This is a genomic window from Pseudonocardia kongjuensis, assembly GCF_039526905.1.
GTDB lineage: Bacteria > Actinomycetota > Actinomycetes > Mycobacteriales > Pseudonocardiaceae > Pseudonocardia > Pseudonocardia kongjuensis.
This window is the reverse complement of the sequence record NZ_BAAAJK010000005.1, coordinates 64,185-121,855: the sequence shown is the minus strand read 5'-3', so window position 1 is coordinate 121,855 and position 57,671 is coordinate 64,185. Positions and strand designations below refer to the sequence as shown.

At 71.6% G+C, this 57,671-nt stretch carries 44 protein-coding genes and 1 tRNA gene (1 of these 45 only partly in view); 20 read left to right on the top strand and 25 right to left on the bottom strand.

The features are described from left to right. On the top strand, positions 1-760 hold the 3' portion of the coding sequence (locus tag ABD160_RS06935) for a PASTA domain-containing protein (RefSeq protein WP_344019575.1). Its footprint begins 101 nt before the window's first position; only the last 760 of its 861 coding nucleotides appear in the window; its start codon lies beyond the left edge, outside the window; it ends in the stop codon at positions 758-760. Positions 761-1,098: 338 nt separating this feature from the next. On the opposite strand, the gene ABD160_RS06930 is transcribed toward ABD160_RS06935, so the two are convergent. From ABD160_RS06930 to ABD160_RS06895, 8 genes are all read right to left on the bottom strand, one after another. Next, complete coding sequence (locus ABD160_RS06930; RefSeq protein WP_344019573.1) at positions 1,099-1,641, bottom strand: hypothetical protein; 543 nt, start codon at positions 1,639-1,641, stop codon at positions 1,099-1,101. Next, entirely contained in the window at positions 1,638-3,551 is a 1,914-nt protein-coding gene (locus tag ABD160_RS06925; protein ID WP_344019571.1) for an AAA family ATPase, read from the bottom strand. Before ABD160_RS06925 ends, ABD160_RS06930 begins: the two co-directional genes overlap by 4 nt. Before the next feature lie 68 nt (positions 3,552-3,619). Continuing rightward, positions 3,620-4,318: a TY-Chap2 family putative peptide chaperone gene (locus ABD160_RS06920; RefSeq protein ID WP_344019569.1), complete on the bottom strand. Its 699-nt coding sequence runs from the start codon at positions 4,316-4,318 to the stop codon at positions 3,620-3,622. After that, positions 4,315-4,986, bottom strand: a complete 672-nt coding sequence (locus ABD160_RS06915; protein WP_344019567.1) for a TY-Chap2 family putative peptide chaperone — start codon at positions 4,984-4,986, stop codon at positions 4,315-4,317. The genes ABD160_RS06920 and ABD160_RS06915 overlap by 4 nt, the downstream gene beginning before the upstream one ends. Before the next feature lie 39 nt (positions 4,987-5,025). Further along, complete coding sequence (locus tag ABD160_RS06910; RefSeq protein ID WP_344019565.1) at positions 5,026-6,852, bottom strand: DUF262 domain-containing protein; 1,827 nt, start codon at positions 6,850-6,852, stop codon at positions 5,026-5,028. Beyond that, positions 6,849-11,519 carry an Eco57I restriction-modification methylase domain-containing protein gene (locus tag ABD160_RS06905; RefSeq protein ID WP_344019563.1) on the bottom strand — a complete coding sequence of 1,557 codons (4,671 nt, stop codon included), beginning with the start codon at positions 11,517-11,519 and terminating at the stop codon, positions 6,849-6,851. Before ABD160_RS06905 ends, ABD160_RS06910 begins: the two co-directional genes overlap by 4 nt. Then, positions 11,516-14,380 (bottom strand): SNF2-related protein, encoded by a 2,865-nt coding sequence (locus ABD160_RS06900; protein ID WP_344019561.1) that lies wholly within the window; start codon positions 14,378-14,380, stop codon positions 11,516-11,518. Before ABD160_RS06900 ends, ABD160_RS06905 begins: the two co-directional genes overlap by 4 nt. A gap of 55 nt (positions 14,381-14,435) precedes the next feature. After that, positions 14,436-15,389: a hypothetical protein gene (locus ABD160_RS06895; RefSeq protein WP_344019559.1), complete on the bottom strand. Its 954-nt coding sequence runs from the start codon at positions 15,387-15,389 to the stop codon at positions 14,436-14,438. A gap of 947 nt (positions 15,390-16,336) precedes the next feature. On the opposite strand from ABD160_RS06895, the gene ABD160_RS06890 reads away from it, so the two are divergent. Then, positions 16,337-16,438: transfer RNA gene (locus tag ABD160_RS06890), tRNA-OTHER, on the top strand. A 250-nt stretch (positions 16,439-16,688) separates the two neighbouring features. On the opposite strand, the gene ABD160_RS06885 is transcribed toward ABD160_RS06890, so the two are convergent. Both ABD160_RS06885 and ABD160_RS06880 read right to left on the bottom strand, forming a co-directional pair. Continuing rightward, complete coding sequence (locus tag ABD160_RS06885; protein WP_344019557.1) at positions 16,689-17,561, bottom strand: SAM-dependent methyltransferase; 873 nt, start codon at positions 17,559-17,561, stop codon at positions 16,689-16,691. A 330-nt stretch (positions 17,562-17,891) separates the two neighbouring features. Beyond that, positions 17,892-18,797, bottom strand: a complete 906-nt coding sequence (locus ABD160_RS06880; RefSeq protein ID WP_344019555.1) for a LysR family transcriptional regulator — start codon at positions 18,795-18,797, stop codon at positions 17,892-17,894. A 176-nt stretch (positions 18,798-18,973) separates the two neighbouring features. Here ABD160_RS06880 and ABD160_RS06875 point away from each other — a divergent pair, with 176 nt between their 5' ends. The 4 genes from ABD160_RS06875 (at position 18,974) to ABD160_RS06860 (ending at position 22,273) form a co-directional block, all read left to right on the top strand. Next, entirely contained in the window at positions 18,974-19,759 is a 786-nt protein-coding gene (locus ABD160_RS06875) for an HpcH/HpaI aldolase family protein (protein WP_344019553.1), read from the top strand. Positions 19,760-19,791: 32 nt separating this feature from the next. Next, on the top strand, positions 19,792-20,715 hold the full coding sequence (locus ABD160_RS06870) for a cyclase family protein (RefSeq protein ID WP_344019551.1): 924 nt from the start codon (positions 19,792-19,794) through the stop codon (positions 20,713-20,715). Positions 20,716-20,765: 50 nt separating this feature from the next. Then, positions 20,766-21,377 carry a cysteine hydrolase family protein gene (locus ABD160_RS06865; RefSeq protein ID WP_344019549.1) on the top strand — a complete coding sequence of 204 codons (612 nt, stop codon included), beginning with the start codon at positions 20,766-20,768 and terminating at the stop codon, positions 21,375-21,377. Positions 21,378-21,541: 164 nt separating this feature from the next. Beyond that, a complete protein-coding gene (locus ABD160_RS06860; protein WP_344019547.1) occupies positions 21,542-22,273 on the top strand; it encodes an SDR family oxidoreductase in 732 nt (243 codons plus the stop codon). A 645-nt stretch (positions 22,274-22,918) separates the two neighbouring features. On the opposite strand, the gene ABD160_RS06855 is transcribed toward ABD160_RS06860, so the two are convergent. The 10 genes from ABD160_RS06855 to ABD160_RS06810 form a co-directional block, all read right to left on the bottom strand. Further along, positions 22,919-23,104: a DUF4177 domain-containing protein gene (locus tag ABD160_RS06855; protein ID WP_344019545.1), complete on the bottom strand. Its 186-nt coding sequence runs from the start codon at positions 23,102-23,104 to the stop codon at positions 22,919-22,921. Positions 23,105-23,187: 83 nt separating this feature from the next. Then, positions 23,188-24,423: a DUF418 domain-containing protein gene (locus ABD160_RS06850; RefSeq protein WP_344019543.1), complete on the bottom strand. Its 1,236-nt coding sequence runs from the start codon at positions 24,421-24,423 to the stop codon at positions 23,188-23,190. Between the two features lie 37 nt (positions 24,424-24,460). Then, on the bottom strand, positions 24,461-24,592 hold the full coding sequence (locus tag ABD160_RS06845) for a hypothetical protein (RefSeq protein WP_344019541.1): 132 nt from the start codon (positions 24,590-24,592) through the stop codon (positions 24,461-24,463). A 590-nt stretch (positions 24,593-25,182) separates the two neighbouring features. Next, positions 25,183-26,028, bottom strand: coding sequence for an 8-oxoguanine DNA glycosylase OGG fold protein (locus ABD160_RS06840; RefSeq protein WP_344019539.1), 846 nt, complete (start codon positions 26,026-26,028; stop codon positions 25,183-25,185). 129 nt (positions 26,029-26,157) lie between these two features. After that, positions 26,158-26,598: a MarR family winged helix-turn-helix transcriptional regulator gene (locus tag ABD160_RS06835; protein ID WP_344019537.1), complete on the bottom strand. Its 441-nt coding sequence runs from the start codon at positions 26,596-26,598 to the stop codon at positions 26,158-26,160. Continuing rightward, positions 26,595-26,975, bottom strand: a complete 381-nt coding sequence (locus ABD160_RS06830) for a nuclear transport factor 2 family protein (RefSeq protein WP_344019535.1) — start codon at positions 26,973-26,975, stop codon at positions 26,595-26,597. The genes ABD160_RS06835 and ABD160_RS06830 overlap by 4 nt, the downstream gene beginning before the upstream one ends. Before the next feature lie 38 nt (positions 26,976-27,013). Beyond that, the gene (locus ABD160_RS06825; RefSeq protein WP_344019533.1) at positions 27,014-27,898 is read right to left on the bottom strand and encodes a DMT family transporter; all 885 of its coding nucleotides are present in this window, start codon (positions 27,896-27,898) and stop codon (positions 27,014-27,016) included. Between the two features lie 237 nt (positions 27,899-28,135). Further along, the gene (locus tag ABD160_RS06820; RefSeq protein WP_344019531.1) at positions 28,136-30,169 is read right to left on the bottom strand and encodes a thioredoxin domain-containing protein; all 2,034 of its coding nucleotides are present in this window, start codon (positions 30,167-30,169) and stop codon (positions 28,136-28,138) included. Next, complete coding sequence (locus ABD160_RS06815; RefSeq protein WP_344019529.1) at positions 30,166-31,338, bottom strand: AAA family ATPase; 1,173 nt, start codon at positions 31,336-31,338, stop codon at positions 30,166-30,168. The genes ABD160_RS06820 and ABD160_RS06815 overlap by 4 nt, the downstream gene beginning before the upstream one ends. Positions 31,339-31,361: 23 nt before the next feature. Continuing rightward, positions 31,362-32,399: an aliphatic amidase gene (locus ABD160_RS06810; RefSeq protein WP_344019527.1), complete on the bottom strand. Its 1,038-nt coding sequence runs from the start codon at positions 32,397-32,399 to the stop codon at positions 31,362-31,364. A 321-nt stretch (positions 32,400-32,720) separates the two neighbouring features. Here ABD160_RS06810 and ABD160_RS06805 point away from each other — a divergent pair, with 321 nt between their 5' ends. Then, the gene (locus tag ABD160_RS06805) at positions 32,721-33,785 is read left to right on the top strand and encodes a substrate-binding domain-containing protein (RefSeq protein WP_344019525.1); all 1,065 of its coding nucleotides are present in this window, start codon (positions 32,721-32,723) and stop codon (positions 33,783-33,785) included. 61 nt (positions 33,786-33,846) lie between these two features. Here ABD160_RS06805 and ABD160_RS06800 read toward each other — a convergent pair whose 3' ends face one another. Continuing rightward, a complete protein-coding gene (locus tag ABD160_RS06800) occupies positions 33,847-34,353 on the bottom strand; it encodes a MarR family winged helix-turn-helix transcriptional regulator (protein ID WP_344019523.1) in 507 nt (168 codons plus the stop codon). A 279-nt stretch (positions 34,354-34,632) separates the two neighbouring features. On the opposite strand from ABD160_RS06800, the gene ABD160_RS06795 reads away from it, so the two are divergent. From ABD160_RS06795 to ABD160_RS06760, 8 genes are all read left to right on the top strand, one after another. Further along, positions 34,633-35,517, top strand: coding sequence for a nitrilase-related carbon-nitrogen hydrolase (locus ABD160_RS06795; protein ID WP_344019521.1), 885 nt, complete (start codon positions 34,633-34,635; stop codon positions 35,515-35,517). Then, positions 35,507-36,994: an FtsZ/tubulin family protein gene (locus ABD160_RS06790; RefSeq protein ID WP_344019519.1), complete on the top strand. Its 1,488-nt coding sequence runs from the start codon at positions 35,507-35,509 to the stop codon at positions 36,992-36,994. The genes ABD160_RS06795 and ABD160_RS06790 overlap by 11 nt, the downstream gene beginning before the upstream one ends. 10 nt (positions 36,995-37,004) lie before the next feature. Further along, a complete protein-coding gene (locus ABD160_RS06785) occupies positions 37,005-37,304 on the top strand; it encodes a hypothetical protein (RefSeq protein ID WP_344019517.1) in 300 nt (99 codons plus the stop codon). Positions 37,305-37,423: 119 nt separating this feature from the next. Next, complete coding sequence (locus ABD160_RS06780; protein WP_344019515.1) at positions 37,424-39,079, top strand: FtsZ/tubulin family protein; 1,656 nt, start codon at positions 37,424-37,426, stop codon at positions 39,077-39,079. A gap of 207 nt (positions 39,080-39,286) precedes the next feature. Continuing rightward, positions 39,287-39,793 (top strand): hypothetical protein, encoded by a 507-nt coding sequence (locus ABD160_RS06775; RefSeq protein WP_344019513.1) that lies wholly within the window; start codon positions 39,287-39,289, stop codon positions 39,791-39,793. A 4-nt stretch (positions 39,794-39,797) separates the two neighbouring features. Continuing rightward, positions 39,798-40,097 carry a hypothetical protein gene (locus ABD160_RS06770; protein WP_344019511.1) on the top strand — a complete coding sequence of 100 codons (300 nt, stop codon included), beginning with the start codon at positions 39,798-39,800 and terminating at the stop codon, positions 40,095-40,097. A 5-nt stretch (positions 40,098-40,102) separates the two neighbouring features. Then, positions 40,103-40,885, top strand: coding sequence for an IucA/IucC family C-terminal-domain containing protein (locus ABD160_RS06765; RefSeq protein ID WP_344019509.1), 783 nt, complete (start codon positions 40,103-40,105; stop codon positions 40,883-40,885). A gap of 49 nt (positions 40,886-40,934) precedes the next feature. Further along, positions 40,935-41,276, top strand: a complete 342-nt coding sequence (locus tag ABD160_RS06760) for a hypothetical protein (protein WP_344019507.1) — start codon at positions 40,935-40,937, stop codon at positions 41,274-41,276. 26 nt (positions 41,277-41,302) lie between these two features. On the opposite strand, the gene ABD160_RS06755 is transcribed toward ABD160_RS06760, so the two are convergent. Further along, positions 41,303-44,065 carry an AAA family ATPase gene (locus ABD160_RS06755; protein WP_344019505.1) on the bottom strand — a complete coding sequence of 921 codons (2,763 nt, stop codon included), beginning with the start codon at positions 44,063-44,065 and terminating at the stop codon, positions 41,303-41,305. Between the two features lie 137 nt (positions 44,066-44,202). Between ABD160_RS06755 and ABD160_RS06750 the strand changes: the two genes are divergently transcribed. The 4 genes from ABD160_RS06750 to ABD160_RS06735 all read left to right on the top strand — a co-directional run bounded on the left by ABD160_RS06750 (position 44,203) and on the right by ABD160_RS06735 (position 47,833). Then, entirely contained in the window at positions 44,203-44,928 is a 726-nt protein-coding gene (locus tag ABD160_RS06750) for a flavodoxin family protein (RefSeq protein WP_344019503.1), read from the top strand. A gap of 44 nt (positions 44,929-44,972) precedes the next feature. Continuing rightward, positions 44,973-45,272: a GNAT family N-acetyltransferase gene (locus tag ABD160_RS06745; protein ID WP_344019501.1), complete on the top strand. Its 300-nt coding sequence runs from the start codon at positions 44,973-44,975 to the stop codon at positions 45,270-45,272. 77 nt (positions 45,273-45,349) lie between these two features. Continuing rightward, the gene (locus tag ABD160_RS06740; RefSeq protein WP_344019499.1) at positions 45,350-46,852 is read left to right on the top strand and encodes an MFS transporter; all 1,503 of its coding nucleotides are present in this window, start codon (positions 45,350-45,352) and stop codon (positions 46,850-46,852) included. Between the two features lie 42 nt (positions 46,853-46,894). Next, positions 46,895-47,833 carry a DUF5996 family protein gene (locus ABD160_RS06735; protein WP_344019497.1) on the top strand — a complete coding sequence of 313 codons (939 nt, stop codon included), beginning with the start codon at positions 46,895-46,897 and terminating at the stop codon, positions 47,831-47,833. Positions 47,834-47,864: 31 nt separating this feature from the next. Here the strand turns inward: ABD160_RS06735 and ABD160_RS06730 are convergent, their stop codons facing one another. Together ABD160_RS06730 and ABD160_RS06725 are read right to left on the bottom strand one after the other, a co-directional pair. Then, a complete protein-coding gene (locus ABD160_RS06730; protein WP_344019495.1) occupies positions 47,865-48,236 on the bottom strand; it encodes a hypothetical protein in 372 nt (123 codons plus the stop codon). After that, entirely contained in the window at positions 48,218-50,641 is a 2,424-nt protein-coding gene (locus ABD160_RS06725; protein ID WP_344019493.1) for an AAA family ATPase, read from the bottom strand. The genes ABD160_RS06730 and ABD160_RS06725 overlap by 19 nt, the downstream gene beginning before the upstream one ends. Positions 50,642-50,834: 193 nt before the next feature. On the opposite strand from ABD160_RS06725, the gene ABD160_RS06720 reads away from it, so the two are divergent. Continuing rightward, positions 50,835-56,894 (top strand): anti-phage protein ProA, encoded by a 6,060-nt coding sequence (locus tag ABD160_RS06720; protein ID WP_344019491.1) that lies wholly within the window; start codon positions 50,835-50,837, stop codon positions 56,892-56,894. Between the two features lie 75 nt (positions 56,895-56,969). Here the strand turns inward: ABD160_RS06720 and ABD160_RS06715 are convergent, their stop codons facing one another. Continuing rightward, the gene (locus tag ABD160_RS06715) at positions 56,970-57,665 is read right to left on the bottom strand and encodes a class II aldolase/adducin family protein (RefSeq protein ID WP_344019489.1); all 696 of its coding nucleotides are present in this window, start codon (positions 57,663-57,665) and stop codon (positions 56,970-56,972) included. Between the last annotated feature and the right edge of the window lie 6 nt (positions 57,666-57,671).

The following is a 57,671-nucleotide window of genomic DNA, read 5'->3' as shown; positions in this document are numbered from 1 at the left end:
CCCCACCGTTCCGAACGGACTCACGGGCCTGCCCATGAATGACGCCCGCGATCTCCTGGAGGATCGAGGCTTCAAGCTGGTCGGACTCGAGCTGGCGCCTCCTGCCCCATCCGGCACGCTCGTCCCCGAGCAGAACCGCCCCGAGTACTGGGTCGTCTCCGGGACTGTGCCCGCCGCCGGGAGCCCGGTGAAGTCGCTCTCGTTCCTGGTCAAGATCCAGGTGCGGCGGGTGGCAGGTGCGCCGGCCGTTGCCACGACTACCGCTCCTGCAGCGGATCCCCAGCAAGCCGCTGTCAACGATGCCGTGAAGGCGGCCGGGCTGACCTTGCCCTCGAACTACTACGGCAGCGGCTACAACCTGGCGAAGGACGCCTGCGGCACGCTGCGCTCAGGGACTATCGCTCCCGAGCTGTGGCTGTCCCGTCACTTCGGTGCGCAGGGCGGCGACGAGCTTCGTGCCTACGAGATCGTTCTTCCCATGATGTGCCCGGAGTTCATGCCAGCGCTCGACCTCGCAGAGTCGGGGCAGACCGGGTTCGGTGACGGGACCCATGAGATCGGGCGGCAGCTGGGCTTCGTCGCTCCTGGGACCTTCCGCCTAACCGGGACCGCGGACGATTGCTACTGGGAGCGCACCTCCGCGGGCGGCGACATCATCGCGAACAAGTTCATCACGCACGGCACCGCGGTGACGGTGACGATCCGTGCGAGCGACGGGAGCTTCACCTCGCAGAACTGCGGGAGCTGGGAGCGAGCGTGATGCCAGGGCGAGTTCGGTCCTGCACGGCGTCCGCAGCCTCGGCGGCGGTCTGCTCCCACTCTTGGACCAAGTGCTCCGGCACGTCGCCGAAGGCGCGGTTGCTGTGGAGGACCGCAGAGGTCAGCTCGTAGACCCTGGAGGCGCGTCGCGCGAGACCGAGGAGGTCTGACCAGCGGTCGTCTCGGGCATGAGCAGGGAGAAGCATCAATCTGCGGGCGACGACGCTGTGGGATCCTGGCCGTGTGCCGGTCGCCGACTCGACCAGCGAGGCTGCCGTCTCCTCAAGGCGCCTGCGGACGACCATGACTCGGATCCGTCGACGTACCGAGTCGCGCATGTCAGGTTCTCGTCCAGTCATGGTCCGCCAACTCTTGGCACGCGGCTTCGGCGGCCGCGATGGTCGACTCCAGGTCAGCGTCGGGCGGGAGTTGGCCGTGGGCACCCTTGTTCCAGAACTTCAGGTGACCCCGGCGCGAGCGGTCGAGGACCGGCAGGCGTTCCACACCGCCGGCCAACGCGGTGATGTGGGCGATCCTGTCCTTCGTGGTGTGACTCAGTCCGAGGGCGGACAACGACGCGCTGACGTCCTCGCCGCGAGTGACCGCACACGAGATGGCCGCCTGCCGTAGGGCGCCGTCGACCGCTGCGCGGCACAACCCAGCGACTACGGAGTGCAGATCCTCCGAGTACGTCCATTCGGTGCTCGCCGACAGTCTCCGGATCTCGCGTGCGTCGGTGAGCAATGACTGCCACGGCAGGCTGTGCGTCGTCCACGAGACGGTTCGTGTCGCCGCATCGCGCTGTAGCTCGATGACGCTCATGTCCGGCTGTCGGGCGCGCAGGTGCTCCTCCAGTCGCGGATCGTGGGTCAGTGCGATCACCTGACGGGTCTCCGCGAGACGGGCGAGCTCGCGGGCAAGAAGATCGACGCGCGTGTCGTCGAGAGCATGGACAGGGTCGTCGACAACGAGGAAGCCGAAAGATCCTGGTACGTCGTGCCCAGCAGCGGCGTGAGCAGCAACGCGTTCCGTTGTCCGCTGCTCAGCATCCCGAGGGTGGCCACCCGGCCGCCCATCGTCAGGTCGACCTTCACCCCGCGCTGCTGCTTGACCCCGCCCTGATGCTGGATGCCAGGCAGCTCGACACCGGCATCGGGCAGGAGCCGGGCCAGCGCCTCGCCGAGGCGTGCGGTCACCGCGTCCTGCCGCTCTTGTCTCAGCGTGACTTGTAACTCATTCAGGGTCTCCTGAGCCTTCTTCCAGATGACGGAGTCTGCCGCGTCTTCGGTCGTCCCGCGGACGGTTGCGGCGAACCCGTGGACGACCTCGGTGAGGTCGGAACGCCACCTTGATGCGGTGTTCGTCGCCTCACGTAGGCGATCGAGCCACTGCCGGTAGTCATCCGAGCTCAGCCGTTGGAGAAGGGCCCTGCCGGCAACGTGTGCGTCGGAATGAGCCTGGCATCCGCGTGCGGTCGCGGCCCTGAACGCGGCGGTCTCGTGGTCGGGCCCATCGCGCGTCCCGGCGTCCAGAAGCGGTGCCAGCTCTGCCTCGGTCCAGTCCCGCAGCTCCGTCACAGAGTCGAGGACCTCCTGCGCGGCCTCGGCGCGCTCCAGGAGATCACTCATGAACCGCTGGAGATGTCCGCGCCAGTCCGTGGAAGACCCGCACAGTGGACAGACCGTGGAGTCGAGCTCCTCGACGTTGAGGAGTTGGTTCAAGTGATGGAGCGCCGCGGCCATGCCCGGGCCCTCGATCGTGGACTCGGCGGACTCGAGTCGTTCATCCGCTGCGTGGAAACGATCTTGGATCGACGCGAGCCGACGTTCGTGATCAGCTCCGACGGTCGTCACCGGCTGGGGATCCGTCACCGAAAGGCCGGTCGCCAGCAGCCACGAGTCGATGTCGGCTGCGTCTTGGAGCCGGGGCCAGTTCACGGTGGCTGGTCGAGCGACGCTGCTGTCAGGAGCATTGTGCCTCGCAGCGATCTGGGCTTCGCTTGCTCGCGCATCCTTGACAGCCTTGGCGAAGGCCTTCTGCGCTGCTGTCGCGCGCTCAGCGCGGCTGTCGACGGCATCCCGCACCCGCTGCCACACTGGGCCGAGGACGAGAAGCTCTTCGAGGAAGCCCTGAAGCGCCTTGCTCTCGACGAGCCGGCCTTGTACGGCGTCGTAGCTGTAGTGCGCGCGAGCGTTTCCCAGAGCCTGTCGCCAGGAGCCGCCGAGGTCGACCTGCTGCGACTCGCCGTTGCCGTTCAGCAATCCGGTGACGGTGGGCGTGTTGGTCCCGGTGGCGAAGTCCACCTCGATGACGAGGCGAGACGCACCGCTGGCGAGCGTGAGCCCGACCCTCCCCGAGGTAGCGCCCTCCGTGAGCAACTCGGCGGCCCAGAGCGTGTTCGCCGCACCCGGCGTCAGGTCGGCGCTACCCCGCAGTGCGCAGTCGATGCCGCGTGCGAGGCTCGTCTTGCCCTGACCGTTCAGGCCTCGGACGACGGTGATTCCGGGTACCGGTGAGAAAGTCAGAGCAGGCGGATCGAGCGAGGCGATTCCACCGATGCCGCTGACTCGGACCTCCGCGATCCGCCATGATCGGCCGTCGAGAAGCGCGCCTGCCGAGTCGCCGTCCGCCGCGGCACAGTCCTCGATTGCCCTGAGGAGCCGCCTGCGCCCCTCCTGCTTGTCTGACTCGTTCCCGGCCGCGATCTCGCTGCTGACAAGGTGGTGGAGTTCCGACAGCGTGACCTCGCTCAGTACCTCCATAGAGGTGTCCCCCAGTGCCTGCACGATCACTCAACGTAGTGCAGATGGAGTCCGGCGCTCTACTGGATGACGATCGGGCGTGTCGGAGAAACCCCGATTCAGGGAAGGACGTGGCCGAGCGTCTCGCCGACGACAGCCGTGAGTGAGCGCGACCGCTTGTACGCCGGAAGTAGTTCGCTCGGTGGTCGATCCGGCAGGTGGAGGCGACCGTCGGTGTCGAAGACCGCGACGGGTTTCGCGTCGCGCAGCAGCGTCCAGAAGCGGTAGCTGGGGCGCCCGAAGAGATCGTCAGGTCGCCAGTCGCGGAGCGCGTCGACGACTGTGGGGAACCGTAGGAGCTCGGGTCGGTGGGAGCCCGTTGCGTCCATTCCGGACGAGTCGAGCTGCCCGTTGCGGGCATCCCACTCGTGGCGATCGTCGACGAGTGAGGCGAGCACTCGGGCGATGACCCGGTAGGCCATGACGCGCGGGCCAGTCGGCGGAGCCTTCGCCAGCGGGGTGAGGCCCGCAGCTCGCTCCAGCGAGTGCACGACGTTGTGACCTCCCTGCGCCGCGAATGCCTCCGCCCACGTGATCGGCTCGAAGCCCTCGGTAGCGTGCACGTGTGCTCGACCGACCCGGTTCAGGTCGATGAGGGTCTTCGTCTCCGACGCCGTCCGGCGGATGAGGCTGAGGCAGTCGTACTGGCCGCCGCCCGGATGCGTCTCGATGAGCAGGAGAGCTGGGTTCCGTCGGACGATCTCGCTCGCGATCCACCACGACTGCGCGATGACGAATCTGCGCGCCGGCTCGCTCATCCGAGGAACTGCCCGAGTGCGTCGCCGAGCGTCCTCGTCACCGAGCCTGTGCGTCGATAGCGCTTGTAGACGTCGGTCGAGCTCCCGTCGGCGAGGTAGAGGCACGCATCGGTGTCGAGCACTGCGACGAGAAGGCGATCGTGCTCCAACATCCAGAAGCGGTAGCCGGCCTGGCCATCGACGTCGTCGAGGCGGACGTCCCGCAGCTTCTCGGCGACACCCGGGAAGTCCCCCAGCTGCGGCCAGCAGCCCGACCCCATCTGGAAGGTCTGGAGGTAGCCGCTCCTCACCTGGAGAGGGCGCCGGTCATTCAGCGTCGTGGAGAGCAGGCGGGAGATGAGCCGGTAGGAGACTGCCTTCCGTCCGGACCGCGGAGTCTCAGTCGGGGGCGTGAGACCTGCGGTCACCTCGAGTCGCGTGAGCAGCTCGAAAGGATCACCTGCCTCGAAGACCTCGCGCCAGGTCATCGACGGGGACTCCGGCTCGGATGATCGACCGAGCGATCCGTTGCGGTCGATCTCCAGCACGGCGTCGCGTGAGCATGGCGCCGCGATGGAGTCGACGAGTGCCAGGTTGTCATGCGCCGTGAATTCGGGCTTCGTCTCGATGATCGTCAGCTCGGGGTGGCGTCGCACCAGCTGGCTCGCGATCCACCAAGACTGCGCCACGATGAATCGATTTGCGGGCCACCCCGCGGGCATCTCGACTCAGCCCTTCGCTGACATCGCGGATGCCGACGGCCAGATTCGGCTCGCACGCGTTGCGAGGTCGATGCCGCGGGCCCGGATGCCTGCCTCATCCCAGTCCTGGCTGCCGTACTCGGTCAGGAGCTGCTTGTTGAGGTGGAGGACCGAGTGCTGGTCGAGCGTGACCCGCTTCTTCTCCCACGGTCCGTTGGACTGGCTGGTATTAAGCTTCCCGGTGATCAAGGTGAGGTTGCCGATGCTGTGCAGCAACCGGCTGCGCTGGGACGTCGCCTCCTGCACGTCATCCCCCGCCGGCGGTGCCCAGTGCGTCGTCCACGCTCGGGGAAGGATGTGCTCGATCGTCAGCTTCTTCGGGACCTCGACGGACTCCGTGTACGACGTCCGCAGCGACTCCTCGATAGCCTCCAGAACCATCCGGAGTCGGCCGAGGGTGAGCAGCCGGTATAGCGGCAGCTCGGTGAAGGCCGTCTGTAACTGGCGGTCATCGGGCCACTGCCGAGCGTCAGCCTCCTGGCTCGCCAAGTAGGTGACGATCGCGTCGTTCTCCAGCGTCGGGTCGTCCTTCAGACGCCCGACCAGGTCGATGAAGACGCGGTTGTAGTCCTTCGTGGTGAGTCGGCAGACCATGCGGCGTACGAGGAAGCTCTCGATCGCCGTCCACGCGCGCACACGTGCCTCTGTGGTGATCCCCGGCTGGGAGTGCAGCCAAAGCAACACCGGCGTGGCGACACCGGCATCGATCACCTTCCAGCGGTAGAGGAAGCGCTCCAGGTCCTTGTCGGTGGCCGGGCTCTCCAACATCCGATAGCTCGTGCCGACATGTACGACATCGGCGACTACTCCGGCGACAGCCTTGTCGTCGTCCTTCACGTACTTGCGAAAACGATCGAACAGGTTTTGCGCTTGGACTTCGGAAGCGGTCCGCATGACGAGCCAGTGGCCGAGGAAGGTGTCCAGTCGAGGGCGGTAGAGACGACCTTGGCGGACGTCCTTCCGCCACCAGTCATCCTCCAACCGAGCCCAATGCTCGTCATGCAGCGCGTCCGCGCTCTGACCCGCAGCCGTCGCTTCCTGAAGGACGTAGTTCTTGATCAGATCCGACTCGCGCAGTGGTGTGCCACGAGCGTTCAGGGTCTCGAAGATGACAGTCGCATCGTCCGTCGTCGACAGATCGATCACGACGAGCTGCAGCAGCGAAAACAGCGTCGTCTCAAGACCATGGACGAGACGGGTGCGCTCGTCCGGGCTATCGGCGGCAGCGATCCACTCCCGAACCTGGAGGCGGAAGAAGGCGTGTGCCTGAGCCACTGCAGAGCCCTCGAACGCCAGATCCTCGTCACCGTTGCGCATGGCCGCGCGGAACGCGTCGCGGTCGAGTTGGGTGGGCCAGAGCTTGAACTCGTCGTCGCCCTCCACATCGCGATTGATCACAATGCGGCGTAGGCGCTTGGCCTCTTGGACGAACCCGTCCTCTTCGGTGACCTGCTGGGCGGCGTCGGCGAGAAGTTGCATGGTGGTCAGACGCTGCTGACCGTCGATGACATCACGAGTCTCCAGCTCGGCGACCGCGTTGGGGCGCTGTTGCAGGACGACGGCGCCCATGAAGTGTCGTTCGACCTGCTCCGCAGCTTTCGCGCCGTGGTCGGCGACGTCGCCGCCCAACTCGGTAAGGAGCTCGAGGTAGCGCTCGGCGGTGTTCCGTACGTCGTCCCAGAGGGGCTCCCACTGATCCTCCTGGTTCCAGACGTACGAGCGCTGAAACCTGGGGATGACGTAGCGGACGTCCTTGCTGAACAACTGCCTCAGGCTTAGGGTGTCCGCCTTCATCCTGGAATACTCCTTGACTCGTCAGCGGTGGCCGCAGCGCGGCGCTCGGTGACGCGACGACTGAACTCTTCGTGCGCCGTGGTCATCTCGGCCTCGCGGTTCACGCCTGTCAACGGTGGTTCAAAGCAGTCGAGATCAGTCTTGACACCGTGACGCTCGTACTTCTTGACCAAGTCCTTGGGGACCTGGCGGCCAGTGGCGTCGAAGGTCAAGTTCCGTTCGTACTTACGGAGCACTCCGAATTGCGCACGGTAAATCGCGCACAGCTCGGCTGCGGTGATTCCTAGTGTTATCGCAGCGAGTGCGTCGATCTCGAGTAGTGCCTGCCGTCGTTCCGAGTCAGTGCGGAGGGGTGTTCGGGTTGTCCAGTTGTGTGTGACGGCGCCCAACTGTTGGAAGGAGTCATCGCGGGTCCAACTGTCTCGGCACCAGCTTTGGTCAAAGAGTTCTTCCCATAGTGGTGCATAGTCGGCGGTGAGGCAATTGAGGCGAAGCTGGCGAAGCAGTAGCTCATTCGTCAGATGTCCCGTCATCGGCGCCGGCATCCGACGGACAAGATTGATGCGCACGTCTCGGAACCCGCCGAAGCGCACGAAGAAGTCAAACGGCAAGGATGACCACAATGCAGACGTGTGAGTCAACGTAGTAAGGTTTTGAACGGTCAGACTGCACACTCCATCAATATGCGTGGGGCCGGGTGGGTATATCGCCGCTTGCAGAGTTCGCTCGGTGTTGAACGGATCCACTCGACGGCGCCAGAAGAGTCGCCAAGAATTGTTGGAAGGAGATCCATTCCAGTGTGGATACGATGCCCTGAATGCGGCCGAACCGATTCCCCGCTGATAGCTCGTCCGCGGTCGCGTGTCGACGCCAACATCTTGTGGGTGAATTGATGAGTAGTCGCGATAGCTCCGCATAGTCGGATTTATTTGCTGCAGGAGCGGGTTGGACGTACCAATATTCGGTCCTTGGATGACAACATCCTGGATGTCTCTTGGTATGGCAGCTTCGTGAACGAGGATTCCCTCGGACTCGGCGTCACGTTGCACCCACCCGTGCGTGTACGCGTGCGATATCTCGCCGAATCGGGGAGCGCTAGCAAGCTTCGCGAGAACCGCGTTGATCGACGGGCTAAGTGTGAATACGAAGCGGGCCGAAGCGAACTCACCGCGGTCTTCCGTCGAAGCCAATTGTGCCCATCCTCGGAGCACATCGCTGTCGACCCGCTGAATGCGCATCGCATGTGGGCGAAGATCCCACTTCCCATCGTCAGTCGTGGTGGCGGGTTCCGGGCCATCCCCATTGTGTCGAAATGAGCGCTCAATGGTATCTGGGTGATAGAGATGTACGGCATTGAGGAAGCTTGGCTCTCGAGAGTTAGAGTAGATTGCGACCGCGTAGTCTCGAGTGTTCAGAATATCGAATAGCTTGAGTTGGTTGACGAAATGCCAGTGTCGCCGGAGGCGTCGATAGCATTGGCTACGAAAGTTTGCCCCGCCAGCCTCGATTAGATGCTTTACCTGGTGAATTAGGCCGGTGACTCCGCCGTTCCGCGTTGTCCTCCACGCCTCGTCCATGAAGCTGCGATACAGATCTGTCTGAGCATCGGAGGCAAGTGGGCGAATGATCGGACTGCCGATATTCGATGCCATCCCGGCAAGTGAGGCGCGTTCGGTCAGGTATGCGAAGGCGGAACTCGTGAGGATGCCGTCTCGCCGTTCGCGGAATTCGTGCGGAGTTGCGCTCCCTGCTACGCCGAACCACGCGTCGTGCTCTGCCAGGACTGTTGGGTCGTCCCAATCGGGTCGTACCCACGGGGGGTTTCCTACCTGCAGGTCGAAGCCGTCTGCCCGGGCAAAAATTGGGGCGAAATCAATCTCCCAGTGGAAGAATCCTTCCCGCACCGCGATCTCTGCGCTGATCGTAAGCCATGGGTTCGCCTTCACGACCTCTGCAACGGGGCGCATCCCCGAGAAGCGACGTTCATTGAACTCGGTGTCATTCAGCTCCAGCCAGCCGGCGTCATCGGCGAACAGTCCTCGACCCCGCCGAAGCTCGGCTTTGCTGGTGTAGCCAAGGAGGCCTTCGAGGGCGCCGATCCACTGCTCGCGGGTCGGTGGGGTCTCGCCGTTCGTGACGGGCCAGAACCAGAGGGCGGCCCAGGCGTCCATGACACGGCGGAGTCGGCCGTACGCGCTGTCGGGGTCGGCGAGCGACTGCTCGATCTGCTCGCGCTGGACTGCGCCGGTGCCGACCGGCAGGACGTCGGCTCCCCACACGTCGATGTCGCGGCGGATCTCCTGCTCGGCGATCTCCAGGCGGCGGCGGGCCAGAGCCCACAGCGCCTCCACCCGGCGGCCGAGGTCCTGGAGCTTCTGAACCTCGGCCTTCGAGAGCGTGCTCGTAATCTGCTTGCGCCACTCCTTGAGAGCCTTGGTCTCCTCGGGGCGGAGTTCCTTGGCTTCCTTGGTTTCTGCGACCGCACCCCAGCCCGCCGCGGGGAGGAGGAAGTGGTGGATCTCGGTGGCGGCGATCGGCTCGGAGAGCGGGCGCGGAGTGGGGGGAGTCTTGAGCCAGCCCTTCTTCGCGACCTGGGTCGGGGTGTAGATCTCGCGGCGGGCGCCAATCAGGGAGTTGCCGCGGCGGAGGTGGAGACCGAACCAAGGGGCGCGGAGGCCGGGGTGCATGGCGTCGAGCCAAAGGGTGATCTCGGCGAGCTCGACGGCGGTGGCGTTGAGGTCGACGCCGTAGCAGTTGTGCAGCGCCAGGTAGGCCTTGACCTTCTGCCTCTCCGCGGCGTACTGCTCGGGCGGGATGTCCTCGCCGAGCTCGTGCTGCCGCCGGGTCAAGTACTGGTCGGCGAGCTGGTTGACGGCCTCGACGAGGAAGGCGCCGGAGCCGAGAGCGGGCTCGCAGACCGTCAGCTTGAGGATGTCCGCGGCGGGTGTCGTCGTGTCGTTCTGGTCGAGGAGCTCGGCTAGCGAGTGCGTGACGACGCAGCGAGTGAGGACCTCTGGGGTGTAGTAGGAGGCGCTGCGCTGGCGGTCACGTCCGGAGAGCCGGAAGACGAAGTCTCCGGGCTCGTACTCCACGCGGTTGCGGTCGCCGGTGTCCGGGTCGTCTCGCATGACAAGCCAGTTGTCGTCGAAACCTTCGGTGCTGGAGATCGGGACGACCCAGCTGCCCTTGGCCGGGTCACCGTCCTTGGCGACCTCGACCATGTAGTCCCGCGCGATGGAGCCGGTGTAGGACATGAGGCCCTCGTACACCGCACCGAGCTGGTTGATGCCCAACTGGGCGTAGGAGACGAAGCCGCGGTCGCGGCCACGCTGCTTCTTCGACAGCAGCAGCCTGCCGAGGACCTTCTGCAGGCAGGCGTTGCCGAGCCCGACCTCGTCGATCAGCGCCGTCGCCGTCGGGCTGAAGAGGTCGGCGCGGAGCGCCTCGAACTTCAGGCCGCCCTTGTCGTCGGAGTCCTGGACGGGGGTGCCGTCCGGGCCGAGGGTCTCGGGCGGGTAACCGTCGTTGACGAGCCGGAACAGCACGCCGAGCGAGCTGTAGAAATGCGTCCCGGTCTGGGCGGCCGAGCTGGTGAGGTCGGCGAGCACCAGCTCGCGGAGCCGGTCGAGTCCGTAGCCCTCGGAGTACTCCGGCGCCTTGGTCGGGAGCACTCCGAGCTCGGGACGTGCCTCGGCGTAGAGCAGGAACAGGATCCGGTAGAGGAAGCGGAGGCTCTGCCGGGTGAGGTCGGCGGCGAGACCCTCGACGTCGTCGGGGATGCCGTTGTCGCGCCGCCGGCGGAGCACGTCGGAGGCGATGAACTCGATCGACTCGCGGACGCCGTCGCGGAGGCCCTTCGACACACCCTCCGCGTGCTTAACCGAGTCCTCCAGGAGGGTGAGGAGCCGAGCCTTGTCGTCGCCGGTGTCCGGGAGCAGGCTCTCCGCGCCGACGAGGGCGGCGATCGTCTCGAGCTCACCGCTGGCCTTGGTGTCACGGCGTTCGAGGGCGGTGGCGAGGTCGATCGCGAGGTAGCGGCCCTCTGGCCAGGTCCCGCGTTCGGCGAGCAGGAGCCAGCCCCCCGCGGTGACCAGGATGAGGGCAGGCTTCTCTTCGGTGTGGAACAGGCTGGACAGGACCTCAGAGGTTGCGCTGACCTCGACGCCGTCGACGGTGGCCGGGGTGAGGAGATGACCGGCGCCGTTCGCGTTGAGCAGGTCCTCGATGTCAGTAGCGTCTCGGGATTGGAGGACGAGCAGGGGAATCCCAGCGGGTGCCTGCGGAACGGCGGCCCGCACGGTCAGCTCCGTGTCGGTGCGGGAGCCGATCCAGGTGGTCTCCTCGGCCGGGAGCAGCAGCGCCGCGCGGATGGCCTGGTGGAGCGCGTTGAGTTGAGCGTCGAGCTGCGTGCGCTCCGCCTGGATCTGCTTCTGGCTCTTCTGCGCGAGCTGCTCGTGGTGCTGCGACTCCGCCTCGCGGTAGCGGACCAGGTCCCGGCCGAAGTCGCCTGCGAGGGAGACCAGGCCGCTGCGCGGGGTGACCTTGGCGTGGTCCTCCCGCTCCTTCCATTCGGCGCGGCGGGCCCGGACTGTGGCCGGGAACTGCTCGGCGAGCCAGTGCTCGGAGACGAAGTCGTTCTCGACGACGATCGTGTCGAAGGCGCTCATCGCGAGTCTCCGTTCGGGACGAGCAGGAGCAGGACGCGCACCATCGGCTCCTTGCGGGCGCTGAGCGACTCGACGAGCTTCTGCGCCTGCGTGCCGTGGTCGGCGATGCGCTGACGGGCTCGCGCCGCCCGACGGGGGTTGTCGAGCGTCTCGGCGAGAGCCTCGGAGTCCTTGCGCCACTGCGCGATCCCACGCGCGGCGGTGCGAAGAGGCTCGGTGACGAGGGCGGCGCGCTGCTGCTTGAGCCATGCCATGTGGGAGCGCATGCGCTCGACGGCGGCTGGGACGTAATCCGCATACGTTCTGAGATCCAGCGGAGTTTGCGGGTTCACCGCGTCGCTGCGGAAGCCCGCTAACCGCAGGACTTCCTCGGCATCGTCGAGCACGATGGGATCACCGCTGGACGGGAACTGCATCCCGACGACGGAGCGCAGCACCACCTGCCCGCGCTGGTTGGTCAGCGTGCCCAGCACGATCGCGGTGGGCCTGTCGACAGCGGCGGTGGCCACCGGTATCTGGTTGCGGCCCAGGCGGGTCAGCGCTCGGTCCACCGCCCAGTCCAGGACGGGATGCAGCGGGGAGAGGAAGTGCGCCAGGGGCCACTGGGTCTCTTTGTCGCCCTTCTCTCCGACCCGGCCCTCGGTCGCACGACGCAGATGGTCCTCGCCCGCCTCGGGGGTGACGGCCAGGAGCAGCTTCTCCTTGATCTTCCGCTGAGCGAGGTAGCTCTGCGGGAGTGCGCCGAGGCGGGCCAGGAGGTCCTTCGGCGGGACGAGCGAGACGAGTCCTTCGTCGGGATGCTCGGCCCACCCCACACCGCCGTGGCCGCCGGGGTTGCCGTCGAAGGCCTCGTGGAGCGCCTCGCGGAGGAAGTCGACCTCGTGATCGAACAGGCCGTCGTGCTTGGCCCTCGTGGGCGGCGCTTCGGCGGTGGTCTCGCCATGGCTGAGGAAGGACGTGTCGAAGTCCTCGAACTCTTCGTCGCCAGCGAACTCGTCCGCCGCAAGGGGTTCGGGGATGACCTCGTCGAGCGGAGTGCCGTTCTGCAGGGCACGGCGAATCGCGCCCTCTTCCAGCTCGACGTCGTGTAGGTGGAGGAGGGAGGCGGCGTCGCCGAGTGCCTGGTGCGCGGCGTGCTCCTTCTTGAGAAGTCGAGTGATGACGCGGACGTCGCCGCTGAACTTCTCGTCGGATGTGGTGAGCGCCAGTGCGACGATCGTCGGCACTTCCTTCTGGCCGAAGCGGTCGATGCGGCCGTTGCGTTGCTCGATGCGGATGAGGCTCCACGGGATGTCGACGTGGACCAGGTTGTGGCAGCGTTTGTGCAGGTTGACGCCCTCGCTCGCGACGTCCCCGGTGATGAGGACCCGCACCGGCGTCGTCGCGAGTTGGAAGGCCTCGACGACCTCCATTTGCTTCTTGTCCGGGAGCTTGCCGTGCAGCACGGCGAAGGCCTCGTCCGGCAGTCCGAGGAGCCTCGGCAACCGGGCGCGCAGCCAGTCGAGCGTGGCCAGGCGCTCGCTGAACAGGACGATACGAGTCTCGCTGCCTGGGCCGACCCCGATCGACGTGAGGTGGTCGACGAGCTTGTCGAGCTTCGCGGATCCGGTCGCCTTGCCGGCCAGCTCAGCGAGACGGGCAAGCGCAGCGGATTCGGCGTGCGCGTTCGGGTCGGAAGCGATGGACTTCTGCCGCGCCTCGACCGTCTCGAGCAGCGCGGCGGAAGAGGAGAGGAACGCCTTCGCCAGGTTCCACGAGAACAACTGGCGGCCGCCGCCGGTCATGGGGGAGCCACCTGGTCCGGGGTGTAGCCAGACGGTGGACAGCTCGGTGGCCACGGCGTCCTCGGCCGGATTCGCGGCCACGGCGAGGACCTGCGGTTCGGGGCGCTCGGCCCACAGGTGGCCGACCTCGCGCGCGACGTCGGGCGAATGCCGATGCCGCCGGACGAACAGGTGCTCGATGTCCTTCACGTCGTAGTGCTCGCGGTCCACGATCGCCGTGGGGTCCAGAAGGTTGATGAGCTCTGCGAACGAGTCCGACTTGCCGTTGTGCGGGGTCGCGGAGGCGAGGATCAGCGCATCCGTCTGCCCAGCGACTAGGCGGGCGAGCTCGCTGCGTTGCGCCGCGGCGTTGGTGACGTTGTGGGACTCGTCGATCACGACGGCGTCCCACCGGTGGTTCTCCAAGTGGGCCCGGTAGCGGGCGGACTTCAGGGTGTCGACAGACACGATCACCTTGGGGAAGTAGGTGAACGGGTTCCGGCTCGACGGGAGCTGCTGGCGGACGCGCTGGATGCCGTCGGAGTCCAGGCGGACGAGCGGCAGGCTGAAGCGGGTCCACAGCTCGTACTGCATCTGCTCGAGGACCTGCCGTGGGGTGACGACGAGGACTCGTTCGGCGCGGCCGCGGCGGGCGAGCTCGGCGAGGATCATGCCGATCTCGAGGGTCTTGCCCAACCCAACGGCGTCAGCGATCAGTAGACGGGGGCGCAGGCGATTGGCGTCGAGCGCGGTGGCGACGGCCTTGCGCTGGTACTCCAGCGGGGTGAGCAGCATGTCTGCGCTGACGGTCAGGCCCGGTTCGTGTAGCGGGACCGGAGTCTTGCGAAGCACGGACTCGATCCAGAGGCGGCTGCGTCGGAAACGCGGGGAGTCGTCGAGCACGAGGGTGGCCTCGGCGGGATCGAGGGCGACGACGTCGTCGAGCGAGTCGAAGAAGGTCGCGGTGACGCCGCGGACCAGTTCGGAGCTGCCCGTACAGCGGAGCTTCCAGCCCTCTCCTGCGCGTTCGCACGAGGAAACCACCCACTCCTCGTCCCGTACCAGGACCGTGCTGCCTGCCGCGAAGGCTGCCGCCACCAGTGAACCCCCTTGCCGGTCAGGATTTCTGACCGTAGTGCTCGGCCACACTGGGTCAGCTGGCGGCCCCGTTCGTGTCGGGTGCGACCTCGATGCCCAAGGCGTGGAGTGCGTAGTACGTCGTGACGTCCTCGGCGTCCGGAAGGAACTCGCTCAAGTCGATGTCCGTGTTGCCTGGGAGTACCTCGGTGCCCGAGCCGAAGCTCTTCGGGAGGTCTCCGTGGCCCTTGCTGATCACCTTGCTGTGCCGGCGGAGGATCTCGCGCTCGGCCGCGGTCGTCTCGGCGAAGGTCGCCCGGCGGACCGAGACGATCGCTGCGCCGCCGCGGGTGTGGGTGATGATCCGGTTGCGGTCGCCGTGGCCGACCTTCAGCCTGCCGTCGTTGCGGACGAGGTAGAGCAGGTGCGGATCGTCCTTGCGGGCGCGGTGGGTTCTCGAGCCCGGCTCCGGGTCGCAGTTCTGGCATTCGCGAACGCTGAGGTTCTGAACAGTGCCGCACTTGTCGTGCACACCCCAGAAGCCGTGAGATTCGGTGCCCCAGCGCTGGTAGGGCAGTCCTTTGACGTCACCGGCGATGACCGTCCAGCCGGGGTGGGTGCGAAACTCGAGCTCTTCTTCGTAAGCCGCAGCGGAGAGGTACTCGTGTACGTCGGCGTCGTCGAGCACGTCGGCATCGACCCACCGTTTCGCGTCGGGCACGTACTCGGGGAAATCAGCCTCGAATGCTGTGGCGAGCCCATCGAGGTCCAGGGCGGCGAGATTCGTACGGTCGTCGAGGCAGGCATGGCAGCGTGTGGACCAGCCTCTTCTGCAGGTCCGTGTGAGTCCACACTCGACGCACTGCCAGATCTGGATGGTGGGGAGCTTCTCGACAATCACCATCTGCGTGGCGATATTGTCAGCACACTCGTCGCAATGGTTCATCCAGGCGACTGCTCGGACTCCGCCCTTCTTCTTGACGGAGACCCCGAGTGAGATGCCGCAGTTCGCGCAGATCTTCTCATTCATATCGACTCAGCGGCGCGCGATGAGCGGTAGATTCGTACTTGACCGGACTGTCATTCTTCACACAATAGCACTCAGGTCCGCGTATTCGCTCGCTCGATGGTATGAAACCTTGTGTCTTCGCGAACGTGCGTCGATGTCGGGCTCCAAACGAGTAGGCCACGCATGCACTTGCCGGGTGATCGAGCTATCGCAGCGAGGCTCGGGTGATGTCTGGCAGCTCGACCCAGGGGGTGTTGGCGCGGGGTGCCAATTACGGCAGAGGAGGTCCTTGGCTCGGAGTGAGAAGCCTCGATCCAGCGTCGTGTGATCCACTCCGATATTTGTGTGCGGCGCTCGCCGCTTCGTATCCTGCTCTACGACCGCACCCCTGATGGTTGTCGAGTGCTCTGGGCTGCCTAAACGAACAGGGTGGCTACTGGCAGATGTCCCGCGCGAACACGACCCAGGATCCGCCGGGTCCAGTTCCGCTCATGGCCGCGCGGCCGAGAACCCCTTATGGAACGCCTGCGGCGTGGCCTGTCGGCCCGGTGGCTTAGCACGGCCGGTCTCCCGGTCGAGGGCGCTGCGCTGGCGCTCTACGTCGCTGCGCGACCGGCCAGCGGCCGGCCCGTAACCGCGAGCCTCCCCGGCCGCGCTGGGTCGCCCCAAGGGGTGGCGGGGGAATGGCTCCCCGCCACCCCACCTGAGTGACCGTGGGCGCAGGTCGAGAAGATGGCACTCCGGCTCCGGTAGGGGAGTCGGAGCGTTTCCGGAGCGAATCGCCCGTGTGTCGCCGAGTCAAGGTGGCACTATGCGGCACAGATTCCCAGTTCAGACGACAGAAGATGACACCGGCAAGGCGGCGAGGTCCCGACGTGTCCGCGTTCATACTGAAGGCTGTGACCGGGCCTGTGCGGCTCAGTGCGTGCAATTGGCGTGCAACTACCAGCGGTCAACCGCGGTCACTTGCAGGGCGTGCTGTCCGCTGTTCTTGCAGGTGGAGGCCGGAGAGCGCCAGTCTGACGAGGCCTTCCAAACTGGCTACGCGGGTTCGATTCCCGTCGCCCGCTCAGAGCATCTACCAGCGGAAACGGCGCCCACTCCCGATCCCCGAGAGGCAATTCGGTGGGGCCCGCCCCGCCTACATCTGGCACGGATCTGGCACGAACGCCGAACGGCGCCCTTCCCCAGAGTCGGCAGGCTGCTCCGGTACGAGGACGGTGAGACGGTCGACAGGCCGGCCGGCCCAGGGTGAACCGCGCAGGTCCTCAGCGATTACGAGAATTGTGCCGGTTCAGGCACTCCCCAGCGTGCCCGAGCTCAGGAATCGGGGCGCAGGACACCGACGGCCGCGAGGCTGTTGGACCGGGCCGTCTCCTCGTCACTGACCGGCGACTCGGGGCGCCACGCGGCGCTCGGTACGACGCCCGGCTCGAGCAGGTCGTACCCGGCGAACAGCGTGGCGAGCTCGTCGGTCGAGCGCAGCACCATCGTCGGTGTGGTCGTCTCCGCCATGATGGCGCCGACGGCTTGCAGCTCCGCGTCGGTGATGTTCATCGGCTGGGCGTTGGAGATCGCCAGGGCACTACCCGGAACGCAGGCGTCGCGGTAGGCCGCGACCAGCCCGGCCGGGTCCGGGGTGTCGAGGATGTCGAGCACCGCCAGTGCCAGGACGGCCACCGGCCGGTCGAAGTCGAGCAACCCCGCGACACCGGGTGCCGCGAGCACCCGCTGTGGGTCGCGGATGTCGGCCAGGGTCGCCGTCGTCAGCGGGTCCCCCGCGTCGGTGACCAGTCGGCGGGCGTGCTCGACGGCGACCGGGTCGATGTCGACGTAGGCCACCCGCGTGCCGGGCCGCACCGTGGCGGCGACCTCGTGCACGTTGCCCCGGGTGGGGATTCCGGAGCCCAGATCGAGGAACTGGTCGATCCCGGCGCGGCACAGCTCGGTGACCGCCCGCGCGAGGAAGGCGCGGTTGATGAGCGCGTAGTCCCGTTCGCCCGGCCAGGTCCTCAGCAGTTCGTCGGCAACCCGGCGATCAGCCGCGAAGTTCGCGGAGCCGCCCAGCACGTAGTCGTAGATCCGCGACATGTTCGGGGTCGTCCAGTCCAAATACGGGTTCTCCGCCGGATCCCTCCCCTGCGCGTACAGATAACCGAACTCGGCACCCGAGAATGAATTGTGTCCCCCCATGATGCCGACGGTACCGCTCGCCGGACGTCCCGGTCGCGATGACAGACGGTTGGGCTGGTCGTGCCCGACCGCGGTCGTGGGAGCGGTGTGACGGTCTGAATCGGACCCACTGGACGAGGGCGTTCCGCCTCGCCGCAGCGACACGACCCCCACTCCCGTGGTCGATCACGCCCTCATCTGCACTCCGTTTCCGGAAGAGCTGGTTATCGATCCGGGCGATCGATGCTGCGGCAGCAGCACGCTGCCCGCCTTGCGGCGAAGGCGGGCACCACTCCACTTTGACAACTCGCCGGGACGCGCTCAGCGCGGCACCGTCAGCGCGTGACCTGTTCATCGTCTGAGGGGCTGCGGGAACTGTCGGTGCGCCCGGTCGAGGACCTGGCCGATCGACGTCTCGTCGCGGCGATCCCGGCGCCAGGTCAGGTAGGTCACGATCACGGGTTCGGGCTCGTGCAGGGGGCGCAGCAGAACGCGTTCGCCGCGAGGTCCCCTGAAGTGGCTGTGGTCGTGCCAGGCGGCGGGCACGAACGAGCAGTGGGCTCCGTCGGACAGCAGCATCAGCAGTCCGTCCTCGACCGCGGCGTTGACCCGGTCGACCAGCGGAAGCATCTCCAGGTAGGGATGAAGGACGTCCGGGAAGGTCCAGGGGTCGATGTTGGTGGCCAGGCGCAGTCCGACGACGTCGATGGGCTGAATCCGCTCGAGGCGGTGGAACCGCGGCGTGTCCGGGAGTGCGATCACGAAGCGTTCCTCGAGCAGCGGGAGTTGGTCGAGCTCGGCGTCCCCACGCAGCTCGTTCCAGAGCAGGCCCAGTTCGAGATCCCGGGAGCGCAGCAGCTCGACCTGGTGGTGTGAGTCCAGGGGGCGCGGCGACAGCGACGACCGCCCGACGGCGGGACGGATGGTGTGCTCGAGGAGCGACTCACGGAACGTGGCCGGCACCGAGCGCATGCCCACGCGGACGGTGGGTGCGTGTGCGGTGCGGAACATCGTCTCGACGAGGTCGAACTCGGCGACGATGGATCGTGCGCGAGGTAGCAGCGCCTCGCCGGCCGCGGTCAGTGTCGCCGGGCGCGTCGAGCGGTCGAACAGGCTCACGCCCAGCTCGGACTCCAGTTCCCTGATCCGCTCACTGATCCGTGATGGCGCCAGGTGCAGGCGACGGGCCGCGACGGTCACGCTGCCCGTCTGCGCAAGGGCGAGGAAGACCTGCATGTGGACGAGCTGGGCCTTCATGCCGGCCCGGCCCGCCGACCGCCCCAGGATGGCATCGACACAACTTTCGAGAATACAGAAACTCAGCCGATCGTTCTGGCCCTACCGTGACGTTGGCGAGGGGAGTCCGGGGACATCTCCAGCCGGCCGGCGGCAACGGTCCGGCCTCGCCGCACGACCACTGACAGGAGTCACACGTGCTGACAACGCGGCCGCGCCGTATCCGCGCGGCATGGGAAGCGGGAACTACCGCCTACGGGGTCGCGGTCCAGCTGCCCAGCCCTGACCTGGTGGAGATCGCCGGGCAGGCCGGGCTCGACTACGCTTGGATCGATGCCGAGCACGGATCGTTGTCGCTGTCCGAGATCCGCGAGCTGATCCGTGGTGCGGACGCCGTCGGCATCGACACCGTCGTTCGTGTGCCCGACCACGACCCGTCGTTCATCCAGCGCGTCCTCGACCTGGGCGCAGCCGGGATCATGGCCGCACACGTGTGCACGGTAGAGCAGGCCGCCACCCTCGTGGCGGCGGCCCGGTACGCCCCGGCGGGGCTGCGAGGCGCCTGCCCGGCGACGCGCTCGGTCGGCCATGTCACGACCGACTGGACGGGCGACCGGCGGCGGGCCGACGACGACGTACTGGTCTTCGGACTGATCGAGGACCCCGAGGGACTGGAGAACGTCGAGGCCATCGCATCGCAGTCGGGTATCGACGGACTCGTCTTCGGCCCGTTCGACCTGAGCATGGCCCAGGGGCTCGACGGCGACGTCGGCCACGACAAGGTGCGGAAGATGCACGACCGAGTGGTCCGGGCCTGCCGCGACGCCGGCGTCGACTACGTCGTCGCGAACGCGGCGTGGGAGTTCGAGGGGCTCGCCGCCACCGGCTCGCGGACCGTGACCGTCGCCGGTGACCGGGGAGTGCTGTTCGAGGGACTCCACCGGTCGCTGGAGTCGGCGCGTTCACCGGGGGCGTTCCGATGAGTGGCGCGGACCCGACCCCGACCGAGAGCGAGGTGCTCGACTACTTCACCTCACTGTCCAACTGGGGCCGGTGGGGTGCCGACGACCGTCTGGGCACGCTGAACACCATCACCGACGAGGTCCGTGCGGCGGCCGCGGCTTCGATCCGCACCGGGCGCGCGGTGTCGCTCTCACGGGACATCGACCCCCACGCCCCTGACCCCCTGGCCTCCGGCAACTCCGTGGTGCAGCGGTTCACCGGCACGGGCGAGGTCGAGGAACACTTCGGGCAGCCGCTGCGGTTCGACGCGGTCACCGAGTTCGTCGGCATCGCCGCCCATGGCTCGAACACCCACGTCGACGGCCTCGCCCACTACTCGTGGGAGGGTTGCAACTACAACGGTTTCCCCGCATCGGAGACCACCTCGCTCGGCGGAGCGCGACGACTGTCCGTGCATCACGCTGTCCACGGATTCCTCACGCGAGGCGTGCTGCTGGACATCGCGGCGCTGCACGGAGTCGACTGGCTCGAGCGTGGCCGGCCGGTCACCCCCGCCGACCTCCTCGCCGCGGAAGCACGCCAGGGCGTCACGGTGCGATCCGGTGATGCGCTGCTGGTGCACACCGGCAACGTGGCTCGGATCCTCCACGAAGGTCCCGACGCCGTCGGCCCGGCGGCCCGGCAGGCCGGCCTGCACGCGAGCAGCATGCCGTTCCTGCGCGAGCGCGACATCGCCGTACTGGGCAACGACGGTGTCCAGGACGTGCAGCCGTCCGGCTACGGACTGGACCTGATCCGGCCGGTGCACACCATCGGACTTGTCGCGCTCGGGCTGTGGCTGATCGACAACATGGAGCTCACCGAGCTCGCCTCGGTGTGCCGCGACGAGGGCCGGTGGGAGTTCTTCTTCGCCGCGCTGCCGTGGCGCATGGTCGGGGTCACCTCCAGCGCCAGCAACCCCGTCGCGATCTTCTGATCATCCCGGCGGGACGTCTCGGAACGACGTCACGAGAAAGGACGTCTGCTGTGTCCACTACGGCAGTTCTCGTCATCGACATGCAGAACGGCTTCGTGCACCCGGAAGGATCCCTCGGCCGGGCCGGGATGGGCCTGCCGGACGCCGAGCCCACCATCGCCGCGATCGAGGCCCTGATCGCCTCCGCCCGCGCCTCGGGCCTGCCGGTCGTCTACACCCGCCATGTCATCAGCGAGGGCGGACCGGAGATGTCCGCCGCGTGGCGCCAGGCTGCGGCACCGGCCATGGCCGTCGAACCCCGCATGCTCAGCCACGGCAGCTGGGACGCTCGGATCGTCGACCCGCTGGCGCCCGCGGCGGGTGACGTGGTCGTCGAGAAGAACCGCTACGACGCCTTCCTGTACACCGACCTCGAGGACACCCTGCGCGGGCTGGGTGTCGACCGCCTCGTGGTCGCCGGGGTGCTGACCAACGTGTGCGTCGAGTCCACCGTGCGTTCGGGGCTGGAGCGACGCTTCGACGTTGCCGTGGCCAGCGACGCCACTACTGCCTACGACGGGTTCCGCGAGCCCTCGCTCACCGCGATGGGCGCGCTGTTCGCCACCGTGGCGCCCTGGTCCGAACTGGTCGCCGGCGCCGACGACCCGGTCGAGGTCTCCTGACCGGCATCGCCGTTCCACCAGCACCCGCCTGACCTGCCCGCACAAGAAACCGGCCGGTGGCGGACCGACCATCGACCAGCGCACGGTCGACGCGCTGCATTCGGCCACCCGCGCGATCGCCGAGCGCGGGACATCAACCCACCACAGGAAAGGCTCGATCCGTCATGATCGAAAACAAGGTCGTGGTCATCACCGGTGCCAGCGGCGGGATCGGGCGAGCCACCGCCCTCCGCCTGGCAGCGCGGGGCGCGAAGGTCGTCCTCGGGGCCCGCACCACCACCGCGCTCGACGACGTGGTCGCCGACATCCGGTCCGCCGGCGGTCAGGCCGTAGCCGTGGCGACCGACGTGACCCGTCGCGCCGACGTGGCCGCGCTCGTCAAGACCGCCGAAGCCGAGTTCGGCCGGGTGGACGTCATGGTCAACAACGCGGGCATCGGCCCGGTCTCCGAGCTCGACGAACTCAAGGTCGACGAATGGGACCAGATGGTCGACGTGAACATCAAAGGGGTGCTCCACGGGATCGCCGCGGCGCTGCCGGTGTTCCGGGATCAGAATGCCGGCCAGTTCGTGACCGTGGGATCGGTGGCGGGGATGTCACCGACACCGACCATGGCCGTCTACGGAGCCACCAAGACGGCGGTCAAGGTCCTCTGCGACGGTCTCCGCCTCGAGGCCGGCCCGGACCTCCGGGTGACCCTGGTCAGGCCCGGTTTCGTGGACACGAACTTCGTGACCGGCATCTCCGACCCGAAGCGGCGCGCCGGATTCGAGGAACGACGCGACGCCATGGCCATCAGCCCGGACGTTCTCGCCGAGGCCATCGTCTTCGCCATCGACCAACCCGCCCAGGTCGACGTCAACGAGATCGTCGTACGCCCTACGGCCCAGAGCTGACCTCGGGACGGCCCTGCACCAGTGTGAACCCGCCGCCGGGCTGATCCATCACGGCGCCCACGGAGTCCAGTACACCTCGATCGACGTCGGACGGACGCTGCCGCTCTCGGAACGAAGCGCTCACGCCCGGGCGAGCGCAGATGTCCACAGTGGCGGCACCGTCCTCTCACGGCCGTCGTGACCCGGCCCTGGAGGCAACCGTCGACGAACCCGGCGGCGACGAACTGGCCGTCGCAGTCGAGAAGTTCGCTTTCATGGGATTCTGGATCTCACACGTGCCCTGGGGTCGCTGCGCAGAGTTCTGGGCACTCGTCGATCGCAGCTTGCGCCCGGGCGGTCGAGTGTTGTTCGGCGATGACGCCCATCGCACCGAACACGAGCTCATCCACGGAGAAGCATCGACGACTATCCAGCGCCGCCTGCGCGATGGCACTCCGCACCGCGAGGTGACGGTGCCCCACACACCTGAAGGCCTCGAACAGGAACTCACACGTCTGGGCTGGAGCATCCGGGTCCACCGGACCGGCGGACCGTTCTACCGGGGTATCGGCACACGCGCCGCTGAGCGACGCCAGCCATGGTGGCGCCGAGCGTGCCGGAAGCCGCGCCGGAGCGGGCCCGCCCCCCGCGGGGATCGGCCCCGCCTCAGTCGGTCCGCGCCCGCTTGACGATGATCCCGATCTCGATCGACTGCCCGGCGCCGACGCTGGGCACGATGGTGCCGACGGCCTCCCAGCCCTGGGCCCCGAGCTCGTTGAGCTCCTGCTCGATCTTGTTGTAGTCGAACCCCTTCCAGCCCCAGGTGAACTTCAGGACCTTGTGCTCGAACACGGCTTCCTCCTTGAGATGCAGTTCGACGGAGGCCGGGTGGATCCCGGCGTGGGTCCAGTGAAGACCGTGCCGTCGCGGCATGGTCAAGTCGTACGGCGGCCGCCGTAGGTGAGCCTGCGCAGCAGCACCTCGGCCGGACCGCGGACCCCCGCGACGTCGAGCCGGTAGGCGACGACGACGGTCAGCAGCCACACACCGATCCCGACCAGCATGGCGGTGGCGCTGGTCAGGTGCGCCCCGAGCCCGAGACCCCAGGCGGACAGCAGCGGAACGAAGATCAACGACTGGGCGAGGTAGCCGGACAGCGACCGGCGGCCCAGCGCGACGAGCGCCCGGACCGGAAGGGGACGGCGGGTACCGACCCGGTGTGCGATCAGCCCGAACAGGGCGGCCACGCCGACGCCGGCGAAGATGCCGGTGAGCAGGTGGAACGAGACCACGGCCGACGGGTTGGGCACCGAGAGCACCCCCAGGTGGAGCAGCGCCTGCACCGACCCCAGACCCCAGCCGAGCGCGAGACCGATCACCGCGGTGCGGCGCAGCAGCGGGAGGTGACGGCCCGGTTCGTCGAGGATGCGGTGCCGGGCCGCGAGGATCCCGATCAGGAACGCGGCCGGCATGACGAGCCCGACCAGCGACGAGATCGGCGACGGCAGCCACAGCACCAGCCGGAGCAGCGCCGATGCGAGGTAGCCGGTCTCCGCGGCGGCCTGCTGCTGCGGCGCCATCGCCCCCACCCCGGCGGGTACGAGCTGGCCGAGCACGGCGAGGCCGATGTTGACCAGAGCGGCGACCCCGAGCAGCAGCCCGATCCAGACCTTGAGGACTCGGTCGCTGCGCTGCAGGAACAGCGGGACGAGCAGCAGTCCGAGCAGTCCGTAGGTGCCGAGGATGTCGCCCTGCCAGAGCAGCACGGCGTGCACGAGGCCGAAGGCGAGCAGCCACCAGTGACGGGTGCGCAGCAGCCTGCGGATCTCGGCGTCGGTGCTGCCCGCGGCGCTGCGGCGGGCGTAGAGCTGCCCGATCCCGTAGGCGAACAGCAGCCCGAACAGCGTCCAGGCCCGCCCGTCGACGAACACGATCGTCACGGCCTGCGCGACGCGGTCGGCGGTCCCGCCCTCGGCCGGGTGCATCAGGGTCGACCCGAGCTCGGAGTTCCAGAGGAACCACGGGACGTGGGCGAGTGCGATGAGCAGCAGCATCATCCCCCTGGCCAGGTCGGGAGCTACCGACCGCTCGGCGACCGGTGTCGGTGTCGGTGTCGCGGCGCGGGCCGGGTCGTGGTCGTCCGGTCTGGGTCGGTGGAGGGGTAGGGACACGGCATGCCTCCCGGCACGAAGGTGGTGGATGGTGACGTCAGCGGGCGGCGCGACGGGCCCGGATGCCAGCCGCCGGGTCGACCGGCAGGTCGCGGCCCCCGGCCCGGCCGTCGGAGAGCCGCTGCGGCACCACGGCGCGCGCGTGGTCCTCGGCATCCAGGGACACCATTCCGGCCTCCTGACGGTCCGTGGCGGTGCGGTTCAGGTGACACCGTGCCGCCGCGGCACGGTCAAGTGGCCGGGGTGCGGGCCATCCGTCCGTGGACGCCGATGGGCGTCGAGTCGGCCCCGTTCGGCGACGGAGGCGTCGTGCGTGGCCGCACGGCGTGACCAGTGCCGGACGAAGGAGAACAGCAGCTGCCCGGTTCCCGGCGTGGTCCTTCGGTCGCGGCCAACTCGCGGTAGAGGTGCGCGAGTTCGAGAGCCGACCGAAGGTCCGGGAGCCGGAGGGCGGCGGTGACCGTGCCGTCCACGACACGGCACAGCGGGTCGCGACCGTCGAGTCCGAGCTTCCCAGCATCTAGCGGGACGTCCGGGGCGCAAATTCGAGTGTCCGCGCGGTCGCCTTGCACCGACCGGTCACCCGGCGATCACCGTAGAAGACGAGCGCGCGGCAGGTGTCCTCGCCGACGGCCAGTACGCCGAACGAAAGCAGATCGTTCTTCGCGTCGGTTGTCGCGAGCGCATCGGGTGGAAGCACCTCGGTGAGCGGGACGTCGGTGAGGGTGCGCTCCTGCGGGCCCTGGCCGCTCTTGCTGACTACGGCCGTTCGGCCTCATCAGGAGTGATGGTCTCCGAGAGGTCGGTGCTCACCAGGTCGTCGAGTGCATCGAGATGCGCCTCGATACGCGAGAACAGCTCTCCGGGCAGGTCCGTCGCCAGCTCGCGCACGCGCAGCAGCGCCGAAGGCAGATCTTCCGCCTGCTGCGATCCGGCTCCCGTGCCCCTCGCGGAATCGAAGATGAGCTGTTCCAGGACGTCGATGCGGACTCCGCCCACGTCCCGCGACCATTCCTGCAGAATGTTCCGATACTGCTCGTAGTCCGGCCACCGCCACAGGTCGAGCCGCGGGTGAAAGGTGGTGTGCTGGTGAAACCAGCCGGTCACGACGGAGTCGAGGATCGGGAGGACTGCATCGTCGCGTTCGGCGATGAGGGAAGCGAAGTACAGAAACTTGGTACCGAACGCCGGCCCCAGATGCTTCAGGCCGGGCGCCCGCGCGAGATCGAATGCAGCCCTGGGCTCGCCCGCTGCCGCGGCGTCCAGCACCTCCCGCAGCCGTGACGGTGCGTCGTGGTTGGCGGTGAGGACCCGGTGCGTGCGATAAGGGCCGTAACCGACCGGACCGTAACCCCACACCATCACCGCGACGAAGGCATCTGTGACCGTGCGCCCGCTGCCGACCGCTCGGAAGACGTCTGTCACCTGCTCGCGCGAGACCCGGTCTCCGAGCGCATCCCCTTGCAGCACGGTGACGTCCGGCAGGTTGTCGAGCCTGCGCAGCCAGGAAGGGCGGTTCCATCGCATCGGTTGCTGCACAGCCTGTCGGTCCGGGCACCCGACCAGGCTGCGCAGTTCTGGCGGAACGGGCGGAACGTCACGCATGACGACACTGTAGGGACTGGCAGTCGCGAACGCTCCGGTATCACCGGATCCTGGGTCCCGGCTCTGCACGGGGGTACGGCCGGAACCGCCCGCGCGCTCGGGCGAGCGGACCGCCGGCACCCGAGGGGCTCATCCGCCGACCTGGTCGGACCGGGCGATGAGATCGGCCATGGCGGTGTGGAAGTCCCGGCGCCGCTTCTCGCTCCAGCCCGCGGTCAGCTCGTCGAAGACCTCCTCCTGCCATGCGTGCGCCTGCCGGAGGACCAGGCGTCCGGCGGGGGTCACCGACACCTCACGTCTGCGGCCGTCCGACGCCCCCGTCGTCACCGTGAGACATCCGGCGTCGACGGCGCTCGTGATCAGTCGTGACGCGCCGCTCTGGTCGATGCCGATCTCGCCGGCGATCGCATTCACGGTCGGCGGCCGGCCGCGGCCGTGCAGCGCCGCCACCGCCTCGGTCACCAGTACGAGTCGGCCCCGTTCGGCGACGGAGGCGTCGTGCGTGGCCGCACGGCGTGACCAGTGCCGGACGAAGGAGAACAGCAGCTGTCCGGTTCCCGGCGTCGTCATTCGGTCGCGGCCAACTCGCGGTAGAGGTGCGCGAGTTCGAGAGCCGACCGGAGGTCCGGGAGCCGGAGGGCGGCGGTGACCGTGCCGTCCACGACGCGGAAGACCGTCGCGACGCGGACCGCGCTCTCCTCGCCCGGCCAGACGGCGTCCTCCTCGACCACCATCACCCGGTCGCTGACCGGGTGCCAGGACACCGGCGTCAGCCGGATGCCCGAACGCCGCACCCACTCGGCGAACCGGGACGGGGTGATCGGACCCGCCCCGCGCGGTCCCAGCACGACGACCGGGTCGCCGACGGCGGCGGCCGAGCGGCTCGGGTCGCCGGCGTTCACCGCGTCGTGCCACTCGGTGAGAACGGCTTCGAGGTGGGATTCCATCGGGCAATCATATGCGATCCGCATGGATTGTGCCGGCGTCAGCGGTTCCGCAGCACGGTGACCGCGCCGAGGATCAGCACGACCCCGACCATCCCGTGCGCCGGCAGCGACTCCCCGAGCAGCAGTACGGCGAGCACCGCGGCCGTCGCCGGTTCCAGCAGCGTCGCGACGGCGGCGGTGCCGGCCGATGCGGTGCGCAGGCCCGCGTAGAGCAGCAGGTACCCGCCCGCCATCGTGACGACGCCGAGATGACCGAGCGCCAGCAGCGAGACCGGTGCGGTGGTCGCCACCGGCCCGGTGAGCACGGCGAGCGGCAGCAGCCCGAGTGCGCCCACGGTCGTCGTCGCCGTGGTCAGCACCAGCGGCGCCATCCGGGGCGCGGCGTGCCGGCCGAGCACGGTGACGGCGGCGTAGGTGAGCCCGGAGGCGACCGCGAGCAGCACGCCGGCCGCGGGGGCGGTACCGGTCCCGGCGTCGACGCCTGCCACCAGCAGGAGTCCGGCGACCGCGACGGCGATCGTCGCGAGCCGGCCGGGCGACGGCGTCCGGCGGGTCCGCAGCGCCTCCCAGGCGGTGACGACGACCGGCGCGAGACCGAGCGCGACGACGGTGGACACGGCGGCGCCGGCCAGCGGGATCGAGGCGAACCACAGCGCCTGGTAGGCCGCCACCCCGAGCCCGATGACGACGACCGGCACCGGGGCGGCCCGCACGGCGGTGAGCACCGCGGCGGTGGCGCCGGTCGCGGCGGCGAGCACGCCGAGGACGGCCGCGGCGACGGTGATCCGCCATGCGCTGACGGCGAGCGGGGGTAGGTCGCCGACGGCGGCGAACGCGACGGGTGCGGTGCCCCACAGGGCACCGGCGGAACAGACCTGGAGGACCCCGGCCCGGGTGCGGGCAGGGGTGGACGACGAGGACAACGGGGGCTCCTGCGCGGAGAGAGGTGACGGGCGGGCGCAGCGGAGCAGGGGCGGACGACCGGCCGCGCCTCAGGCGCGGTCGGTGACAGCGGCTCCGGTCAGGAGCGCGGCGGGGGAAGGACGAGGAGCCCGGGCACGTCGACGACGGTAGCGCGCGCGGACCGCCGGGTCCCCGTATTTCGCAGCCGGTCCCGGCTGCGGCGGGGCGGAGCACCCCACGAGCACGGACCCGGTCTCTCACCCCGGACCCGCGACCCCGTCCCGCACCCCCGGACCGGTGAGCTGCCGGTCGAGCTCGGCGACGGTGCCGACCGGCCGCTCGCAGACGAACCCGCGGCAGACGTGCGCGGCCGGGCTCCGGTGCGCCGCCGGCCCGCCGGGCACCGCGGGGTGCCCGGCGACGACCACGCCCCCGCCGGGGACCCGCCTGCGGGCGTGGCCGACCAGGTCGGCGAACCGCGGGTCGCGCGGGTCCCCGTCGACGGTGACCAGGACCGGGCCGTGCACGAGTGCCTCGGCGGTGCTCAGCCAGTGGCCGGCGAACCGGGCGTGCTCGGCGAGGACCCCGCCCATCGTGGACAGTGCGGCCTCGGCGATCTCGCGGTAGCGGTGCGACCGCTCCCCGTCGACGAGCACCGAGGCGGTGAGCAGAGCACCGGCGAGCGCCGAGCTGCCGCACGGGGTGGCGTTGTCGACGAGGTCGCGCGGCCGGTGCAGGATCGGGGCGGCGTCGTCGGCGGTGTCGTGGAAGCGGCCGGGCCGGTCGGGATCGGCGAACCGGTCCAGGGTGAGATCGAGGACGGTGCCCGCGGTGTCGAGCCAGGCGGGGTCGCCGGTCGACCGGTGCAGGGCGAGGAGGGCCTCGGCCAGCCAGGCGTGGTCCTCGAGCACCCCGGCCGCGGTGCCCGGCCGCCCGTGCCGCGACGAGCGGTACAGCCGTCCGTCGCGCAGGTGCAGTCCGAGGAGCAGCCGGGTGAGGTCCGCGGCGGCGGACACCCAATCGTCGCGGCCCAGGTCGGTGCCCGCCTCGGCGAGCGCGACGGCGGCCATCGCGTTCCACGCGGTGACGATCTTGTCGTCGCGGGCGGGCTGCGGGCGCCGCCGCCGGGCGTCGAGCAGCGCGGCGCGGACCCGGCGCAGCCGCTGGTCGTCGTCCGGGTCGGCGGGCAGCTGCAGGGTGGACCGTCGCTGCCCGAAGGTGCCGGCGCTGGTGACGCCGAACCGGTCGGCGGCCCACATGCCGTCGCCGAGCCCGAGCGCGCCGATCAGCTGCCCCGGCGTCCACAGGTAGGTCAGGCCCTCCTCGCCGTCGGCGTCCGCGTCGAGCGCGGAGGCCAGGCCGCCGCCGTCGACGGCCATCCCGGTGAGCAGGAAGTCCCCGGTCCCGGTGGCGATCCGGTGCGCGAGCGCCGATCCGGTCAGCCGGGCGAGGTGTGCGTAGAGCCGCAGCAGCAGCGCGTTGTCGTGGAGCATCTTCTCGAAGTGCGGGACGACCCAGGCGGCGTCGGCGGTGTAGCGGGCGAAGCCGCCCGCCAGCTGGTCGTACAGGCCGCCCCGGGCCATCCGCTCACAGGTCAGCTCGACGACGTCCAGCGCCCGCGCCGATCCGGTGCGCTCGTGATGGCGGAGCAGGAACTCCAGGCACAGCGCCTGCGGGAACTTGGGGGCCGCGCCGAACCCGCCGTGCTCGGGATCGGCCTCGTCCAGCAGCGTCGCGGCGGCCCGGTCGAGGATCTCCGGCCCGACCGGCACCCGGGGCCGTTCCTCGGCGGCGTGCCGGGCGAGGTTCGCGGTGATCCGGGTGGCCGCCTCGCGGACCCGCGCGCCGTCCTGCTCCCAGGCCGTCGTGACCGCGGTCAGCACCTGGCGGAACCCGGGCAGCCCGGACCGGGGCGTCGGCGGGTAGTAGGTCCCGCAGTGGAACGGCTCGCCGTCGGGGGTCAGGAAGCAGGTCAGCGGCCAGCCGCCGCGCCCGGTCATGGCCTGGGTGGCGGCCATGTAGGGGGCGTCGACGTCCGGGCGTTCCTCGCGGTCGACCTTGATCGCGACGAAGCCGGCGTTGATCTGCCGGGCGGTCTCCGGATCGGCGAACGACTCCCGGGCCATCACGTGGCACCAGTGGCACGCCGCGTAGCCGATCGAGAGCAGCACCGGCACGTCGCGCCGGCGGGCGTCGGCGAAGGCGTCGTCCGACCACGGCCACCAGTCGACCGGATCGTCGGCGTGCTGGAGCAGGTAGGGACTGGTCGCGTCCGCCAGCCGGCCGCTCACGCCGGCTCCGCCCGCCCGGCGCCGGCCGCCGTGGCGCCGTGCGCGCCGGCCCGGCCGGGGGAGTGCGGCCGGACGACCAGCGGGTCCGGGCCCCCGCCGGGTGCCGGATCGATCCGCAGGGTCAGCGGCGGCCGCGCGCCGTCGGTGGCCCGGCGGTGCCGCACCAGCGCCTGCGCGACCGGCACGACCACGTTCCGGCGCACGCTCCGGCCGAGGCCGCGCGCGCCGTTCACCGTGTCGAAACCGGCGTCGACCAGCACCTCGACGACGCCGTCGCCGATCACGAGCTCGACGTCGCGCCGCCGGAAGCGCTCGCGCACGTCGTCCAGCCGCAGCGCGACGATCCGCGCCGCCGTCCCGGGCGCGATGGCGCCGAAGTGGACGACCTCGTCGAGCCGGTTGAGGAACTCGGGTTCGAAGAAGTCGCGCACGGCGCGGTCGACGATCGCGCCGTCGCGGTGCCCGAGCGCCGCCCGGGCGCGCCGGCCGACCGGCCCCCTCGCCGGGAGCGAGCCGAGCGCCCGGCGCCACGCCCGGCCCTGCCGGCGGGCGAGTTCGGCCGACCCAAGGTTGGAGGTCATGAACACGAAGGTGTTGCGGAACGAGATCGTCCGGTCGCCGCCGGCCAGGGTCAGCCGGCCGTGGTCGAGGGCGCCGAGCAGCGCCCTCAGCACCAGCGGGTGCGCCTTCTCCACCTCGTCGAAGAGCACGATCCCGGGCGTCAGCGCGGTGCCCTCGACGGTGGCCCGGTCCAGCACGCTCGCGTGCTCGCGGCTCCCGGCGTAGCCCGGCGGGGCGCCGGCCAGGGACGCCGCATAGTGCTCCTGGCCCAGCTGGCCCATGTCGACCCGGCAGAGGTCGTCCGGGCCGGACCGGATCTCCGCCGCCAGCCGCCGGACGAGCTCGGTCTTCCCGACCCCGGTCGGTCCGACGAGCAGGACGCTCGCCATCGGCCGGTCCCGGTCCTGGAACCCGGCCTGGGCGATGACGAGCGCGTGCCCGACGGCCTCCAGCGCCGCGGCCTGGCCGAGCACGCGCTGCCCGATCGCCGCGGTGACCGCGGTGGCGTCGAAGGTTCCGGTCCGGTTCGGGCCCGCTGCCGGTGCGGCCGGACCGGGGGCGCGGAGATCGGTGTCCCGGTCGTGGAACCGGTCGCTGAGATAGGGCACGGGATGGTCCGGGTACCGGTCGCTCAGGCGTTCCGGGTCTTGTCGTAGGGCAGGTCGTAGACCGGTGCGCTGGCCACCCCGACCGTCGAGCGGGTGATCGCCTCGACCGCCTCCTGGGCCTTCTGGGCATCGGTGACCCAGAGCTTGTAGAAGTCGAACGGGCACTCCGCGATGCCCTTGTCGCCCTCACCGGCGGCGTGCACGCCGGTGTAGCCCCGGTGCAGCAGCTTGAACAGGTGGTTCTGGGACTGGTCGTTGCGCCGGGCGTCGCGGATCGCGCTCAGCGAGAGCTGGGCGTACTGCACGCCGTAGTCCTCCTCGCCGCACTCGCCGAGGGTGCGGCCGTCGAACCCGATGATCGCCGAGTGCCCGAAGTAGGAGTAGACCCCGTCCCAGCCGGTGTCGTTGGCGACCGCGACGTAGCAGTTGTTCGCCCAGGCCATCGCCTTCGCCATGATCACCTGCTGGTCCTTGGACGGGTACATGTAGCCCTGCGGGCGGACGATCAGCTCGGCACCCTTCATCGCGCAGTCCCGCCAGATCTCCGGGTAGTTCCCGTCGTCGCAGATGATCAGCGAGATCTTCATGCCCTTGGGGCCGTCGGCGACGTAGGTCGAGTCGCCCGGGTACCAGCCCTCGATCGGGGTCCAGGGCAGGATCTTGCGGTACTTCTGGACGATCCGGCCCTCGTCGTCGATCAGGACCAGGGTGTTGTACGGCGGCTTGTTCGGGTGGTCCTCGTGGCGCTCGCCGGTGATCGAGAAGACGCCCCAGGTGCCGGCCCGGCGGCAGGCGTCGGAGAAGATCTCGGTCTCCTCGCCCGGGACGGTGGCCGCGGTCGCGTACATCTCGTCCTGGTCGTACATGATCCCCATGGTCGAGTACTCGGGGAACACGACCAGGTCCAGGCCGGGCAGGCCCTGCTTCATGCCGATGATCATGTCGGCGATCCGGCCCGCGTTGTCGAGCACCTCGGCCTTGGTGTGCAGCCGGGGCATCTTGTAGTTCACGACCGCGACGCCGACGGTGTCCGGGCTCGACGAGATGTCTCCGTGACGCATGTTTCCTCCTGGCGAGGGACGGGCCGGTCGGGACGGGCGCGCACGACGACGTGGTTCGGCACGGCTGTGACCTCGCACTACGGCGTTCGGCCCAGCTGCCCGCGCGACCGGCGGGCCTCCGGGTGGAACCACCCGGAGAAATTTCACGATGAAGATATTTATGAAGGTACGGCTGTGTCAAGGTGATGCACCGGGGGCCGCCGACCCCCGGCTCCGGCATGCCGGCCGGTCGCCCGATCGGCCTACAGGTCGTCAACATGCAGGCAATACGACGGGTGCAGACTCAGCGCATCGTCGGGTGCGGACGAGACGGAGATTCGCGTGACCGCAGATGTCATCGAGATCGCGTTCGTCGTGCCGGCCAGCGGACCGTCGGGCATCTACGGGCCGTCCTGCCAGGCCAGCGGCCGGTTCGCGGCCATCGAGATCAACGAGGCCGGCGGCATCCTCGGCCGCGAGGTGCGGCTGCGGACCGTGGACGGGGGGCAGTCCCCGGGCCGGGTGGCGAGCGAGGTCGGCGCGCTGGTCGACGCCGGGCTGGTCGACGCCGTCACCGGCTGGCACACCTCGGCCGTCCGGGAGACGCTCGCGCCCCGGCTGCGCGGCCGGGTGCCCTACGTCTACACCGCGGTCTACGAGGGCGGCGAGCGGTCACCCGGTGTCTTCCTCACCGGCGAGACCCCGACCGACCAGCTGCTGCCCGCGATGCGCTGGATGTCGGCGGAGATGGGCATCCGGAGCTGGGCGATCGTCGGCAACGACTACGTCTGGCCGCGCGCGTCCGCCCGCTACGCCCACAGCTACGCCGAGCACGTCGGGGCCGAGATCCGGGACGAGATCTTCACCCCGCTCGGGACCGAGGACTTCGGCCAGGTCCTGCGGCGGGTCGAACGCGCCCGGGTGCAGGGCGTGCTGATGTTCCTGCTCGGTTCCGACGCGGTGCGGTTCAACCGCGCGTTCACCGAGATGCGGCTGCACGACCACTGCGTCCGGCTCAGCCCGCTGATGGACGAGAACATGCTGCTGGCGACCGGTGCGGCGAACACCCACGAGCTCTACTCGGCCGCGGGCTACTTCGAGACCCTCGGCACCGGGTACGGCCTGGACTTCGAGCGCCGCTACCTGGAGACGATCGGCCCGACGGCTCCCGCGCTGGCCTCGCCGGGCGAGTCCTGCTATGAGGGGATCACCCTGCTGGCGCAGCTGGCCGCGGCCGCCGGCTCCACCGACGTCCCGCGACTGTCCACGGTGGCGGACCGGGTCGCCTACGAAGGTCCGCGCGGAGCGGTGCGGGTCCGCGACCAGCACCTGGTCCAGCGGATCTACCTGGCCCGCGCCGACGGTCTCGAGTTCGACGTCCTGGCCGAGATCCACGGCGGTGCGTAGCTCCGGCGGCCGGCCCCGCCGGACGCCGAGCCCGCAGCGCGACGCCCGGCCCGGGACGCGCCTAGCCGCGCGCGCCCGCCGGGGCGTTCTGCTCGGCCAGCCGGGCGAGCAGATCGGTGAGCACGAGCGCGTCCGCACCGAGGCCGGCCACCGCCTCGGCCTCCACCGCGGCCACCCGCGGCTCGATCGCGGTGTGCAGGCTCCGCCCCTCCTCGGAGAGGAACGCCAGCACGCGGCGCCGGTCGCGGTCGTCGACCAGCCGGTACACCAGCGTGGCGTCGACCAGCTTGTCCATGATCTTGGTCAGGGTCGGGCCCGGGACGACCAGGGAGCCGGCCAGCTCCGACATCGGATGCCCGTCGCCGTCGGCCAGGAGATCGAGGGTCCGCCACTGGTCGACGGTCAGGCCCTCGGTGCTCAGCGTGCCCTCGAGCAGCCGGGCGATCTGTCGTTCGACCTGGCCCAGCAGCCGGCTCATCTGCAGCCGGGGCGCGGGCCCGGCGTCAGCCGTGCCCCCGGTGCCTGCTGTGCTCCCTGTACTTTCTGTGACCTGTCGGGTCCTGCCCATCGAATCCCCGCACCCCCACAGCGGCCTGTCCCGCGTCGGACAACCCGTGCGGGCGCGCCGACCTCGTCGGGTCGGGCACCGCGACACACTGCTGTCACCGTAAACACTGTCATTGTAAAGCTAGGTCGTCCGCACGTTCCAGTCGATCCCGGGGCCGGTCACACCGGCCCGGGCCGCGCGGGGACCGTTGCATCCAAATTACTTCACACAGAAGGTATTGCCAAACGCAGATATTCACGTAGGTTCATCTCCAGTGGTCGACGAGGAGGGGAGGGCAACATGTCGTTCGAGGTCGGAGACGGCGGGACGGTCGGCGTCGTCGTCGTCAACCAGCTCGTTCCCACGGTGCGGACCCGGACCGACGCCCGGCTGTCCTACTTCAGGACCGCGGGGGTGGTGTCCGGTCTCGCCGGGGCCTACCGGGCCGATCTCGTCGTCCTCCCCGAGTACGGCGTGCACGGGATCGGGACGGGCACCGGGGAGCGCCCCGCGCTGGCGTTCCCCGAGGAGGCGCTCGACGTGCTCGGGCCCGCCTGCGCGGCGGCCGGGGTCTGGCTCGCCGTGTCGGTCAGCGCCGGCGCGACCCGGGACGACCCGTCCCACCGCATGGTCCTGCTCGACGACCGCGGCACGGTCGTCGCCGGTCACGTGAGCGGACCGGCGGGCGGTGACGCCGCGCGCCGGCCGCGGATCGTGGACGGACCCGGGGGGCTGCGCACCGCCCTGGCGTTCGCCGACGGCCCCCGGCCGGCGCTCACCGATCCCGGGCTCCGGGAGGCCGAGCTGGTGATCCTCTGCTGGACCGCCCCCGGCGCCGGACCGAGCCGGATCGTGCAGGCGGCCCGCGGGCTCGCCTGGACCAACGGCTGCTACGTGGCCTCGGCGAACGCCGCGGGCACCGTCGGGTCGCGCCAGTGGGTCGGGCACTCGTCGCTGGTCGGTCACGACGGGCGCGTGCTCGGCCTGTGCGGCGGGATCGACTACGAGGTCCAGCACGCCGAGCTCTCCGTGCCCGGCCTGCGGGCCGCCCGGAGCCGGCGGGCCGACGCGGGTCGTGCGGTGGCCGACTCGGTCCGGCGCGGCTCCCTCTCACGCCTCGCGGCCGCGCGCGGCTCTCACACCCCAGGAAGCATCCCCGGAAAGGCAGACACCTATGTCCGATGATCATGGACACGGCCACGGCCACGGCCACGAGGCGGCGGACACCGCGCTCGCCCGCATCGAGGCGCTGAGCAAGGAGAAGGTCCATCACGCGGGCGACCACGAGGGTCCCTTCTCGCTGCACGTGCTCGGCCTGGGCGCGACCGGGGCGGAGGTCGTCTCCGCGATCTCCGGCATCGCCCCGCCCGGGTTCACCGCACTCGCCGTCGACATCGGCGCCGGCAGCCTGTCCGGTGTGGCGGCCGGTGATCCGGCGGTCCGCACCGTCGAGCTGCCGATCCCGAGCCGGCCCGACCTGTCCTCGGCGCTCAACCGGTACCGCGAGTTCCTCAAGATGGAGTACCCGCGCTACTACTGGAACCCGAACTACGAGCCGTGGCTGCCCGGGGACCTGGAGATCCCCGGATCGAGCGCGGAGATGTCCCGGGCGATCGCCAAGGCGATCTACGGTGCCGAGTACTACCAGAACCGCGAGATCACCACGGCGATGGACGAGTTCGCCGAAGGTGTGCTCACCAGCGAGCAGACCCCGCTCGTCGTCGTCGCGTTCTCGATGGCCGAGGCCGTCGGCAGCGGGATCGTCGTGGAGATCGCCCGGCACCTCTCCTCGATCAAGCTGGGCCGGCGGCCCTGGGTGATCGGCATGGGCGTCCTGCCGCAGCAGCCCGAGGCGACCTTCTTCCCGGTGATCAACGAGCTCGACTGCATGATCGACACCGAGAAGAACAACGGCGTGATGGCCGTCTGGGGCGACCTGTACAAGAACCCGTTCACCGGCGGCTTCTTCGCCGTGCCGGACGACGGCACGCACAGCCCGGTCGAGGCCATCGCCTCGTTCAGCACCGCGGGGGGCGGCAAGGACCTCTACGAGACCCTGAAGGCGCTCAACTGGCTGGCGGTGCCCGGCGACCAGTGGCACCCGGCGATCCGGGGCGAGCAGAGCGACCGGTGGATCAACCTGCTGGCCACCCGCCCGCTGACCGAGGCCGGCGACCTGTCCGGGCTCGGGCTGACCGCGGGCTTCGCCACCGAGTACGCCGAGGCGCGGGTGTTCGGCACCGGTCCGGCGGCCGAGGCGGCCGCGGCGGCCGTGGCCGGGGCGATCCCCGGCGTCGCCGCCACCCGGGTGGAGCCGGTCGTGGAGACCGTGGAGACCCCCGGCGACGGCGTCGTCAGCGTGGTGCTGCCCCGGGCGTCGAAGCTCGATCTCGGGCTGTTCGTGCCCTCCCGCGATCTCTACGACCCGCTCGAGTGGGAGGCACACCTGCTCATGCACTCGTGGCTGCTCGATCTCGGCGTGATGCTCTGCGAGCCCTCCATCCGGTTCGACGGGATGGGCGGCGAGTGCATCTGGGGCTGCGCCTGCTGGGTCGTGGTGCCGCACGCCGCGATCCGCGGCGAGAGCGTGGCCTCACCGATCAGCGACGAGGACGTCGCCGCGGTCGCCTCGTCCGGCGTCGGCGTCCCGGCGTCGGGCTGAGGAGCGGGCGATGGCCACCGACTGGTCCGAGATCGTCGCCCGCTACCAGGGTGGCGCCCAGCTGCCGTCCATGCCGGGCGCCCGCACGCTCGAGGTGACCGGCGCCGACGACGAGTACGTCTACGTCTCCCACCGGCTCTGGCAGGACAAGATCACCCGCGCCTACCTGGAGAAGGCGATGACCCTGCTCGACGAGGGGAAGATGACCAGCAACTACGGCGACGTCGTCGACTACTACCGGACCTACATCGCCGACGAACGCCCCACCACGGCCGCGACCATCCTGAAGGACCTCGGCTACGTCAGCTAGGCCGGCCGGGACCGGTCACGACACAGCCACCGCACCACCGGTTCACCCCCCATCACCGATCGGCACACGACCGCACCGGCCGTGTGGCGACGACCCATGACATCCCGAGGAGGCCAGCAATGGCTCTGTCCATGTACCACAGCGCCACCGGCGCGCAGTCCCCGCACTGCATCCACGCCATCGGCATCGGCAAGGCCGGCGCCTACATGGTGGAGGCCCTGCTGCGCACCGGTGAGATCGAGGACATGCTCGAGGACCCGCGTGCCCGGTTCACCGGTCTCTCGATCGACATCGGCGATCAGGACCAGCACGAGCTCAAGGAGTACATGGGCGGTTTCAACCAGCGGTTGGAGGAGCGTGGGATCCCCACCGACCGGGCCCAGGTGCGCGCCGTCTCGCTGGACGTCCCGGAGAAGAAGGACCTCCTGACCAGCCTCAACCGTTGGCGTGAGTACCTCAAGATGGAGTACCCGCGCTACTACTGGAACCCGAACTACGAGCCGTGGCTGCCGGCCGACATGGAGATGCCGAAGGCCGGTGAGTCGATTCCGCGCGCGGTGTCCAAGGCGATCTACGGGCACTACTACTACGGCGAGGAGAAGTCGCTGGAGAAGGAGCTCGACGACTTCGTCGCCTCGATCAACGCGACCAAGCTCCCGTCGATCGTCCTGGTCTTCTTCTCGATGGCCGGCGGGACCGGCTCCGGCATGGTGGTCGACCTGGCCCGGCACCTGTCCAACGTCAAGCTCGGGCGCCGCATCCCGGTCGTCGGCGTCGCGGCGATGCCGTTCTCCGGCGACGAGGAGCACGCGGGCGGCGACGCCGCGCTGTTCCCGACGATGAACGAGATCGACTGCATGCTCGACGACGCCAAGAACCAGGGCGTCATGGCGGTCTGGGGCGACCTGTACAAGAACCCGTTCACCGGCGGCTTCTTCGCCCTGCCCCAGGAGCACTCCTGGCAGCGGCTCGGCTCCTACACCAAGGCCGGCAAGCCCGCGGTCCGCGACCACCTGCGCAAGATGGTCACCCGCAAGTTCGTCAACGACTCGTTCACCCGGTTCGTCGTGCAGGACTACGGGCGGCTGCTGTTCAAGATGCTCCGTCCGGCCGGCTTCACCGGTGCGCCGCACGAGCGGAACATCTCCGGCGACCGGACCTGGACGGTGTTCGACGTCGCCAAGTTCACCCACCCCGGGGTCGAGGTGCTCCCGGGCGAGCCGCGCAGCAAGTGGCGCGAGGTCGTCGGCAAGTGGATCGGCTACATCCCGCAGTTCTCCGGCCTGCGCGAGGGATTCAAGACCGACTACATCGAGGCGCACACGGTGTCGCCGCGGGAGCTGTGGAACGAGACCCTGCAGAAGAAGCTCGAGTCCACCCTCGGCGAGTACGTGCTCGACGGCGAGGACGGCACCGTCAACACCACGCTCGGCGAGTTCTTCGACGAGCTGACCGCGTACTCCAACATCGTCATCCCGGGCGTCGCGAAGAGCGACTTCACCGCGTTCTTCGCCGCCCGCGACGCCTACGACAAGATCGAGTCGTGGGAGGAGAAGCTCCTCATGCACTCCTGGCTGCTCGATCTCGGGGTGATGCTCTCCGAGCAGTCGATCCGCTTCGACGGCATGGCGGGCGAGTGCATCTGGGGCTGTGCCTGCTGGGTCGTGGTGCCGCACGAGGCCATCCGCGGGGACGCGCCGGCCTCCAAGGACCTCACGGTCGTCCAGGCCGAGCACATCGCGATGATGACCAAGACGGTGGTGCCGACTCCGTGACGGACCGGGGCGGGCGGGCGGCTGCCGTCCGCCCGCCCCGCCCTGCACGACCCGGACGGCCGGGGCCGCGGTCCGCCGTCCCTGCACCCCACCCACCGACCGGTCGGCCGCGGCGACCGCGAAAGGCGACGATCCCGATGCCCGGAGTCGCAGACGCCCACCCGGTGGGCACCGCCGCGCCGCCGGCGGCGGGGCGCTGAGGCGACCGTGTACGCCGACACGACGAGCGAGCCCACCGTCACCGACGACGAGCGGGAGTTCGCCGAATGGCTGGAGCGGGTCCGCTCCACCTACGAGGCGGTGCTCTACACCTGCACGCACCGGCTGGTCGACGCGAGCCTGGCCGACCAGGTCGCGGTCCAGGTCGTCGCGGGGCTCGTCTCCCGGCCGCTGGTGTTCCGCTACTTCGGCCTGCCCTACTCGGGCCGGATCGCGACCCTGGCCGAGGCCCGCATCGTCGAGGCCGACACCGGCGGGCTGGCCCGCGTCTGCGGGTGGCCGGAGCTGCGGTCGCGGCTGGCGGCCATCCCCGCCGAGCACCGCGAGGTGCTCGTCGCGGTGTGCCTGCGGGCAGAGGACGTCGAGACCCTCGCCCGCGGGCTGGGCTGCGACGAGGACGACGCCGCACGACGCCGGGCGGCGACGCTGGATTTCATGAGGACGCTCGCGGCGCCGGGCCTGCCCGGCACCCCGGATCCGGAGGGACAGGACTGATCGCATGCCGTTGATCTGGGCGGACGTGGAACGGAAGTACGACGGCGGCGCGCGGATCCCGACCGTCGCCGGCGGGAAGACCCTGCAGGTCACCGGGGTCGACGCGGACGGGGTGCACATCCGCAACGCGCTCTGGCGCGACACCCTGCGCCGCGCGGACCTGGAGAAGGCCGTCGATCTCGTCGAGGCCGACCGGATGAGCCGGCACGCGGGCCTGTTCGTGGAGGAGTACCGGACACTCGTCGCCGACGTGCGTGCCACCTCCGCGGCGCACGTGCTCAAAGACCTCGGTTTCCTGGAGTAGCGCCGGTGCCGCCGGATCTCGCGCTGCCGCCGCAGGTCGCCGCGCAGTTCACCGCCGACTGCGGGATCGGCGACGGGCCGGGCCGCCCCGCCCGCACCGTCGTCGACCGGGACCTCCCGTCGATGATCCTGGCCGTCCGCCGGGCCCGCGGGGCGGGCGCGGCGGCGGCCGGGTCACTGCTCGTGCTGGCCTACGCGCGCCGGCTGGTCTGGCCGGTGCTGGGCGAGCACCTGCTGCACGGCCGCTGGCTGGACCCGGCCTGGGCCAACGTCGTGATCGACACCGACGACCCGGGCGGATCGTTCCGGATCGGGTTCGTCGGCACCCCGCAGCCGGCCGGGCCGGCCGTCGGCGAGGTCGTCACCGCCCTGGTGGACGGCCACCTGGAGCTGCTGGTCGAGCAGGCGCACCGCGAGACGCGGGCCGGCCGGCGCGTCCTGTGGGGCAACGTGGCCGTCGCCGTCGCACAGGTCTTCCTGGCCCTGTCCTGGTCGGCGCCGCACCGCGACGCGCTCGCGGGCACCGCCCGGGACGTGCTCGCCGCCGCACCGCGCCTGCGCGGGCTGGTCTCGGTCGAGTCGGTGCGCCATCCCGCCGCGGACGGCGACCGGTGGATGGTGGTGTGGCGGCGCACCTGCTGCCTCGCGTTCCGCTGCGCGGCCGCGGACCGGCCGTCGTACTGCGGGACCTGTCCGGTGGTCCCGCACCGGGATCGGCTGGCGAGCTTCCACCGGGCCGCGGGCCGCTACCCGGGCCGGCCCGGCGGCCCCGCCGGGACGACGACGTGACCCCGGTCCCGGATCCGCGCCGGTGCCGCACCCCACCGAGGAGGACCCCGTGATCGCCTGGACCGACGTCGTCAGCCGCCTCGCGCCCGGCGACAGCCTGAGCCCGCTCGTCGGGTCCTCCCGGCTCACCGTCGACAGCGTCGGGGCCGATCGGATCTGCATCCGGCAGCGCCTGTGGTCCGCCTGCCTGACCCGGGCCGACATCGACACGGCGAACCGGATCCTGGCCGACGCCCCGGCGGACGTCTCGCCGGTCGGGTTCTCCGAGCTGATGCGGGCGCACTACGCGTCGGGCACCGACGTCACCACCGGGTGCACCCGGCTCCCCAACCTGGCGGCGGTGGTCCTGCTCCACCTCGGTGCCTTCGCGGCGGGCCCCGGCGGGCGCTGAGCCGGCGCCCGGCCGGACCGCCCCGGTCAGCGGCCGCGGGCGTCCGCGCCGATCCGCAGGTCCCCGGCGAGGTCGATCCGGGCCAGCTCGGTCCGGGAGCTGATGCCGAGCTTGGGATAGACGTTCGCCAGGTGGTGGCCGACCGTGCGCGGGCTGATCAGGAGCTGTGCCGCGATCTCCCGGTTCGTCAGGCGGTCGGACGCCAGCCGGGCGACCCGCAGCTCCTGGGCGGTCAGCCCGGCGGCCGGTCCCGGCCCGCGGCGGGCGGGCGGGGCGTCGGCCAGGTCCTGCTCGCGCAGCGACCGCCTGCGCAGCGGATCGGCGCCGAGCCGGTCGAACACGGCCGCGGCGGCGGCGAGCTGGCGGCGGGCGTCGGAGCGGCGCCGGGCGCGGCGCAGCCACTCGCCGTACAGCATCCGGGTGCGGGCCTGCTCGAACGGGGTGCCCGCGGTCTCCGCCAGGTCGAGCGCCCGCCGGTAGGACGCCTCGGCCGTCCCCGACCCGCCGGTCAGGGCCTGCAGGCGGTGCACGGTCGCCTCGGCCCAGGCCGCCCCCGAGCGCCGGGCCCAGTCCTGCACCGCCGCGAGCCGGGTCGCGGCGACGTCGAGGCGCCCGGCCTGCACCGCCGCCTCGGCGGTGTCCGCGGCGGCGAGCAGCGCGAACGTGGGGTGGGCGGCGTCGTGACCGGGCCGGGCCAGCGGCATCAGGTGGTCCAGCGCCTCGTCGGGGCGCCCGCCGAACAGCGCCGCCCGGCCGCGCGGCCAGTACGCGGCGCCGCTGAGCGCCCGCACCCCGCGCGGCGCCGAGACCTCCAGCGCCCATCGCGCGTGCCCGTCGACCGCGCCGTCGTCGCCGCGGGCGGCGGCGAGCAGCCCGAGGGTGCCGTGGCACTGGGTGGCGACGTGGTCCGCGCCGACCTCCCGGGCGAGCTGCAGGCCGTCGACCGCGGCGGCCTCGGCGGCGCCCCAGCGTCCGGCGTCCAGGTCGAGCACCGCGCCCTGGGCGAGGACCACCGCCAGCGCGGCGAGCTCGTGGCGGTCGCGCAGCGCGGCGGCCTGCACCCGCAGCAGGTCGCGCACCGGCTGCACGACGCCCCAGAGCTGGACCAGCGGGGCCGGTGGGAGCAGCTCCCAGGCGACGGACACGAGCCGGTCGGCGGCGGCCCGGGCCGCGGCCGGGGTGATCGGGGCGGGCCCGCCGGCCCGGTCGTAGCAGGACCAGAGGGTCCGCAACGCCGGCAGCTGCCCGGCCAGCGCCGGGTCGTCGTCGGCGTCCACGGCCAGCAGCCGCTGCAGCGCCTGCTGCTGGAGGTCGGACCGGCCGGCCGACCAGGCGGCGCGGACGGCCACCGAGCCCAGCTGCACCGCGTCCCGGCTGCCGGCGACGGCGTCCATGTCGCGGATCAGGTGGTGGTGGGCGCGCTCCGGGATGCCGGTGGCGAACTCGAGGATGCCGCGCAGGCCGCTGCTGGCCCGGGCCACGTCGGTCCCGCTCTCCAGCCGCTCGGCGTCGTCGAGCAGCTGCCGGGCGGCCTCCGCGTGCCCGGCCTCCCAGGCGGCGCGGGCGGCGGCGGCCAACCGGCGCGCGGCCTGGGCCGGCGCGGGCGAGAGCTCGGCGGCGCGCAGCAGGGTGCGCGCGCCGGCCGGGCCGGCCCCGCAGCGCAGCGACTTCGCCGCGGCGAGCTCGAGCAGCGCGGCGACCTCCTCGTCCGGCGCGTCCGCGGCGGCGGCCAGGTGCCAGGCGCGTTCCTCGACCGCGTCCGCGGGCAGGGCCGCGGCCAGGGCCCGGTGCGCGGCCTGCCGGTCGCCGAGCGGGGCGCCGTCGTAGATGGCCGCCGGGATCAGCGGGTGCCGGAACTCCACGCGGGAACCGGTGGCGTGCAGCAGGCCCGAGCGCAGCGCGTCGTCCCAGGCGGAGTCGTCGACGCCGCGTTCGGCCCCGGCCCGGTGCACGACGTGCCGGTCGCCCCGGTCCTCGGCCGCGGCCAGCAGCAGCAGCGCCCTGGCCGGCTCCGGCACGGTGGCGACCCGGTCGCGGAACGCCCGCCGCAGCCGGGGGCCGATCGGCACCGGTGGGCCCGGCGCGGGCAGCGGCGTGTCGGCCGGCGCCCGGTCGAGGGTGGGCAGCTCGTGCAGGGCCAGCGGATTGCCGCCCGCCGTCCGGACCGTGGCGTCGACCAGCGCCGGATCGGCGCCGGGCGCGGCGGCGGCGACCAGCGAGCGGGCGTCGTCGTCGGCCAGCCCGCCGATCTCCAGGGCGGCCAGCCCGTCCCACGGCCCGGTCGCCGGCTCCTCGTGCCCGGCGAGCAGGACCACGACCGGATCGCTCGCGACCCGCCGGGCCAGGAACCCGAGTGCGTGCGCGGACGCCTCGTCGATCCACTGCACGTCGTCGACGACGACCAGCACCGGCCGTCGCCGGGCCAGGTCGGACACCAGCGACAGCACCGCCGCACCGATCAGGAAGCGGTTGGCCGGCTCCCCGGTCCGGCCCAGCGCGCCACCCAGCGCGGCGGCCTGCGGCGTGGGGAGGGCGTCCAGCCGGTCGGTCACCGGCCACAGCAGCTCGTGCAGGGCGGCGAACGCCAGCCCGGCCTCCATCCGGGTGCCGCGGCAGCGCAGCACCGTCGAACCGGCGGCAGCGCCCACCGCGTGGTCGAGCAGCGCGGTCTTGCCGATCCCCGGCTCGCCCCACAGCAGCAGCGCGGAGCCCGCGCCGTCCGCCGCCCGGGCCAGCAGCCGGTCCAGCGCCGCCGTCTCGGCGCCCCGGCCCACCAGCTCCGTCGTCACCGCAGCCCTCCCACGGGCCCACCCGGCGACCCGGTGCAGCGTAACCAACCGATCTCCGGTGCCGGACAGGGCGACGCGACCGGGCGACCGATCCGCCGACCGATTCGCTCCCGGCCCGGCCGCCCGACACTCGGGGCGTGAGCACGCCCCCGACCGCCGAGCCCGACTTCACCGGGCTGCGCGCCGTGTACGTCAACTGCACACTGAACCGCTCGCCGGGCCTCAGCCACACCCAGGGCGTGATCGACCGCAGCGTCGCGATCATGGAGGCGAACGGCGTCCACGTCGACCAGATCCGCGCGGTCGACCACGACATCGCCACCGGCGTCCGCCCGGACATGACCGGGTTCGGCTGGGACGGCGACGAGTGGCCCGCCCTGCTGACCCGGATCCTGGCCGCCGACATCCTGGTCATCGGCGGGCCGATCTGGCTGGGCGACAACAGCTCGGTGACCCGCCGGGTGATCGAGCGGCTCTACGGCTACTCGGGCGTGCTCAACGAGCACGGCCAGTACGCCTACTACGGGCGGGTGGGCGGCTGCCTGCTCACCGGCAACGAGGACGGCCTCAAGCACTGCTCGATGAGCATCCTCTACAGCCTGCAGCACATCGGCTTCACCATCCCGCCGCAGGCCGACGCCGGCTGGCTGGGCGAGGTCGGGCCCGGCCCGTCCTACCTCGACGAGGGGTCCGGCGGCCCGGAGAACGACTTCACCAACCGCAACATCACCTTCATGGCCTACAACCTGATGCACACCGCGTCGATGATCCGCAACGCCGGCGGCTTCCCGGCCCACGGCAACCAGCGCACCGCGTGGGACGCCGGCGCCCGCCCCGGCCACCCCAATCCCGAGTACCGCTGACCCCGCGGACGACCACCGGGACGACCACCGAGAGAGGACGTCACATGATCGTCGTGACCGACAACCGGGCCGCGAACCGATTCGAGGCCCGCGAGGGCGAGACCCTGGCCGGTGTCGCCGAGTACGCGCGCACGGCGCAGCTCGTCGCGTTCGTGCACACCGAGGTCGACCCCGCCTTCGAGGGGAAGGGGGTGGGCTCGGCGCTGGCCCGGGAGGGGATCGCGTCGGTCCGCGCCGACGGCCTCCGGGTGCTCGCCGTCTGCCCGTTCATCGCCGGCTGGCTGGCCCGCCACCCGGAGTACGCCGATCTCGAGTACCGGGCGGCCAGCCGGGTCACCGACTGACCGGCGCCCCGGCTCGCGGCGGCGCCGCCGCGGTGCCACCGTGTGGTGCCGGCGCGGCATCGGGGAAGGGGATCGGGGTGACCGGAGTGGACGGGCCCGGCCTGCGGATGGGGACGTCGCGCGGGCGCTGGGTGCTGTTCACCACCGTGCTCGGGTCCGGCCTGGCGATGCTCGACGCCACCGTGGTCAACGTCGCGCTCGGGCGGATCGGCGACGAGTTCGACGCCGGTTTCGCCGGTCTGCAGTGGACCGTCAACGCCTACACACTGACCCTGGCCTCGCTGATCCTGCTCGGTGGCTCGCTGGGGGACCGGTTCGGCCGGCGCCGGGTGTTCGTGGTCGGGGTCGTCTGGTTCGCCGTGGCGTCACTGCTCTGCGGGGCGGCGCAGAGCATCGAGATGCTGGTCGCGGCCCGGGCCCTGCAGGGCGTCGGCGGTGCTCTGCTCACCCCCGGCAGCCTGGCGATCATCTCGGCCTCGTTCCGCGGCGCCGACCGGGCCGCCGCGGTCGGCGCCTGGTCCGGGCTCGGCGGCATCGCCGGGGCGGTCGGCCCGTTCCTCGGCGGCTGGCTCGTCGAGTGGAGCTGGCGCGCGGTGTTCCTGGTGAACCTGCCGGTCGCCGTGCTCATCGTGGCGGTGGCCGCCCGGCACGTCCCCGAGTCGCGCGACCCGGACGCCGCGCCGCGGCTCGACGTCGCGGGCACCGCGCTGGCCGTGCTGGGTCTCGCCGGGCTGACCTGGTCGCTGACCTCGGCCGGCGAGCAGGGCGCCGACGCCGTGGTGCTGTCCATCGGCGTCGCCGGGGTGCTCGCACTGGTCGGCTTCGTGCTCGTCGAACGGCGCTCCACCCATCCGCTGGTGCCGATGACCCTGTTCCGGAACGCGCAGTTCAGCGCCGCGAACGCGGTGACGCTGATGGTGTACGCGGCGCTCGGCGGGCTGTTCGTGCTCCTGGTGCTGCACCTGCAGGTGGTCGTGGGCCTCTCGCCGCTGCAGGCCGGGGCGACCCTGCTGCCGGTGACCGTGATCATGCTGGTCTTCTCCGCCGCCTCGGGGCGGCTGGGCAGGCGGATCGGGCCGCGGATCCCGATCACCGCGGGCACCCTGGTCGCCGCCGCCGGGCTGGCACTCGTCTCCCGGATCGGGGCGGACGCGTCGTTCGGGCCGGACGTGCTGGTGCCGGTGGTCGTGTTCGGCTGCGGGCTCACCCTCGTGGTCGCCCCGCTGACCTCGACGGTGCTGGACTCGGCGTCGGACCGGCACGCCGGCGTCGCGTCCGGGGTGAACAACGCGATCGCGCGCGCCGCCGGGCTGCTCGCCGTCGCCGTGATCCCGGTGGCCGCCGGGATCTCCGGCGCGGACTACACCGACCCGGTCGCGTTCGGCGCGGGCTTCCGGACGGCGATGCTGATCAGCGCCGCGTTGATGGTGATCGCCGCGGTGCTGGCGGCGGTGTTCCTGCGCCGCCCGGCCGCGGGACCGGACGGGCCGGAGCCGTCCGGCCGGATCCGGCCGGACTCCTACGCCCAGTGCGCGGTCACCGGCCCGCAGATCCACCCCGGCCGCGGGCCGACCGATTGACCGACCGATGCGGTCCGCCGCGGGCGGCCCGACACTCGTCCGATGACCACCTCGACGACGGCCTGGCCGACCCTGCGGGTCGCGGACTGGACCGCCACCCGCGAGACCCTGCACATGTGGACCCAGATCGTGGGCAAGATCCGGATGGCGCACGCCCCGCTGGTCAACCACTGGTGGCAGGTGGCCCTCTACGTGACCCCGCGCGGACTGACCACCTCGGCCGTCCCGTACGGCACCGGCGCCTTCGAGATCGAGTTCGACTTCCTCGGCCACCGGCTGGAGATCCGCAGCAGCGACACGGGCACCCGGACCGTCCCGCTGGCGCCGATGCCGGTCGCCGAGTTCTACGCCCGGGTCATGGCCGCCCTCGGCGAGCTCGGGATCGACGCCCCGATCCGGCCGCACCCCAACGAGGTCGACCCGGCCATCCCGTTCGCCGAGGACCACGTCCACGACTCCTACGACGGCGCTGCGGCCGCCCTGTTCTGGCGGCAGCTGCTGCAGGCCAACCGGGTGATCGGCGAGTTCCGGTCGCACTTCGTCGGCAAGGTCAGCCCGGTGCACTTCTTCTGGGGCGGCATGGACCTGGCCTGCACCCGGTTCTCCGGTCGGCCCGCCCCGGCGCACCCCGGCGGCGTGCCCAACTGCGGGGACTGGGTGATGGTCGAGGGCTACTCCCGCGAGCTGTCCAGCTGCGGCTTCTGGCCCGGCGGCGGCGAGGAGGGCGCCTTCTACTCCTACGCCTATCCCGGCCCCGACGGGTTCGCCGACCGGCCGGTCGGGCCGGACGGCGCGTTCTTCAGCACCGAGTTCCAGCAGTTCCTGCTGCCCTACGAGGTCGCCCGCGCCGCGCCCGATCCCGATCGGGCGGTCGCCGAGTTCCTGCGCAGCAGCTACGAGGCCGCCGCCGACCTCGGGCACTGGGACCGCGCGGGGCTCGAGGACGATCCCTTCCGGTGGCAGCGGGCCGACGGGGCCTGACGACCCCCGGGCGCCCCGCGTCGTCGGCCGGTCAGGCCAGCAGCCGCACCACCCGGACCGCCTCGGCGTGCCAGGTGCGGAGCTCGGCCGCGGTCGGGGCCAGCTCGTAGGCGTGGTGGTGCGCCGCCCGGCTCAACCGCGACCACAGCTCCTCGGCGGCCGGGCCGGTGTCCGGCTCGCGGTGCCGGAGCACGATGAACTGCGTCCGGCGGCTCGTCGCCGTCAGCTCCGGACGGGTGCGGGACCAGTAGCCGTCGACGGCGTGCTCGACGGCGAGCCGGATCAGCCAGGCGCAGGCCCGCGGCCAGACCGCGGTCGCCACCAGGTCCGGATCCTGCAGCAGCCGGTCGGCGACGGCGAGCCGGCGGACCGGGGCGGGGACGGTCACCTCTGCTGCAGCCACGCGGCCAGCCTCTCCACGTCGCGCAGGAACGGCCGCAGGTCACCGCGCAGCCCCGCGTGCGCGCCCTTCCTGCAGTTCTGGAAGGCGTCCTGCGCCCCCGGGCCGGCGTCGCGGAGCCTGCCCAGCAGGTCCGATCCGCGCGCCGGGTCGTCGAACACGGCCAGCGTCGCGATCTTGTGGGTGGTGTGCGCTCCGCCGATCAGCCGCTCCACCTCGGCGTGCGGCTCGCCGCGGGACAGCCGGGTCCGCCGGACCGCCACGTGGCAGGCGGCCTCGACCGCGCTGCGGCAGCAGGTGGCGACGAGCTCGCCGCGGATGTCGTCGGGCAGGTCCGGATCGGCGGCCAGCGCCCGCGCGTCGGAGAGGTAGCGCCCGACCGGGTCGCCGCCGGGCTGCACCTCGACGACCGACCGCTCCCGGCGCTGGACCTCCCAGATCGTCGCCGGCCGCCGGAGCCTGCGGACCGAGTCGGCGAGCCGGTCGTCGTGGCTGAACACGACGACCTGCCGGTCCCGTGCGATCTCGGAGAGCAGCATCGCGAGACCGTCGACCTTCGCCGGGTCCATCGCCTGGACCGGGTCGTCGATCATGACGAACCGGAACGGGCTCTCCGGCACCGTCGCGCGGGGCAGGAACAGCGACAGCCCGAGCGCGTGCAGCTCGCCCTGGCTCATGATCGCGAGCGCGGTGCCGCCCTCGGCGTCGTCGACGCTCACGTCCAGCGCGACCCGGCGCCGGTTGCCGCGGCCGTCGAGGCGGACCGGGCCGAGCTCGACGTTGCTCTGCTGCCGCAGCGTCCGCCAGACGTGCTGCGAGGCGGCGGCGAACGGGGCGAGCCGCTGGTCGCGCAGCTCGCCCGCGGTGCCGGTGAGCCACTTCTCGGCGGCCGTGAGCCGGGCGAGCACGGGTTCGTCGCGGCGGGCGTCGAACGCGTCGTCGTGCCAGGTGGCGAGTTGGCGGGCCAGCGGGGCCCACACGTCGTCGCGGTGGGCGAGCTCGGCCTCGGCGGCCGCCCGGACCCCGGCGAGCGCCTCGGTGACCGGGCCGTGCGCGGCGTCGAGCAGCTCGGCGTCGCCGGCGGCGCCGACCCATGCCTCCCAGGCCGCGACCAGCGGGCCGGTGTCGACGGGCGCGGCGGTGACGGCGGGAGGCAGCCGCCGGACGAGTGCGCGCGCGTCCGCCAGGGCGTCCTCGCGCTCCCGCTGGGCGGCCCGCAGCGCCGTGGCGGTGGACTCCAGCTCCGCCGCGCGTGCCTCGGCACGGGCCGCCCAGGCGTCGTCGAGCGAGCCGGTGCCGCAGACCGGGCAGGGCTCCTCGCCGTGCCGGGAGTGCAGCCCCAGCGCGGACCGCAGCAGGGTGGCGGTCTCGTCGGCGGCGCGGGCGTCGTCGGTGGCGATCGCGGCGTATCCGCGCTCGGCGTCCCGGAGCCGCCCGGTGACCGACCGGACCCGGTCGGCGTCGGGCAGGGTGATCGTGCGCAACGCGCGCAGACGCTCGCCGGTCTCGGTGTCGTCGTCGCTGCCCGCGGCCAGCTCGGCGACCGCGTCCAGGTCGGGGGAGCGCTTGCGCAGCAGCTCGATCGCCCGGGTGGCCCGCTCGTCCTCGACCGGTTCGAGGGCCGCACGCAAGGCGGTGCGTCCCGCGTTGACGGCCTTGACGGCGTCGTCCATCGGGCGGCGCGCCGCCTTGAGCCGTTCCTGGGCGGCGGTGAGCGGGCCGAGGCCGAGCAGCGTGAACAGCGCGTCGTGCATCGCGCTGGGCCTGCCGTCGATCAGTGCGCCCAGCTCCCCGTAGGACAGGAACGGACGGTAGGTCGTCATGTCCTCGCGCCAGGAGCCACCGTCGTACGGGGTGCGCCGGGCGCCGGGCGGCTGGACGGTCCACGTGGCGTCGTCGAGCTCGTCGGAAGCCGACCAGGACCGGCTGAGCCGGGTGTGGCCGGACGTCCCGGTCGTCACGAGATCGACGGCGACCGACGTCCCGCCCGAGCAGTGCAGGTTGCGCCAGCCCTCCTTCCAGACGACCGACGTCCGGTCCTTCCAGCGCGAGCTGTCCCCGGTCAGCGCGAGCTCGGCGGCCTCGGCGAAGCTGGACTTGCCCGAGCCGTTGCGCCCGGTCACCAGGGTCAGTCCGGGGCCGGGGCGCAGGCCCAGCGTGGCCGGCTCGGAGATCCCGCGGAAGCCCTCGACGTGGATCGCGGCCAGGTAGGCCTCGGGCCGGTCGGACCCGGCGGGCGGGGTGTTCGGGTCGGTCGCCGCGGTCGGTCGCCCGGCGAGGGCCTCCTGCAGGTCGTGCTCACCGGCCCAGGCGGCGAGAACCAGCCCGGTGACGTCGCTCCCGGCCGCCCCGTCGGCCAGCAGCCGGTCGACGAGCAGGCCGTACAACCCGCGCTCGGCCTCGTCCATGCGTCCACCCTTCCGTCGTGATCGGGTGACGCGAACGCTAGCGCCGGTCACCGACAGTGTTCCGCGGCACCGGCCGGTACGGGAGCGGGAGCCTTCGTGATAGGGAGTCGGTAACGAAGCTGTCGGTGCCGGGCGTTATACCTCCGGGCAACGGGACGGGTGCCGTCACGCGGGGCGAGCGGGGGAGTGGCGGATGGACCAGGTTCTGGACACGGTGCCGACGATCGCCCTCGACGTGCGCCCCGTCCTGAGCTACGCGATGGCGCACAACGGGATCCCCGTGGTGTCGCGGCTGGTGGTGGACGGGATCGACCGGGCCGTGCCGGGTGCCCGGATCACCTTGGAGGTCGCCGACGCGACCGGGCCGATCGGGCAGCCCCGGGAGATCGTCCTCGACCTGGAGGCGGGTGTCCCCGCGATCCTCGCCGACGTCCGGCTGACGCTCGATCCGGAGGCGATGCTGCAGGTCGAGGAGCGCAGGCCGGGCTACGTCCGGGTCCGGCTGGAGTGCGCGGGCCGGCTGTGCGCAGAGCGGTCCGCGCCGGTGCTGCTGCTCGCGGCCCAGCAGTGGCAGGCGGATCCGCCCGGACTCGCGCTGGAGATGCTCGCCGCGCACGTGATGCCGAACCATCCGGCGGTCGCCGACCTGATGCGCGAGGCCTCGGAGATCCTGGAGCGGGCGACCGGGCGCCCGTCGCTGGAGGGCTACCAGTCGGGTCCGGAGCGGGTCGACGAGATCGTCGCCGCCGTCACCCGGGCGATGCAGGATCGCCGGATCGCCTACGCCGAGCCCCCGGCGAGCTGGGCCGACGACGGGCAGAAGGTCCGCACCCCGGGCGACGTCCTCGACGGGCGGATCGGGACCTGTCTCGACACCGCCGTCGTGCTGGCCGCGGCGCTGGAGTACGCCGGGGTGCACCCGCTGCTCTGGGTGGTCCGGGGCCACGCGTTCGTCGGCTACTGGCGGGAGGAGCTGAGCCTCGCCGCCGCCGCCGAGTCGGATGCCGCAGGCGTCGCCAACGAGGTCGACCGCGGGATGATCGAGCTGGTCGAGACCACCCTGCTGACCCGCTCGCCGGAACCGGCGACGTTCGGGCAGATGACCCGGCAGGCCCGCGCCCACCTCTCCGGCGACCTGTCGCACGTGCTCGGGATCGTCGACGTGCGGCAGGCCCGGCGGGATCGGGTGCTGCCGCTCCCGGCCCGGGTGCGGGACGCCGACGGCGCGGTCCGGGTCACGACCTACACGCCGCAGGCACCGTCCTGCGCCCGGGCGGCGCCGGTGCCCGTCGCGGATGCGGGGGAGCCGCGCCGTCCGCGGTCGGGCACCGAGCCGGCCCGGGTCACCCGATGGAAGAACGCGCTGCTCGATCTCAGCCTGCGCAACCGGCTGATCAACTTCACCGAACGTGCGGCGCTGAACGTGATGCTCCCCGGCGGTGGCGCCGGCGCCCTGGAGGACCTGCTGCACCAGGGCACCGCGGTGGCGCTGCGGGCGTCCGACGAGATCGCCCGGGTCGCCGCCGAGCGCGGCGTCCGGTCCGCGCGGGAGCTGCCCGAGCCGTTCCTCGACGACCTGCTGCGGTCCGACCGGACGGTGCACGTCGACGTGACGGCCGCGGGCTACCCGGCACGGTTGCGGGGCCTGGCGCACAAGGCCCGCACCATCGCCGAGGAGACCGGCGCGAACAACCTCTACCTCGCGCTCGGGACCCTGCACTGGGAGCTCGACGGCCGGACGCTGCGTTCCCCGCTGATCCTCGTACCGGTGGTCCTGCGCCCGGCCCGGCGTGGCGGCCGCTACCAGCTCACCCTGGACGAGTCGGGATCGTCCACCCCGAACTACTGCCTGATCGAGAAGCTGCGCCGCACGCACGGTCTGACCGTTCCCGGACTGTCCGAACCGGCCGAGGACGGCGCCGGGATCGACCTCGACGCGGCGTTCGACGCGACCCGCGAGGCGATCGCGGCACGCGGCCTCAACTTCCGGGTCGAACCGACCGCGGACCTCGCGATCCTGCAGTTCGCCAAGTTCCGGCTCTGGAAGGACCTCGACGACAGCTGGGCGGCCTTCGCGGGGAACCCGCTGGTCGCGCACCTGCTGCACAGCCCGACCGAGCAGTTCGTCGATCCGGTCGCCGACCCGGGGCCGCACGACCTGGACGGCCTCGACGAGCAGTGCCCGGTGGTCGCCGACGCGTCCCAGCTGCGGGCGGTCGCCGACGCGGTGGCCGGTCGCACCTTCGTGCTGGAGGGGCCGCCCGGCACCGGGAAGTCCCAGACGATCACCAACCTGCTGGCGCACGCGATGGTGCAGGGCCGCCGGGTGCTGTTCGTGGCGGAGAAGCGCGCGGCGCTCGACGTCGTGCAGAAGCGGCTCGACGCCGTGGGGCTGGGTGCGTTGTCGCTGGACCTGCACGACCGGGGCAGCAAGCCCGTCGCGGTGCGGCAGCAGATCGCGGCCGCGCTGGACCACGTGGTCCCGGTCGACGTCACCGAGCACGACGCGCGCCGGGAGGAGCTGCGCGCCGCGCGCCGGGCACTGACCCGGTACGCCTACCGGATGGCCGAGCGCAACGCGGCCGGGTTCTCGCTCCACGAGGCCCGCTCGGCCGAGCTCGCGCACGGCGACGTCGCCGCGATCGGGGTCCCGGAGTCCGTCGTCGCCGGGAACACGCGCTCCGGCACCGCGGACATGCTGCGGACGCTGTTCGCCCGGTTGCCCGAGCTGACCGACGCGGCCCGGCTGCGCGGCGCGCGCCCGTGGTCGTTCGTCGACACCGCGGTGGGCGTCGACACCCGGGTGGTGGCGCGGGCGGTGGCCCGCCTGGACGCCGCGATCCCGCGGCTGCCCGTGCGGTGGCGACCCGCCCTCGACTCCGCCGTGACCGCGGGCGAGCTGGAGCTGCTCGTGCGGCTGCAGCGGCTGCGGGCCCCGGTCCCGGTGCTCGACGAGGTCCGGTCCCGGCGCTGGTCCGGCGCGGTCGAGCGGGCGCTGGCCGAGCTCGACCGGTTCCGCTCCGAGGAGCACCCGGCCCTGGCGTCGTTCGGCCCGCAGGCACTCGATCTGCCGCTGGGCGAGCTGGACGGGGCCGCCCGGGCGGCCGCGGCGTCGTCGATCTTCGGGCGGCGCCGTCGGCTGATCGCGGTGCGGGAGCGGCTCGCCCCGGCGCTGCGGGCCGGAGCCGCGATCCCGCCGAAGCAGGTCCCGGCCGCGGTCGCCGCCCTGGTGGCGTTGCGCGAGCGGGCCGACGGGCTCGCCGCGGGCCTCGCGGCCATCCCGGGGATCGTGCCGCCCCAGCGGTGGAACCCGTTCGACGACGCCGTGCGCAGCGCGATCGGGGTCCGGGTGGAGCAGCTGCGGTGGGCGGCCGCGGTGGTCGATCCGGCGGTGTCGCAGGGGATGCGGCCCGGCTACGTCGAGCCGCTGCGGCAGGCACTCGCCGCCGGCGGGGAGCTCGACCCGGCCCCGGTCGCCGAGGTCGCCGCGGCGATCTCCGACGTCGTCGCGGCCTGCGCGACGACCCCGGAGGCGCTGCAGCGCTGGGCGGGGGCCGAGGGCCTGGTGCCGCGCTGGCAGGCGGCCGCGCCCGCCCGCGGACCGGTCGCACCCGACCTGCCGGGCCTGCGGCCGTGGCTCGATCTCATCGGTCACCTGGAGCCACTGCGCAGCCTCCTGCCGGACGTCCGGGCCGCGGTCCTCGCCGACCGGTTGGACCCGGACGACGCCCGCCGGGCGTTCGAGCTGGGCCTGGCCCGGGCGTCGGTCCGGGAGCGGCTGGACGGAACCGAGCTCGGCCGGTTCGACCCGGTCGCGCACGACCGGGCGATCGCCCGGTTCGGCCGCACCTCGATGGCGGTCCGGGAGCACCTCGGCACGCTGCTCCCGCACCGGACGATGGCGCGCCGCGAGTTCGACACCGGCGCGACGTCCGGCCGGATCGGCGCGCTGCGGCGCGCCCTCGGGGCGAAGCGCGGCGGCATGAAGATCCGGGAGCTGATGAGCACCTACGGCGACCTGATCAGCCGGGTGCTGCCGTGCGTGCTGGTGAGCCCCGACTCGCTCGCCCGCTTCTTCCCCGCGGTCGCCGACCAGTTCGACATCGTGGTGTTCGACGAGGCGTCCCAGGTGCGGGTCGCCGACGCGGTCGGCGCGATGGGGCGGGCCCGCTCGGTCGTGGTCGTCGGCGACTCGAAGCAGATGCCGCCGACCAGCTTCGCCGACGTGGGAGGACCGGACGACCCGGCCGACGGGGCCGACTCCGCCGGCATCGTGGACGACGAGGAGTCGATCCTGACCGAGTGCGTGCAGGCGCGCGTGCCCGCGCAGCGACTCGGCTGGCACTACCGCAGCCAGGACGAGGCCCTGATCGCGTTCTCGAACCGGCACTACTACGACGGCGCGCTGTCGTCGTTCCCGGCGCCGGAGCGCGGCACCGGTGCGGTGTCGCTGGTCCGGGTCGACGGGGAGTTCCACCGGTCCGGTCGCGGACCGCTGCTGCGCACCAACCCGGTCGAGGCCCGCGCCGTGGTCGACGAGATCCTGCGCCGGTTCGCGGCGTCGCCGGACGCGCTCCCCTCACTCGGGGTGGTGACCTTCAACCAGCAGCAGCGCGCGCTCGTCGAGGGTCTGCTCCGCGATCTCGACGACCCGCGGATCGCGGAGGCGCTCGAGCACCCGGAGGGGCTGTTCGTGAAGAACCTGGAGAACGTCCAGGGCGACGAGCGCGACGTCGTCCTGTTCTCCACCGCGTTCAGCGTGAACGAGCGCGGTGTGCTGCCGCTGAACTTCGGCCCGCTCAACCGGGCCGGCGGGGAGCGGCGGCTCAACGTCGCGGTGACCCGTGCGCGCCGTCAGGTCGTGGTGTTCACCAGCTTCGACCCGTCGCAGATGCGCACCGAGGACACGTCCTCGGTCGGTGTCCGGCACCTGCGCAGCTACCTGGAACTCGCGGCGCACGGTCCCTCGGCCCTGCCACGGGACCGCGACCGGCGGGCCGTCGCGGACCGGCACCGCGACGAGATCGCCGAGCGGCTCCGGGATCGCGGCCTCGCCGTGCGGACCGGGGTCGGCCTGTCCGACTTCGTGATCGACCTGGTGCTCACCGACCCGCAGGCGGTGCCGGGTCCGCGGGCACCGCGGTGCTGCTCGACGGTCCGGGATGGTCGCGGCGGCTCACCGCGCGGGACCGGGACCACCTGCCGGTGGAGATCCTGCACCGGGTGCTGGGCTGGCCGCGGGTGGAGCGGGTCTGGCTGCCGCACTGGCTGTCGGATCCGGACGCGGTGCTCGACGGCCTGGTCGGCGCGGTGCGCGGGAGCGGTCCTCCGGCCGGCTCTGCCGCTGGTGAGACCGCCGCTGGTGAGACCGCCGCTGGTGAGACCGCCGCTGGTGAGACCGCCGCTGATGACACTGTCGCAGGCGACACCGCCGCTCCCGGCGCCAGCGGTTCCGATGCCGAGGAGACGGCCGGCCTGGCCCGGCTCGCAGCAGCCCGGCGCACAGCAGCCCGGCCCGCAGCAGCCCGGTACGCAGCGGCCCGGCCGGGCACGGCGCGACCCGGCCGGCGCCGAACTGGTCCCGGCCGTCCCCGGCTCCGGCGGCCGGCGGCGCGCACCGGAACCGGAACCGGTGATCGCGGCGGCCCCGGCGGTCCCGGCGGCCCCGGACCGTGCCGACGCGGACCGGCCGGGCGCCGCGGCCGAGTTCGTGCCCTGGCGGCCCCGGCCGCTCGGCGGCCGGGACGTGCTCGACGCGCTGCCCGCCCGCGCCGCGGCGGCGCGGGTCCGCGCGGCACTCGCCGAGGTCGTGGAGGCGGAGGGGCCGGTCCGGGCGGACCGGCTGGCGTCGCTGGTGGCGAACGCGTTCGACCTGAGCAAGGTCAGCGAGAGCCGCCGCGAGCAGATCCTGGCGCACCTGCCGCGCGAGCTGCGCACGGACCGCGCGGAGCCGGTCGTGTGGCCGGCCGGCATCGATCCCGGCACCTGGACCGGCTACCGGCCGGCGGGGGAGTCGCCCTCGCGCCGGGTCGAGGAGATCCCGCTGCGCGAGCTCGGCAACGCGATGGCGGCGCTGGTCGTCGCCGGGGCGGGGATGGCCCGACCGGAGCTGCACCGGGAGACGCTCCGGGTGTTCGGCCTGCTCCGTCGCACCCCGGCCGCCGTGGAACGGCTGGACGCCGCGCTCGAGCTGGCGCGCCGGACCGGGCGGCTCGACGTCGGACCGGACGACATCGTGCTACCGGCCCGCTGAGCGCGACCGGCCCGCTGAGCGCGACCGGCCTGCTGAGCGCTACCGGCCTGCTGAGCGCTACCGGTCCGCTGAGCGCTACCGGCCCGCCGCACCGCTGCGCACGAGGTACCCGTATCCCGCCCCGAGCTGCGTGGACGTCCACAGCCCCCGGCGCTTGTCGGCCACCTCCCCGTCCGGCGACCAGCGGGCGGGCCCCCCGGCAGCGGTCGCCTGCAGCTGGATCCGGCAGGCCCGGTCCAGCAGCGCCGCGTGCATCACCGCCGCGGGCAGGTCCGCCCCGACGGTCACCATCCCGTGCCCGGGGATCAGGCAGCCGTTGGTGTCGCCGATCGCCTCGGCCAGTGCGTCGCCCAGCTCGGCGGTCGCGATCAGGTCGCCGGTGCGGGTGAAGCGCACGACGTCCGGATCGAGGAACGGGACCGCGTCGTGCGACAGCGGCCGCAGCGGGGTGTCCAGGGCGGCGAACGCCGTCGCGGCCTCGGCGTGGGTGTGCACGGTGGCCCCGATGTCCGGGCGGGCGCGCAGCAGCGCGGCGTGGATGTGGAACTCGATGTGCCGCCGGCCGCCGCCCTGCAGGACCGTGCCGTCGTCGGCGAGCAGCACGACCCGCTCCGGGGTGATCTCCTCCATGCCCCAGCCGGCGGACTTGGTCCACAGGCCGCGCCCGTCCGGGTCGCGCAGCGCGGCGTGCCCCCAGATCAGGTCGGCCTGGCCGGCGGCGTGCAGTGCGCGGTGGGCGTCGACGACGGCGTCGACCGGGTTCTGCGCCATACGTTA

What these genes read in the sequence shown, in the direction of transcription:
- ABD160_RS06895 (WP_344019559.1), bottom strand. Translation starts at nt 15,389, where the DNA reads ATGAATGAGAAGATCTGCGCGAACTGCGGCATCTCACTCGGGGTCTCC.
- ABD160_RS06810 (WP_344019527.1), bottom strand. Translation starts at nt 32,399, where the DNA reads ATGCGTCACGGAGACATCTCGTCGAGCCCGGACACCGTCGGCGTCGCG.
- ABD160_RS06845 (WP_344019541.1), bottom strand. Translation starts at nt 24,592, where the DNA reads ATGGTGTCCCTGGATGCCGAGGACCACGCGCGCGCCGTGGTGCCGCAG.
- ABD160_RS06910 (WP_344019565.1), bottom strand. Translation starts at nt 6,852, where the DNA reads ATGAAGGCGGACACCCTAAGCCTGAGGCAGTTGTTCAGCAAGGACGTC.
- ABD160_RS06795 (WP_344019521.1), top strand. Translation starts at nt 34,633, where the DNA reads ATGTCGTTCGAGGTCGGAGACGGCGGGACGGTCGGCGTCGTCGTCGTC.
- ABD160_RS06885 (WP_344019557.1), bottom strand. Translation starts at nt 17,561, where the DNA reads ATGGGGGGACACAATTCATTCTCGGGTGCCGAGTTCGGTTATCTGTAC.
- ABD160_RS06830 (WP_344019535.1), bottom strand. Translation starts at nt 26,975, where the DNA reads ATGGAATCCCACCTCGAAGCCGTTCTCACCGAGTGGCACGACGCGGTG.
- ABD160_RS06720 (WP_344019491.1), top strand. Translation starts at nt 50,835, where the DNA reads ATGGACCAGGTTCTGGACACGGTGCCGACGATCGCCCTCGACGTGCGC.
- ABD160_RS06840 (WP_344019539.1), bottom strand. Translation starts at nt 26,028, where the DNA reads ATGCGTGACGTTCCGCCCGTTCCGCCAGAACTGCGCAGCCTGGTCGGG.
- ABD160_RS06715 (WP_344019489.1), bottom strand. Translation starts at nt 57,665, where the DNA reads ATGGCGCAGAACCCGGTCGACGCCGTCGTCGACGCCCACCGCGCACTG.
- ABD160_RS06785 (WP_344019517.1), top strand. Translation starts at nt 37,005, where the DNA reads ATGGCCACCGACTGGTCCGAGATCGTCGCCCGCTACCAGGGTGGCGCC.
- ABD160_RS06880 (WP_344019555.1), bottom strand. Translation starts at nt 18,797, where the DNA reads ATGAAGGCCCAGCTCGTCCACATGCAGGTCTTCCTCGCCCTTGCGCAG.
- ABD160_RS06920 (WP_344019569.1), bottom strand. Translation starts at nt 4,318, where the DNA reads ATGAGCGAGCCGGCGCGCAGATTCGTCATCGCGCAGTCGTGGTGGATC.
- ABD160_RS06790 (WP_344019519.1), top strand. Translation starts at nt 35,507, where the DNA reads ATGTCCGATGATCATGGACACGGCCACGGCCACGGCCACGAGGCGGCG.
- ABD160_RS06745 (WP_344019501.1), top strand. Translation starts at nt 44,973, where the DNA reads ATGATCGTCGTGACCGACAACCGGGCCGCGAACCGATTCGAGGCCCGC.
- ABD160_RS06800 (WP_344019523.1), bottom strand. Translation starts at nt 34,353, where the DNA reads ATGGGCAGGACCCGACAGGTCACAGAAAGTACAGGGAGCACAGCAGGC.
- ABD160_RS06860 (WP_344019547.1), top strand. Translation starts at nt 21,542, where the DNA reads ATGATCGAAAACAAGGTCGTGGTCATCACCGGTGCCAGCGGCGGGATC.
- ABD160_RS06770 (WP_344019511.1), top strand. Translation starts at nt 39,798, where the DNA reads ATGCCGTTGATCTGGGCGGACGTGGAACGGAAGTACGACGGCGGCGCG.
- ABD160_RS06725 (WP_344019493.1), bottom strand. Translation starts at nt 50,641, where the DNA reads ATGGACGAGGCCGAGCGCGGGTTGTACGGCCTGCTCGTCGACCGGCTG.
- ABD160_RS06905 (WP_344019563.1), bottom strand. Translation starts at nt 11,519, where the DNA reads ATGAGCGCCTTCGACACGATCGTCGTCGAGAACGACTTCGTCTCCGAG.
- ABD160_RS06835 (WP_344019537.1), bottom strand. Translation starts at nt 26,598, where the DNA reads ATGACGACGCCGGGAACCGGACAGCTGCTGTTCTCCTTCGTCCGGCAC.
- ABD160_RS06780 (WP_344019515.1), top strand. Translation starts at nt 37,424, where the DNA reads ATGGCTCTGTCCATGTACCACAGCGCCACCGGCGCGCAGTCCCCGCAC.
- ABD160_RS06735 (WP_344019497.1), top strand. Translation starts at nt 46,895, where the DNA reads ATGACCACCTCGACGACGGCCTGGCCGACCCTGCGGGTCGCGGACTGG.